The sequence below is a fragment of the Streptomyces sp. NPDC002018 genome (genome assembly GCF_042890865.1).
Classification (GTDB): domain Bacteria; phylum Actinomycetota; class Actinomycetes; order Streptomycetales; family Streptomycetaceae; genus Streptomyces.
Genome location: NZ_JBIASO010000006.1, coordinates 340,312 through 397,750, shown reverse-complemented (window position 1 = coordinate 397,750; position 57,439 = coordinate 340,312). Strand labels below are relative to the sequence as shown.

The 57,439-nt window shown below is 71.9% G+C and carries 46 protein-coding genes, 2 pseudogenes and 2 riboswitches (2 of these 50 running past the window's edge); of the genes and pseudogenes, 32 read left to right on the top strand and 16 right to left on the bottom strand.

Annotation, left to right across the window (positions count from 1 at the left end; genetic code table 11):
• From ACFYYH_RS13105 to ACFYYH_RS13080, 6 genes are all read left to right on the top strand, one after another.
• A protein-coding gene (locus ACFYYH_RS13105; protein ID WP_388549637.1) for a redox-sensing transcriptional repressor Rex crosses the window boundary here: on the top strand, positions 1-168 show its 3' portion. It extends 624 nt beyond the left edge of the window; only the last 168 of its 792 coding nucleotides appear in the window; its start codon lies off the left edge, out of view; the stop codon is at positions 166-168.
• A complete protein-coding gene (locus tag ACFYYH_RS13100) occupies positions 165-1,520 on the top strand; it encodes a glutamyl-tRNA reductase (RefSeq protein ID WP_388549634.1) in 1,356 nt (451 codons plus the stop codon). The genes ACFYYH_RS13105 and ACFYYH_RS13100 overlap by 4 nt, the downstream gene beginning before the upstream one ends.
• Positions 1,517-2,494, top strand: coding sequence for a hydroxymethylbilane synthase (gene hemC, locus ACFYYH_RS13095; protein WP_388549632.1), 978 nt, complete (start codon positions 1,517-1,519; stop codon positions 2,492-2,494). The genes ACFYYH_RS13100 and hemC overlap by 4 nt, the downstream gene beginning before the upstream one ends.
• Positions 2,491-4,152: a uroporphyrinogen-III synthase gene (locus ACFYYH_RS13090; RefSeq protein WP_388549629.1), complete on the top strand. Its 1,662-nt coding sequence runs from the start codon at positions 2,491-2,493 to the stop codon at positions 4,150-4,152. Before hemC ends, ACFYYH_RS13090 begins: the two co-directional genes overlap by 4 nt.
• Before the next feature lie 248 nt (positions 4,153-4,400).
• The gene (gene hemB / locus ACFYYH_RS13085) at positions 4,401-5,399 is read left to right on the top strand and encodes a porphobilinogen synthase (protein ID WP_388549627.1); all 999 of its coding nucleotides are present in this window, start codon (positions 4,401-4,403) and stop codon (positions 5,397-5,399) included.
• Positions 5,400-5,689: 290 nt separating this feature from the next.
• Positions 5,690-7,102, top strand: a complete 1,413-nt coding sequence (locus tag ACFYYH_RS13080; RefSeq protein WP_388549625.1) for a helix-turn-helix domain-containing protein — start codon at positions 5,690-5,692, stop codon at positions 7,100-7,102.
• 73 nt (positions 7,103-7,175) lie between these two features.
• Here the strand turns inward: ACFYYH_RS13080 and argS are convergent, their stop codons facing one another.
• Positions 7,176-8,972, bottom strand: coding sequence for an arginine--tRNA ligase (gene argS / locus ACFYYH_RS13075; RefSeq protein WP_388549622.1), 1,797 nt, complete (start codon positions 8,970-8,972; stop codon positions 7,176-7,178).
• Positions 8,973-9,215: 243 nt separating this feature from the next.
• Here argS and lysS point away from each other — a divergent pair, with 243 nt between their 5' ends.
• The gene (gene lysS, locus ACFYYH_RS13070) at positions 9,216-11,045 is read left to right on the top strand and encodes a lysine--tRNA ligase (protein WP_388549620.1); all 1,830 of its coding nucleotides are present in this window, start codon (positions 9,216-9,218) and stop codon (positions 11,043-11,045) included.
• A gap of 186 nt (positions 11,046-11,231) precedes the next feature.
• Here the strand turns inward: lysS and ACFYYH_RS13065 are convergent, their stop codons facing one another.
• The 3 genes from ACFYYH_RS13065 to ACFYYH_RS13055 all read right to left on the bottom strand — a co-directional run bounded on the left by ACFYYH_RS13065 (position 11,232) and on the right by ACFYYH_RS13055 (position 14,784).
• On the bottom strand, positions 11,232-12,704 hold the full coding sequence (locus tag ACFYYH_RS13065) for a DUF2637 domain-containing protein (protein WP_388549617.1): 1,473 nt from the start codon (positions 12,702-12,704) through the stop codon (positions 11,232-11,234).
• Between the two features lie 273 nt (positions 12,705-12,977).
• Positions 12,978-13,733, bottom strand: coding sequence for a DUF3558 domain-containing protein (locus ACFYYH_RS13060; RefSeq protein ID WP_388549615.1), 756 nt, complete (start codon positions 13,731-13,733; stop codon positions 12,978-12,980).
• Positions 13,734-13,860: 127 nt separating this feature from the next.
• A complete protein-coding gene (locus tag ACFYYH_RS13055) occupies positions 13,861-14,784 on the bottom strand; it encodes a DUF3558 domain-containing protein (RefSeq protein WP_388549612.1) in 924 nt (307 codons plus the stop codon).
• Between the two features lie 186 nt (positions 14,785-14,970).
• Here ACFYYH_RS13055 and ACFYYH_RS13050 point away from each other — a divergent pair, with 186 nt between their 5' ends.
• Positions 14,971-16,164 carry an RtcB family protein gene (locus ACFYYH_RS13050; protein WP_388549610.1) on the top strand — a complete coding sequence of 398 codons (1,194 nt, stop codon included), beginning with the start codon at positions 14,971-14,973 and terminating at the stop codon, positions 16,162-16,164.
• Positions 16,165-16,312: 148 nt separating this feature from the next.
• Here the strand turns inward: ACFYYH_RS13050 and ACFYYH_RS13045 are convergent, their stop codons facing one another.
• Positions 16,313-17,086 (bottom strand): SDR family NAD(P)-dependent oxidoreductase, encoded by a 774-nt coding sequence (locus ACFYYH_RS13045; protein ID WP_388549607.1) that lies wholly within the window; start codon positions 17,084-17,086, stop codon positions 16,313-16,315.
• A gap of 139 nt (positions 17,087-17,225) precedes the next feature.
• Entirely contained in the window at positions 17,226-17,576 is a 351-nt protein-coding gene (locus tag ACFYYH_RS13040) for a YnfA family protein (protein ID WP_388549605.1), read from the bottom strand.
• Positions 17,577-17,663: 87 nt separating this feature from the next.
• On the opposite strand from ACFYYH_RS13040, the gene ACFYYH_RS13035 reads away from it, so the two are divergent.
• Positions 17,664-18,266, top strand: coding sequence for a hypothetical protein (locus tag ACFYYH_RS13035; protein ID WP_388549602.1), 603 nt, complete (start codon positions 17,664-17,666; stop codon positions 18,264-18,266).
• 107 nt (positions 18,267-18,373) lie between these two features.
• Here ACFYYH_RS13035 and ACFYYH_RS13030 read toward each other — a convergent pair whose 3' ends face one another.
• Both ACFYYH_RS13030 and ACFYYH_RS13025 read right to left on the bottom strand, forming a co-directional pair.
• Positions 18,374-19,111, bottom strand: a complete 738-nt coding sequence (locus ACFYYH_RS13030) for a Mut7-C RNAse domain-containing protein (RefSeq protein ID WP_388549601.1) — start codon at positions 19,109-19,111, stop codon at positions 18,374-18,376.
• A gap of 81 nt (positions 19,112-19,192) precedes the next feature.
• Positions 19,193-19,717 (bottom strand): GNAT family N-acetyltransferase, encoded by a 525-nt coding sequence (locus ACFYYH_RS13025; RefSeq protein ID WP_388549598.1) that lies wholly within the window; start codon positions 19,715-19,717, stop codon positions 19,193-19,195.
• A gap of 224 nt (positions 19,718-19,941) precedes the next feature.
• Between ACFYYH_RS13025 and ACFYYH_RS13020 the strand changes: the two genes are divergently transcribed.
• Positions 19,942-20,205, top strand: coding sequence for a GlsB/YeaQ/YmgE family stress response membrane protein (locus tag ACFYYH_RS13020; RefSeq protein WP_388549596.1), 264 nt, complete (start codon positions 19,942-19,944; stop codon positions 20,203-20,205).
• Between the two features lie 193 nt (positions 20,206-20,398).
• Here the strand turns inward: ACFYYH_RS13020 and ACFYYH_RS13015 are convergent, their stop codons facing one another.
• Complete coding sequence (locus ACFYYH_RS13015) at positions 20,399-21,076, bottom strand: histidine phosphatase family protein (RefSeq protein WP_388549594.1); 678 nt, start codon at positions 21,074-21,076, stop codon at positions 20,399-20,401.
• Positions 21,077-21,223: 147 nt separating this feature from the next.
• A riboswitch (cobalamin riboswitch) is annotated at positions 21,224-21,314 on the top strand.
• Between the two features lie 60 nt (positions 21,315-21,374).
• Between ACFYYH_RS13015 and ACFYYH_RS13010 the strand changes: the two genes are divergently transcribed.
• Positions 21,375-21,599 carry a CbtB domain-containing protein gene (locus ACFYYH_RS13010; RefSeq protein WP_388549592.1) on the top strand — a complete coding sequence of 75 codons (225 nt, stop codon included), beginning with the start codon at positions 21,375-21,377 and terminating at the stop codon, positions 21,597-21,599.
• 21 nt (positions 21,600-21,620) lie between these two features.
• Positions 21,621-22,439, top strand: a complete 819-nt coding sequence (locus ACFYYH_RS13005; RefSeq protein ID WP_388549589.1) for a CbtA family protein — start codon at positions 21,621-21,623, stop codon at positions 22,437-22,439.
• A 178-nt stretch (positions 22,440-22,617) separates the two neighbouring features.
• On the opposite strand, the gene ACFYYH_RS13000 is transcribed toward ACFYYH_RS13005, so the two are convergent.
• On the bottom strand, positions 22,618-23,253 hold the full coding sequence (locus ACFYYH_RS13000) for an NAD(P)-dependent oxidoreductase (RefSeq protein WP_388549586.1): 636 nt from the start codon (positions 23,251-23,253) through the stop codon (positions 22,618-22,620).
• A gap of 84 nt (positions 23,254-23,337) precedes the next feature.
• Between ACFYYH_RS13000 and ACFYYH_RS12995 the strand changes: the two genes are divergently transcribed.
• The 3 genes from ACFYYH_RS12995 to cobM all read left to right on the top strand — a co-directional run bounded on the left by ACFYYH_RS12995 (position 23,338) and on the right by cobM (position 26,350).
• Positions 23,338-24,237, top strand: a complete 900-nt coding sequence (locus tag ACFYYH_RS12995; protein ID WP_388549583.1) for a TetR/AcrR family transcriptional regulator — start codon at positions 23,338-23,340, stop codon at positions 24,235-24,237.
• Positions 24,238-24,305: 68 nt separating this feature from the next.
• Positions 24,306-25,601, top strand: a complete 1,296-nt coding sequence (gene cbiE, locus ACFYYH_RS12990; RefSeq protein WP_388549580.1) for a precorrin-6y C5,15-methyltransferase (decarboxylating) subunit CbiE — start codon at positions 24,306-24,308, stop codon at positions 25,599-25,601.
• Entirely contained in the window at positions 25,598-26,350 is a 753-nt protein-coding gene (gene cobM / locus ACFYYH_RS12985) for a precorrin-4 C(11)-methyltransferase (RefSeq protein WP_388549578.1), read from the top strand. The genes cbiE and cobM overlap by 4 nt, the downstream gene beginning before the upstream one ends.
• 226 nt (positions 26,351-26,576) lie before the next feature.
• Here cobM and ACFYYH_RS12980 read toward each other — a convergent pair whose 3' ends face one another.
• The gene (locus ACFYYH_RS12980) at positions 26,577-27,698 is read right to left on the bottom strand and encodes a cobalt-precorrin-5B (C(1))-methyltransferase (RefSeq protein ID WP_388549576.1); all 1,122 of its coding nucleotides are present in this window, start codon (positions 27,696-27,698) and stop codon (positions 26,577-26,579) included.
• Positions 27,699-27,790: 92 nt separating this feature from the next.
• Between ACFYYH_RS12980 and ACFYYH_RS12975 the strand changes: the two are divergent.
• Positions 27,791-28,708 (top strand): annotated as a pseudogene (locus ACFYYH_RS12975) (cobalt-precorrin-6A reductase); the annotation flags it as partial.
• Here the strand turns inward: ACFYYH_RS12975 and ACFYYH_RS12970 are convergent.
• The 3 genes from ACFYYH_RS12970 to ACFYYH_RS12960 form a co-directional block, all read right to left on the bottom strand.
• Positions 28,696-30,300: a precorrin-2 C(20)-methyltransferase gene (locus tag ACFYYH_RS12970; RefSeq protein ID WP_388549714.1), complete on the bottom strand. Its 1,605-nt coding sequence runs from the start codon at positions 30,298-30,300 to the stop codon at positions 28,696-28,698. The pseudogene ACFYYH_RS12975 and the gene ACFYYH_RS12970 overlap by 13 nt on opposite strands.
• A 92-nt stretch (positions 30,301-30,392) precedes the next feature.
• Positions 30,393-31,019 (bottom strand): precorrin-8X methylmutase, encoded by a 627-nt coding sequence (locus ACFYYH_RS12965; protein ID WP_388549711.1) that lies wholly within the window; start codon positions 31,017-31,019, stop codon positions 30,393-30,395.
• 29 nt (positions 31,020-31,048) lie between these two features.
• Positions 31,049-32,797, bottom strand: a complete 1,749-nt coding sequence (locus ACFYYH_RS12960) for a cobalamin biosynthesis protein CobG (RefSeq protein ID WP_388549573.1) — start codon at positions 32,795-32,797, stop codon at positions 31,049-31,051.
• Between the two features lie 63 nt (positions 32,798-32,860).
• A riboswitch (cobalamin riboswitch) is annotated at positions 32,861-33,009 on the top strand.
• Positions 33,010-33,042: 33 nt separating this feature from the next.
• Between ACFYYH_RS12960 and cobN the strand changes: the two genes are divergently transcribed.
• Positions 33,043-36,942 (top strand): cobaltochelatase subunit CobN, encoded by a 3,900-nt coding sequence (cobN, locus tag ACFYYH_RS12955; RefSeq protein ID WP_388549570.1) that lies wholly within the window; start codon positions 33,043-33,045, stop codon positions 36,940-36,942.
• A gap of 258 nt (positions 36,943-37,200) precedes the next feature.
• Here cobN and ACFYYH_RS12950 read toward each other — a convergent pair whose 3' ends face one another.
• A complete protein-coding gene (locus ACFYYH_RS12950; protein ID WP_388549716.1) occupies positions 37,201-37,377 on the bottom strand; it encodes a hypothetical protein in 177 nt (58 codons plus the stop codon).
• 58 nt (positions 37,378-37,435) lie between these two features.
• Here ACFYYH_RS12950 and ACFYYH_RS12945 point away from each other — a divergent pair.
• The 8 genes and pseudogenes from ACFYYH_RS12945 to ACFYYH_RS12910 form a co-directional block, all read left to right on the top strand.
• A pseudogene (locus tag ACFYYH_RS12945) lies at positions 37,436-37,534 on the top strand (excalibur calcium-binding domain-containing protein); the annotation flags it as partial.
• A 614-nt stretch (positions 37,535-38,148) separates the two neighbouring features.
• The gene (locus tag ACFYYH_RS12940; RefSeq protein WP_388549568.1) at positions 38,149-40,467 is read left to right on the top strand and encodes a M4 family metallopeptidase; all 2,319 of its coding nucleotides are present in this window, start codon (positions 38,149-38,151) and stop codon (positions 40,465-40,467) included.
• Between the two features lie 452 nt (positions 40,468-40,919).
• On the top strand, positions 40,920-41,717 hold the full coding sequence (locus ACFYYH_RS12935) for an FHA domain-containing protein (protein ID WP_388549566.1): 798 nt from the start codon (positions 40,920-40,922) through the stop codon (positions 41,715-41,717).
• A 72-nt stretch (positions 41,718-41,789) separates the two neighbouring features.
• Positions 41,790-43,142, top strand: coding sequence for a hypothetical protein (locus tag ACFYYH_RS12930; protein ID WP_388549564.1), 1,353 nt, complete (start codon positions 41,790-41,792; stop codon positions 43,140-43,142).
• 10 nt (positions 43,143-43,152) lie between these two features.
• The gene (locus ACFYYH_RS12925; RefSeq protein WP_388549562.1) at positions 43,153-43,716 is read left to right on the top strand and encodes a hypothetical protein; all 564 of its coding nucleotides are present in this window, start codon (positions 43,153-43,155) and stop codon (positions 43,714-43,716) included.
• Positions 43,700-46,198: an Hsp70 family protein gene (locus ACFYYH_RS12920; protein ID WP_388549560.1), complete on the top strand. Its 2,499-nt coding sequence runs from the start codon at positions 43,700-43,702 to the stop codon at positions 46,196-46,198. Before ACFYYH_RS12925 ends, ACFYYH_RS12920 begins: the two co-directional genes overlap by 17 nt.
• Before the next feature lie 22 nt (positions 46,199-46,220).
• The gene (locus tag ACFYYH_RS12915) at positions 46,221-47,276 is read left to right on the top strand and encodes a tetratricopeptide repeat protein (RefSeq protein WP_388549557.1); all 1,056 of its coding nucleotides are present in this window, start codon (positions 46,221-46,223) and stop codon (positions 47,274-47,276) included.
• A 163-nt stretch (positions 47,277-47,439) separates the two neighbouring features.
• Positions 47,440-49,497: a protein kinase gene (locus ACFYYH_RS12910; RefSeq protein ID WP_388549554.1), complete on the top strand. Its 2,058-nt coding sequence runs from the start codon at positions 47,440-47,442 to the stop codon at positions 49,495-49,497.
• Between the two features lie 63 nt (positions 49,498-49,560).
• Here the strand turns inward: ACFYYH_RS12910 and ACFYYH_RS12905 are convergent, their stop codons facing one another.
• Positions 49,561-50,145: a hypothetical protein gene (locus ACFYYH_RS12905; RefSeq protein ID WP_388549552.1), complete on the bottom strand. Its 585-nt coding sequence runs from the start codon at positions 50,143-50,145 to the stop codon at positions 49,561-49,563.
• 116 nt (positions 50,146-50,261) lie between these two features.
• On the opposite strand from ACFYYH_RS12905, the gene hemL reads away from it, so the two are divergent.
• The 7 genes from hemL to ccsB form a co-directional block, all read left to right on the top strand.
• The gene (gene hemL / locus ACFYYH_RS12900) at positions 50,262-51,602 is read left to right on the top strand and encodes a glutamate-1-semialdehyde 2,1-aminomutase (protein ID WP_388549550.1); all 1,341 of its coding nucleotides are present in this window, start codon (positions 50,262-50,264) and stop codon (positions 51,600-51,602) included.
• A complete protein-coding gene (locus ACFYYH_RS12895; protein ID WP_388549548.1) occupies positions 51,599-52,282 on the top strand; it encodes a histidine phosphatase family protein in 684 nt (227 codons plus the stop codon). The genes hemL and ACFYYH_RS12895 overlap by 4 nt, the downstream gene beginning before the upstream one ends.
• 203 nt (positions 52,283-52,485) lie before the next feature.
• Positions 52,486-53,751 (top strand): hypothetical protein, encoded by a 1,266-nt coding sequence (locus tag ACFYYH_RS12890; protein ID WP_388549545.1) that lies wholly within the window; start codon positions 52,486-52,488, stop codon positions 53,749-53,751.
• Between the two features lie 117 nt (positions 53,752-53,868).
• On the top strand, positions 53,869-54,489 hold the full coding sequence (locus ACFYYH_RS12885; protein WP_388549544.1) for a TlpA family protein disulfide reductase: 621 nt from the start codon (positions 53,869-53,871) through the stop codon (positions 54,487-54,489).
• Positions 54,490-54,508: 19 nt separating this feature from the next.
• Positions 54,509-55,258, top strand: a complete 750-nt coding sequence (locus tag ACFYYH_RS12880) for a cytochrome c biogenesis CcdA family protein (protein ID WP_388549709.1) — start codon at positions 54,509-54,511, stop codon at positions 55,256-55,258.
• Positions 55,259-55,292: 34 nt separating this feature from the next.
• Positions 55,293-57,053, top strand: a complete 1,761-nt coding sequence (locus ACFYYH_RS12875; protein ID WP_388549541.1) for a cytochrome c biogenesis protein ResB — start codon at positions 55,293-55,295, stop codon at positions 57,051-57,053.
• Positions 57,050-57,439: the beginning of a c-type cytochrome biogenesis protein CcsB gene (ccsB, locus tag ACFYYH_RS12870; RefSeq protein ID WP_388549539.1), read on the top strand. The gene runs 702 nt beyond the window's last position; the window shows 390 of its 1,092 coding nt (coding positions 1-390); it begins with the start codon at positions 57,050-57,052; its stop codon lies beyond the right edge, outside the window. The genes ACFYYH_RS12875 and ccsB overlap by 4 nt, the downstream gene beginning before the upstream one ends.

Here is a 57,439-nt window from a genome sequence, read left to right as displayed (position 1 = left end):
CAGATCCTCGCCTTCCACGAGCAGCGCAAGGCCGGCGAGGAGGCCGCCACCGAAGCGGCCCTGGCCGCCGCGGCCGAGCGTGACAGCCTCACCGACGGCGCGGCCGACGGCCCCGCCGCGAACCGCAAGGGACCCGACGGCGACGTTCCGGCGGTGATGCCGGCATGAGTCTCCTCGTCGTCGGACTGAGCCACCGCAGCGCACCGGTGAGTGTGCTGGAGCGGGTCTCGCTCCCCACCGACATCCAGGTCAAGCTGTTGCAGGACGCGCTCGCCGCGGAGCCCGCGACCGAGGCCGCCGTTCTGGTCACCTGCAACCGCATCGAGCTGTACGCCGACGTCGACAAGTTCCACGCTGGAGTGGCCGAGCTGTCCACGCTGCTCGCCCAGCACAGCGGGGTCGGGCTGGAAGAGCTGACTCCCTATCTCTATGTGCACTACGAGGACCGCGCGGTCCACCACCTCTTCTCGGTGGCCTGCGGTCTGGACTCGATGGTCGTGGGCGAGGGCCAGATCCTCGCCCAGATCAAGGACGCGCTGGCGCTCGGCCAGGAGCTGCACACCGCGGGCCGGCTGCTGAACGACCTCTTCCAGCAGGCGCTGCGGGTCGGCAAGCGGGCCCACAGCGAGACCGGTATCGACCGGGCCGGACAGTCGCTGGTCACCTTCGGCCTGGAGCAGCTCGCCGCGGGCCGGGCGGTGGAGGCCTGGGCCAAGGGCGCGAGCGCCCTGGTGATCGGCGCGGGCTCGATGTCCTCGCTGGCCGCCGCCACGCTCGCGCGGGCCGGGGTGGACGAGATCGTCGTCGCCAACCGCACGGCCGCGCGCGCCGACCGGCTCGTGGAGATCCTCGGCCAGCCCGGCGGCACGGGCGTGACCGCGCGCGCCGTGGGCATGGGCGCCGTCGGTGACGAGCTGACACGTGCCGATGTCGTCGTGTCCTGCACCGGCTCGACCGGTGTGGTGCTGACCGCCGACGCCGTGGAGGCCGCGGTGTACGGCCGCAGGGCTCCCCTGGCGCTGCTCGACCTCGCCATGCCCCGTGATGTCGACGCCGCCGTGCACCGTCTCGGCGGGGTCAGGCTCGTGGACATCGAATCACTGGCCGAGGCCTCCGCCGACGCCCCGATGGCCGCCGATGTCGATCAGGTGCGCACCATCGTCTCCGACGAGGTGGCCGCCTTCGGCGCCGCCCAGCGCGCCGCGCACATCACCCCGACCGTGGTCGCGCTGCGCGCCATGGCCGCCGAGGTGGTGAGTAGCGAGGTCGCGCGCCTCGACGGCAGGCTCCCCGATCTCGACGAGAGGCAGCGCGCCGAGGTCACCAGGACCGTGCGCCGCGTCGTCGACAAACTCCTGCACGCGCCCACCGTGCGGGTCAAGCAGCTCGCGAGCGAGCCCGGCGGCGCCGGGTACGCGGACGCGCTGCGTGAACTCTTCGACCTCGACCCGCAGACGGTCGCCGCCGTCAGCCGGGCCGACCTGAATGACACCGACGGTGTAGGCAGAGGGCGAGTATGACCGACAAGGCACTGAGGCCCGAGAAGCCACTGAGGCTCGGAACGAGGCGCAGCAAGCTCGCCATGGCCCAGTCCGGGCTGGTGGCGGAGGCGGTGCGCGAGCTGTCCGGCCGGCCGGTGGAGCTGGTCGAGATCACCACGTACGGCGACACCTCCCGCGAGCACCTCGCGCAGATCGGCGGCACGGGCGTCTTCGTCACCGCGCTGCGCGACGCGCTGCTGAGCGGGGAGGTCGACTTCGCGGTGCACTCCCTCAAGGACCTGCCGACGGCGCAGCCCGACGCGCTGACGCTGGCGGCGGTCCCGCGCCGCGAGGACCCGAGGGACGTGCTGATCGCCCGGGACGGGCTGACCTTCGAGCGGCTGCCCGCCGGTGCCCGCGTCGGTACGGGTTCGCCGCGCCGCACGGCCCAGCTCAACGCGTACGCGCGCGACCACGGCCTCACCATCGAGACCGTCCCGATCCGGGGGAACATCGACACCCGGATCGGTTATGTCCGCAGCGGGGAACTCGACGCCGTCGTGCTCGCCGCCGCCGGACTTCAGCGGATCGGCAGGACCGACGAGGTGACCGACTTCCTTCCGGTCGACACCGTCCTGCCCGCCCCCGGCCAGGGGGCCCTCGCCGTCGAGTGCGCCGCGGTCAACGTGGACCTCGCCGCCCTGCTCTCCGGACTCGACGACCCGCACACCCGGGTCGCCGTGACCGCGGAGCGATCCCTGCTCGCCGCCCTGGAGGCCGGCTGCAGCGCACCTGTGGGTGCGCTGGCCGACCTGCTGGCCGACGGACAGGTTGTCAACGAAATGCGCCTGCGCGGTGTCGTCGGTACGACCGACGGCTCGACGCTGGTGCAGTTGTCCATCACCGGTCCCGTACCCCCGTCGCTCGGCGACGCCGTCGCGCTCGGTCGCGAACTCGCGTCCGAGATGCTCGCCAAGGGTGCGGCCGGTCTTATGGGGGAGCGAGCACTTTGAGCCCCACCACCTCTGACCTGTCGGCCTGCTCCGCATCGGGGCACGTCACCTTCCTCGGTGCAGGACCCGGAGATCCGGGTCTGCTGACACTCCGCGCCGTCGAGGCGCTCGCGGGAGCGGATGTACTGATCGCCGAGCCCGATGTGCTCGAAATGGTACGCAGCCATGCCAGGGCGGGAGTGAGCACCCCTGCACTGACGGTTGTCGACGATGCGTCAACAGCCGCCGGTATTCCCCCGATCCGGGATGCTGCCAATCTTGTCATGGAGGCCGCGCGGGGCGGAAAGCGGGTCGTCCGTGCGGTCACCGGGGACCCGGGGCTGGACGGGGACGCGGGCACGGAGATGCTCGCCTGCGCCTCCGCCGGCATTCCCTTCGAGGTCGTCCCCGGTATCGCCGCCGCGGTCGGTGTCCCGGCGTACGCCGGGGTGCCGTTGCGCGACGCGCAGGGCACGGACGTACGGCTCGTGGACGCCAGGACCGCCAGCGACCGCTGCTGGAGCGAGGTCGGCGCGAGCGACGGCACGGTCGTGGTCTCCGCCACCCTGGAGTCGGTCGCGGGCGCCGCCGGTGAACTCGTCGCGGCGGGCCGCAAGCCCGACACCCCGATGACCGTCACCGTGGCCGGCACGACCACGCGCCAGCGCACCTGGACGGCCACGCTCGGCACCATCGCGCAGACGCTGAAGCAGGCGAAGGTGCTGCCGTCCCCGGACGGACACCAGCCCGTCATAGCCGTGGTCGGTGAGCGCAGCGCCGCCGCGCAGCGTGATCAGCTCGCGTGGTTCGAGTCCAAGCCGCTGTTCGGCTGGAAGGTGCTCGTGCCGCGTACGAAGGAGCAGGCCGCGTCGCTTTCCGACCAGCTCAGGTCGTACGGCGCGGTACCGCACGAGGTGCCGACCATCGCGGTCGAGCCGCCGCGCACGCCGCAGCAGATGGAGCGCGCGGTCAAGGGCCTGGTGACCGGCCGGTACGAGTGGATCGCCTTCACCTCCGTCAACGCGGTGAAGGCGGTGCGGGAGAAGTTCGAGGAGTACGGGCTCGACGCCCGCGCGTTCGCCGGGATCAAGGTGGCGGCGGTCGGCGAGCAGACCGCCGCGGCGCTGGTCGACTTCGGGGTGAAGCCGGACCTGGTGCCCTCGGGCGAGCAGTCCGCCGCCGGACTGCTGGAGGACTGGCCGCCGTACGACCCGGTGTTCGACCCGATCGACCGGGTGTTCCTGCCGCGGGCCGACATCGCCACCGAGACGCTGGTGGCCGGGCTGATCGAGCTGGGCTGGGAGGTGGACGACGTCACGGCGTACCGCACCGTGCGCGCCTCGCCGCCGCCGGCCGAGACCCGGGAGGCGATCAAGGGCGGAGGCTTCGACGCCGTGCTGTTCACCTCGTCCTCGACCGTACGGAACCTCGTCGGTATCGCGGGCAAGCCGCACAATGTGACGGTGATCGCGTGTATCGGCCCCGCGACGGCGAAGACCGCCGAGGAGCACGGTCTGCGGGTCGACGTCCTCTCGCCGGAGCCTTCGGTGCACAAGCTGGCCGAGGCGCTCGCCGCGTTCGGCACGCAGCGCCGTGAGTCGGCGCGGGAGGCCGGGGAGACGGTGACCCGGCCGAGCGAGCGCAGGCCGGGCAGCCGCAGACGCCGTACGACGACCTGACGAGCGACGTCCCACTCCGAGGACCATGGGCCCGTTCGAGGACCGTGGGCCCGGCCGCCGGTGCGGCCGGGCCCACGGTGCGTTTCCGGTCGCGGTGTCGGTAAGGCGGCCGGGCGCCTGGGGCTATGGTCGAAGGTGGTCCGACGGCCGGCCGGGCGCCCCGGTCCGGCCGGGCTCCCGGCGCCGGAGCCGACCCGTCCCGGGCCCGGCGAAGCGGCGCACCCCAGAGGCGCGAGAGGCGACTGACGATGACTGTGTACGGATCCTTTCCCGGTTCGCGGCCCCGGCGGCTGCGGGTGAACCCGGTGCTGCGGCGGATGGTCGCGGAGACGCGGCTGCACCCGGCGGATCTCATCCTCCCCGCGTTCGTACGGGAGGGGATCGACCGGCCCGTCCCCATCGCCGCGATGCCCGGCGTGGTCCAGCACACGCTGGACACCCTGCGCAAGGCGGCGGCGGAGGCGGCCGCGGCGGGCGTCTCCGGGATCATGCTCTTCGGTGTCCCCGAGGACGCCAAGAAGGACGCGGCCGGCACGGCGGGCACGGACCCCGACGGCATCCTCCAGGCCGGCATCCGCGCGGTGCGGGCGGAGGTCGGTGACGAGCTGGTCATCATGTCCGACCTGTGCCTGGACGAGTACACCGACCACGGCCACTGCGGGGTGCTGGACGCGGAGGGCCGTGTCGACAACGACGCGACCCTCGAACGGTATGCCGAGATGGCACAGGTCCAGGCCGACGCGGGTGTTCATGTGGTCGGCCCCAGCGGCATGATGGACGGTCAGATCGGGGTGGTCCGTGAGGCCCTGGACACCATCGGCAAGGAGGACGTGTCGATCCTCGCCTACACGGCGAAGTACTCGTCCGCGTTCTACGGTCCCTTCCGTGAGGCCGTGGGCTCCTCGCTGAAGGGCGACCGCAAGACGTACCAGCAGGACCCGGCGAACGTACGGGAGTCCCTGCGGGAGCTGGCGCTCGACCTCGACGAGGGCGCCGACATGGTGATGGTCAAGCCGGCCCTGCCCTATCTGGACGTCCTGGCGCGTATCGCCGCCGAGACGGCCGTGCCGGTCGCGGCGTACCAGATCTCCGGTGAGTACGCGATGGTCGAGGCGGCGGCGGAGAAGGGCTGGATCGACCGTGACGCGGCGATCATGGAGACCCTGACCGGGATCAAGCGCGCGGGCGCGGACATGATCCTGACGTACTGGGCCACGGAGGCCGCGGAGAAGCTCGGCGCGCGCTGACACCGGCCGCGCGCTGACACCGGCCGCGGGGCGCCTCGGCCTCCTGGGGCGGCGAGTACGGCGCGTACCCGCCTGCCGCGTAGCCGCATTCGGTCGGATTCCTGTCATTCGGTACGGACGGCTGTCATTCGGTATGCGACGGGGACGCGGTCGTGAGCGGCCGCGTCCGGCAGGGACAATGGAGACGCGGGAACTCTGCGCACTGGTTGACCTGGGAAAACGAACACTCCCCGGACCGGAACGGCGTTCCCGGGATGGTCCGGTAGGGGAAGTCGAGGGGGAAACAGCCAGTGCCGACGACCGAGGCCGAGGCCTTCGCGGGACTGCTCAGGGAAGTGAAGGACCGCTCGGGACGCAGCTACGGAGTCCTCGCCGGGAAGCTCCATATGAGCACGTCCACGCTGCACCGCTACTGCAACGGCGATGCCGTGCCCGCCGAGTTCGCCTCCGTCGAGCGGCTCGCCAGGCTCTGCGGGGCGACCGCCGAGGAACTGGTCGAACTGCACCGGCGCTGGATCCTGGCGGACGAGGCCAGACGGCGAGCACGGTCGGCCGCGCCGCCCGCTGCCGCGCCGCCCGCCGCCCCGCCCGCTGCCGCGCCGGCCGCTTCCGTGCCGGCCACGCCCGTGTCCGAGCCCGGCCCGGCTCCCGCCCCTGACCCCGCTTCCGCTCCCGCTTCCGCTGTCGAGTCGGCGCAGTCCGGGCCCGCGATGGCCACGTCCGTACCCGAGGTGCGTACGTCGCGGGACGCTCCCCGTACCCCCGGTGGCGTCCGTACCGGTGTGTCGGCCGGACGGCTGCGCCTTGTTCTCGCCGCGGTCGCGGTCGTCGCGGTCGCCGTTCCCGCCGTGGTCCTGGGCGGCCGGGCCGCGCTGTCGTCGGGGGACGGTTCCGTCGCCGCCTCGGCGGCGGACACCCCGGGCGAAGGCAAGGGCGCGGGGGCGGGCACTCCGTCCTCCGCTCCGGCCGAGGCGAAGTCCCCGTCCGTGTCCCCCTCCGACTCCCGCCCGGCCGACGCGAGTCCGCCGGCCTCCCCGGGCGCGAGCCGGACGCCCGCCGCCGACCGTGCCTCCTCCGGCGCGGACACCGCTCCCGCCACCGGGGCCGTGCCGGTCGCGGTGTCCGTCCGTCCGTACGCCTTCGAGGACCCGTGCAGTCAGCACTACCTCATCGACCGTCCGCCGGCGGAGGTCCCTCCGCCGCCCACCGAGCAGGACGCGGCCGGCTGGGTCAACGCGCTCGGCGGGGTCGCGAGCGACGGCCAGTTCATCGAACTCACCGTGCAGGGCACCGGCGCGGAGACGGTCGTGCTCCAGGCGCTGCGCGTACGCGTCGTGAAGAGCGGCGCCCCGCTCGCCTGGACCGACTACGCGATGGGGGTCGGCTGCGGGGGCGGAGTCTCCACGAAGTCCTTCGACATCGATCTGGACGCGGCCAGGCCCGGTTCCGTGCCGAAGGCAGGTCAGCGGGACTTCCCGTACAAGGTGAGCGAGTCGGATCCCGAGGTGCTCTATGTCTCCGCCCGTGCGAGCACGCGTGAGGTGAGCTGGTACCTGGAGCTGGAGTGGTCCAGCGGTGAGCGGCACGGCACGCTCCGGGTGGACGACCGCGGCAGGCCGTTCCGTACGAGCGGAGCGTCGGGACGACCCCGGTACGACTATCCGCCGGGCGGTACGCAGTGGCAGCCGGCCGCCACGGGCTGAGCGGGCCGGACAGGCCTGGACCGGACGGCCCAGGCCTTGGCCGACAAGGCGTAGCTGCTGTCCGACCGGACGTCTAGAGGCGCTCGGGGGCCCGGATGCCGAGCAGGGCCAGGCCCCGCTGGAGCGTGCGGGCCGTCAGATCGCACAGGAACAGCCGGTTCTCGACCTGGGCGGGGGTGTCCGCCTTCAGCACCGGGCACTGGTCGTAGAACGTGGTGAAGTGCGACGCGAGCTGGTACAGATACGCCGCCAGCTTGTGCGGCTCGTACGAGGACGCGACCTCGGCCAGGACCGCGCCGAACTCGTCCACATGCAGGCCGAGCGCCCGCTCCGCCGGGGCCAGCTCCAGCTCCGGGCGGGCGGCGGGAGCGGTGTCGCCCGCCTTGCGCAGGATCGACTTGATCCGGGCGTACGCGTACTGGAGATAGACGGACGTGTCGCCGTGCAGCGAGACCATCTGGTCCAGGTCGAACTTGTAGTCCCGTACCGCCGAGGTCGACAGATCCGCGTACTTCACCGCGCCGATGCCGACGTACCGGCCGTTCTCGGTGATCTCGTGCTCGCTGAGACCGGCCTTCTCGGCCTTCTCCCGTACGACCGACGTCGCCCGCTCGACCGCCTCGTCGAGCAGGTCCTGGAGCCGTACGGTCTCGCCCTCACGCGTCTTGAACGGCTTGCCGTCCTTGCCGAGCACCGTGCCGAACGCGAGCTGGACGGCGTGCACCTCGTCGTTGAGCCAGCCGGCCCGCCGCGCGGTCTCGAAGACCATCCTGAAGTGCAGCGACTGCCGTACGTCCACGACATACAGCAGGGCCGTCGCGTCCAGGTTCCGCACCCGGTCGCGGATCGCGGAGAGGTCGGTGGCCGCGTAGCCGTAGCCGCCGTTGGACTTCTTGACGATCAGCGGGACCTGATTGCCGTCGGGCCCCTTCACATCCTCGAAGAAGACACAGAGCGCGCCCTCGGAGCGGACGGCGACGCCCGTCTCCTCCAGGATCCGGCAGGTCTCCTCCAGCATGTGGTTGTAGCCGGACTCACCCACGACGTCGGAGTCGTGGATCTCCAGGTCCAGCTTGTCGAAGACGGAGTAGAAGTAGATCTTCGACTCGTCCACGAAACGCTGCCAGAAGACCCGGGTCTCCTCGTCACCGGCCTGGAGCGCCACCACCCGGTCGCGTGACCGCGCCTTGAACTCCTCGTCGGAGTCGAAGAGCGCGCGCGAGGCCTTGTAGAGCCGGTTCAGGTTCGACATCGCGGTCTCGCCGTCGACGGCCGCGCCGGCGCCCGCACCGGCACCGTCCCCGGCACCGTCCCCGTGGTCCAGCTCGTGCGGGTGCTCGACCAGATACTGGATGAGCATGCCGAACTGGGTGCCCCAGTCGCCGATGTGATGGCGCCTGATCACCTTCTCGCCGGTGAACTCCAGGATCTCGACCATCGCCGCGCCGATCACGGCCGACCGGAGATGACCGACGTGCATCTCCTTGGCCACGTTCGGCTGCGCGTAGTCGATCACGGTCGTGCCCGGCCGCTCCGCGTACGGCACACCGAGCCGGCTGTCCGCCGCCCGCGCCGCGAGGGTCTCGATGATCGCCCGGTCCGTGACGCCGATGTTGAGGAAGCCGGGTCCGGAGACCTCGATGTGCTTGATCGGGCCATCGGCGGGGAGCGCGGCGACGACCCGCGTCGCCAGCTCGCGCGGATTGCCCTTGAGCTTCTTCGCGAGCGCCAGGATGCCGTTGGCCTGGAAGTCGGCCCGGTCGCTCCGGCGCAGCAGCGGGTCCGCGGTACCGGCCTCCGGCAGGGCTGCCGAGAGGGCGTCCGCGATGCGCTGATCGACGGTCGAAGCGAGGGAAGTGACCGAGGCCATGGGCTGGTGCCGTTCCTGTCGGGTGCGGTGAGGGATGCCTGAGCGGCGGTGCGTGCGGTGCGGGAGCGTGGTGCGCGGCGTGGAGCCGCGGGCCGTCCTCACGTCGTGCCGCTCCTTGAGCTTGTCCCAGTATCCCATGGGCCATCAAGGCGTTTTCGCTCTGTCCGGGGGACCTGGGACAATGAGGGACACCGGTTCCTCATGGCCACCGGACCCCCAGCAGGGCGTAGCAGAGAGAAGGACGTGCCGACCGTGGCTCAGAGCACAGAGACCGACTGGGTCTCCCGTTTCGCGGACGATGTCATCGCCGAGTCGGAGCGGCGTGCGCCTGGCAAACCGGTCGTGGTCGCGTCAGGACTCTCCCCCTCGGGCCCGATCCATCTGGGCAATCTGCGCGAGGTCATGACCCCGCACCTGGTCGCGGACGAGATCCGCAGGCGGGGGTACGAGGTCAGGCATCTGATCTCGTGGGACGACTACGACCGCTACCGCAAGGTGCCCGCGGGCGTGCCGGGTACGGACGCGTCCTGGGCCGAGCACATCGGCAGGCCGCTGACGTCGGTGCCCGCCCCTGCCGGGTCGGCCTATCCGAACTGGGCCGAGCACTTCAAGGCCGCGATGACCGAGTCGCTGGCCGAGCTGGGCATCGAGTACGACGGGATCAGCCAGACGGAGCAGTACACGTCGGGGGTGTACCGCGAGCAGATCCTGCACGCGATGAAGCACCGCGCCCAGATCGACGCGATCCTCGACCGCTACCGGACCAAGGACAAGGCCAAGGCCAAGGGCCAGGACGGCGGACAGGCCGCGGGCCAGGACGGCGGACAGGACGCGGGCCGGGACGGGGGCCGGGCGGGCGCCAAGGTCCCGGCCCAGGCCAAGGGCGGCCGGAAGAAGGCCGAGGAGGCCGAGCTGGAGGCCGAGGAGGGCTCGGGCGCCGCCGCCGAGGACGACGGCAGCGGCGGCTCCGCCGGCTACTTCCCGTACAAGCCGTACTGCGGCGGCTGCGGCAAGGATCTGACCACCGTCACCTCGTACGACGACGGAACGACGGAGCTGACGTACACCTGCGCGGAGTGCGGCTTCTCCGAGACCGTGCGGCTGAGCGAGTTCAACCGCGGCAAGCTGGTCTGGAAGGTCGACTGGCCGATGCGCTGGGCGTACGAGGGCGTCATCTTCGAGCCGTCCGGGGTCGACCACTCCTCGCCGGGGTCCTCGTTCGTCGTGGGCGGCCAGATCGTGCGGGAGGTCTTCGACGGGGTACAGCCGATCGGCCCGATGTACGCCTTCGTCGGGATCTCCGGGATGGCGAAGATGTCGTCGAGCAAGGGCGGGGTGCCGACCCCGGCCGACGCGCTGAAGATCATGGAGGCGCCGCTGCTGCGCTGGCTCTACGCGCGGCGCAGGCCGAACCAGTCGTTCAAGATCGCCTTCGACCAGGAGATCCAGCGGCTCTACGACGAGTGGGACGCGCTGGAGCGCAAGGTCGCGGACGGTTCCGTCCTGCCGGCCGACGCCGCCGCGTACGCCCGCGCCACGGGCACGGCGGCCGGGGTGCTGCCGAGCACGCCACGCCCGCTGGCCTACCGCACGCTGGCGTCGGTCGTGGACATCACCGCCGGTGCCGAGGAGCAGACCCTGCGGATCCTCAGCGAGCTGGACCCGGCCCGTCCGCTGACCTCGCTGGACGAGGTGCGCCCCCGGCTCGACCGCGCCGAGAACTGGATCACCAGCCAGGTGCCGGCCGAGGCGCGGACGATCGTGCGCTCCGAGCCCGACCACGCGCTGCTGGACTCGCTGGACGAGCAGGCGCGGGAGTCGCTGCGGCTGCTGCTGGAGGGTCTGGACAGCCACTGGTCGCTGGACGGGCTGACCACGCTCGTCTACGGGGTGCCGAAGGTACTGGCGGGTCTGGCGCCCGACGCCAAGCCGACGGCGGAGCTGAAGACCGCGCAGCGGTCGTTCTTCGCGCTGCTGTACCGGCTGCTGGTGGGCCGGGACACCGGGCCGCGGCTGCCCACGCTGCTGCTGGCGGTGGGGGCGGACCGGGTGCGGAAGCTGCTCGGCGCCTGAGCCTGTCGCGCCGGATGCCGACTCAGGGTCCGGGTCCGTCCCCGATGGGGGCGGACCCGGACCCTGAGGCTGTTTCGGGGCTCGGCTCTCTTCGGGCGCCCGGCTGTCGTCGGGCTTCCGGCTGTCCTCGGGCGCCGGGCTCTGTTCGGGTACCGGACCCACTTCGGGCGCCGGGCTCTCTTCGGGTTACGCGATGTGCTCGGAGTCCAGCTCCGCCTGGTAGCGGTAGGGGAACTCACGCAGATAGGGCCGAAGCGCGCTCTCGGTCAGCGGGCCGCCGTTGCGCCCCGTGATGCTGTACAGGTCCATCAGATAGAGGCCGAACTGGCGGGCGTTGGGGAAGCCGCCGTTCTCGCTGATGTACTTCCGGAAGGCCCCGTAGTACGCCTCTTCGCGCGTGACGTCGTCGGGCAGGTTGGGGGTGGGCAGCTCTTCGGACTGCTCCTGGCCGGGGCCGGCGGGACCCGCGGCCTCGGTCTCGGAGGGCTCGGCCTGCTGCTGGGGCTGCTCCTGCGCGCGCTGTACGGGCACGCCGCCGAGCGGGCGGCTACGGCCGGGGCCGGAGGGAATCATCACCGGCGTGGGTTCGAGGCCCTCCACATAGGTGGGGTTGTAGGCGCCCTCGTACGCGCCCTCCGGGACCTGGGGCGCCGCGAACCACGGGCTGATGTGGGTCGGGGTCTGGGGCGGGAACTGGGCTTCGGCGTCGGGCTGTTGCTGCTGGCCCTGCTGGCCCTGCTGGCCCGGCTGCGGCTGCTGCTGGGGCTGCGCCGGCTGCTGCTCCTGCTGCGCCGGAGCGTCGGGGTGCGGGCCCTGCCCGTTCTGCTGGAACTGCGGCTGCTGCTGGGGCTGCTGGGGCTGGAGCTGTGCTTGTGGGTCCGGGGCGTGTGCCGGTGCCGGGACATCGGCGGATACCTCGGCCCGGCCCTGCGGGAGTTCGGCCATCGGCGGCGCGGGCGGCAGCAGCACCGGCTCTATCCCGGCGGCGGCCAGACCCGAGGGCGCGGTGTCCGCGAGCGGTACGCCGTACTTCGCGAGCCGCAGCGGCATCAGCGCCTCGATGGGGGCTTTGCGGCGCCAGTTGCGGCCGAACCGCGCCTGGAGACGTGACTGGTAGATGAGCCGGTCCTGTTCGAGCTTGATGACCTGCTCGTACGACCGCAGCTCCCACAGCTTCATCCTGCGCCACAGCATGAACGTGGGGCCGGGCGAGAGCAGCCAGCGGGTGAGCCGTACGCCCTCCATGTGCTTGTCGGCGGTGATGTCCGCGATCCGGCCCACCGCGTGGCGCGCGGCCTCGACGGAGACGATGAAGAGGAGGGGGATCACCGCGTGCATCCCGACGCCCAGCGGGTCCGGCCAGGCCGCCGCGCCGTTGAAGGCGATGGTGGCCGTCGTCAGGATCCACGCCGACTGGCGCAGCAGCGGGAAGGGGATACGGATCCAGGTCAGCAGGAGGTCGAGCGCGAGCAGGACACAGATGCCCGCGTCGATACCGATCGGGAAGACCAGTGAGAACTGCCCGAAGCCCTTCTCCTCCGCCAGTTCGCGTACGGCGGCGTAGGACCCCGCGAAGCCGATCGCGGCGATGACGACCGCTCCGAAGACCACGACCCCGATGAGTATTCGGTGCGTGCGTGTGAGCTGCATCGCGGCCACCCGCGATCCCCTCCCGTAATCGACTCCCCAGGACACCGTGCGGCGCCGAGTGACGCCGTGTGAGACGTCGGACAGCCGGTCAGGTACTCGACAATCGGTACCCGACGGCCCGACATCCGGCGGGCACAGCCTGGCACATGTGTGCGCATGGTGTGGTGCGGGGAGCGGAGCCGGGCCCCCGGGGAGGGCCGGCCGCCTGGGGAAAAGCGGAGAAAACCCCCCGCGCCGAACGCCGGCGTGTGCCCGCCCGGCCTCGGCGGACTACTCGGCGGACTACTTGGCGGCCGAGTCGCCGGCCGCGGACTCGCCGGTGGCGGGCGCCTGTCCGGAGCCGACCGCCACCGCCGCCACGACCTCCTTGGCCGCCTTCACCGCGTCCTTCGACACGTCGGCGACGCCGGGCGACTTCGCGCCCGCGTATCCCGCGCCGTTGTAGGTCAGGGTCACGACGACATTCTCCGTACGGGCCACGACGGTGGCGTACGAGAAGTCCTCGTCGGTCTTCTTGAGCGCGTATGTGACGGTCGTCGCCTCGTTGCCGATCCCGCTCGACGGGGTCGCCTTGACCTCCTTGGCGCCCTCCGTGCCCTGGGCCCCTGCGACCTCCTTCGTGTAGTACTCGGCGGCCCGCTCGGCGCCGCTGCCGAGCGTCACGTCGGAGTCGTACCGGGCGAGGGACACATCGAGCCAGCGGTACTGCGAGCCCTTGACGCCGTTGTCGTCCAGACCGTTCCAGGAGCAGCTCGCGCGCACCGTGATGTCGCTGGACTTGCCCGCCGTACCGCCCTTGATCTTGGCCTTCGGCACGAGCGAGTCGACCGTCTTGCGGCCGATCGTCTTGCAGACGTCGGGCAGTCCGGTGAACCTGGCGGGGGCGACGGTCGCGGACGGCTGGACGCTCGGGCTCGCGGAGGAGCTGTCGGCGTCGCTCTTCTCGCCGGAGTCGGACGAGCAGCCGGCGACGGCGAGCATCACCGGAACGGCTGCGCAGGCGAGTATGCGGGGGAGTCGCGAGGCTGATCGGTGCATGGTTCCTTCACTCGGTCATTCGTCATACGGTCCGATCGGCCACGGTAACCGGCGAGCCGGGCGCGCGGGGCCTCGAACCGGAGCCCGGCCCCGGCCGCGGAGCGACCGGAGGCCCGGCGGGGGGCCGCTACTCGTCGAGTTCCTCGGCGAGCCTCTTGGCCAGTCCCCGTGCCTTGTCCTGCAGTTCTCTGCTGTCGGGCACCGCGGTGGTGAGCGCGGGCTGCTCGGTGTACCGGACGGTCACGATCACATTGGATGTGCGGAACACCACGCTCACCGTGCGGTGCTGAGCGGCCGAACCGGAGCGCGCGAGGATGTCGTCCAGGAACGCGGCGTCACCGAGACCGTCCAGGAGGCGGGGCTCCAGACCCTCGGCGGGCGGGGTCTCGGACGGTGATCCCGAGGGGCCGCCGGAGGGAACGGCCGGTGCGGAGGAGCCGGTCTGCGCGGTGGTGTTCGGGTTTGTCCCGGTATCCGTATCCGTATCCGTATTCGTGCCCGTATCGGGGTCTTCGGCACCGGGGTCGGTGGCGGATCCGGAGGCGGGGGGCGAACCGGCGGGCGTGGAGGACGGGCTCGCGGCGCTGCCGCCGCTCGGCGTCGGCAGCGCGGCGGCGGTCTCCTGCTTCCCGTAGACCTCCTGCGCCCGCTGGTCGTCGCTCACGGCCGGGTCGTACGACACCACGCGTTCGAGATCGATCACGAGCTGGTGGGAGGCGACGGCGCCGTCGGCCTTCCAGCTACAGCCGACGCGGCGGTCCGTGTCATAGGTGACGGCCGCCGTGCCCCCGTACACCTTCGCCTGCTGCTCCTCGGGGAGCGAGGCGGCCCCGGGCAGCAGCTCCCTGAGCAAGGAGCGCGGTACCGCGCCGCAGGGCTCGCGGAGCGTGCGGTACTTGCCGGGGGCGGCGGCCGTGGCGGTGATGGAGCTGCCCGGCTTGGGGTCGGCGGCCGAGCCGCCGTCCCCGCCACCGCCGGAGCAACCCGCGACGGCGGTCACGAGGAGCGTCGCCAGGCCGGGTAGGTACGCGTGTCGCGCCTTGGGCTGCACGGTCCCGGGCTCCCTTCTGTACGGGGTTCCGCGCGGGGGCCGCGCGAAAACTGCTTGCCGCCGGATGACGGTCGATGGACACAATGTCTATCGCACGCACTGCCGTCGACGCTGGTCGGCTGTCTCCTTTGACGGCCCTGGTTCCGGTTTTTGCGTTATTCGGACTTTCGGGGGAATCGAGGAGCTATGTCTTATGTAGAGATGCCGGGTGCGAAGGTCCCGATCCGTATGTGGGCGGACCCGGCGGCGGTCGACGACAGCGCGATGCAGCAGCTCCGCAATGTTGCCACGCTGCCCTGGATCAAGGGCCTGGCCGTCATGCCGGACGTGCACTACGGCAAGGGCGCGACGGTCGGTTCGGTGATCGCGATGCACGGCGCGGTCTGCCCGGCGGCGGTGGGGGTGGACATCGGCTGCGGCATGTCGGCGGTGAAGACGTCCCTGACGGCGAACGATCTGCCGGGCGACCTCTCCCGCCTCCGCTCCAAGATCGAACAGGCGATCCCGGTCGGCCGCGGAATGCATGACTCCCCGGTGGACCCGGGCCGTATGCACGGTTTCCCGACGGCGGGATGGGACGACTTCTGGCAGCGGTTCGGGGGAGTGGCCGATTCGGTCAAATTCCGCGAGGAACGTGCCACGAAGCAGATGGGAACGCTCGGCAGCGGAAATCACTTCATTGAGTTCTGTCTCGATGAATCGGGCTCGGTCTGGCTGATGCTTCACTCCGGATCGCGGAACATCGGCAAGGAACTGGCCGACCATCACATCGGCGAGGCCCAGAAACTGCCGCACAACCAGGGACTGATCGACAGGGACCTGGCCGTCTTCATCGCGGACACCCCGCAGATGGCGGCGTACAGGAACGATCTCTTCTGGGCGCAGGAGTACGCGAAGTACAACCGAGCGATCATGATGGGGCTCTTCCAGGACGTGGTCCGCAAGGAGTTCAAGAAGGCCAGGGTGGCCTTCGACCCGGTCATCTCCTGCCACCACAACTATGTGGCGGAGGAGCGTTACGACGGTATGGATCTGCTGGTCACCCGGAAGGGCGCGATCCGTGCGGGCAGCGGGGACTTCGGCATCATCCCGGGCTCGATGGGGACCGGCTCGTACATCGTGAAGGGGCTGGGGAACGTCGCGTCGTTCAACTCGGCCTCCCACGGGGCGGGCCGGAAGATGAGCCGCAACGCGGCCAAGCGGCGCTTCTCGACGCGGGACCTGGAGGAGCAGACCCGGGGCGTGGAGTGCCGTAAGGACGCGGGCGTGGTGGACGAGATCCCGGCCGCGTACAAGCCGATCGAGCAGGTCATCGATCAGCAGCGGGATCTGGTGCGGGTCGTGGCGAAGCTGAAGCAGGTCATCTGTGTGAAGGGCTGACGGGCTGACGGGCTTGGTGAAGGGCTGACGGGCTTGCGGGTCCGCCGGGCTGCGGGTTCGTCTGGCTGTGGCTCTGTGGCTCTGTGGCTCTGTGGCTCTGTGGCTCTGTGGTTCCGGTGGACGGTCGGCCGGGCTGTGCCGGCCGTCGTCACAGCTCGCGGTGGACCTTGGTGTTGGAGGCCTGGGCGCGGGGGCGGACGACCAGCAGGTCGATGTTGACGTGGCTGGGGCGGGTGACCGCCCAGGTGATCGTGTCGGCCACGTCGTCGGCGGTGAGGGGTTCCGCGACGCCCGCGTAGACCTTCGCCGCCTTCTCGGTGTCGCCCCGGAAGCGGGTGGTGGCGAACTCCTCGGTCCTGACCATGCCGGGGGCGATCTCGATCACCCGGACCGGGGTGCCGACGATCTCCAGCCGCAGGGTCTCGGCGAGGACGTGCGCGCCGTGCTTGGCGGCCACATAGCCCCCGCCGCCCTCGTAGGTGCTGTGACCGGCGGTGGAGGAGAGGACGACCACCGTTCCGTCGCCGCTCGCCGTGAGGGCGGGCAGCAGGGCCTGGGTGAGGTTGAGCGTGCCGATGACGTTCGTCTCGTACATCTGGCGCCAGTCGGCCGGGTCGCCGGTGGCCACCGGGTCGGCGCCGAGCGCGCCCCCGGCGTTGTTGACCAGGACGTCCACGGAGGGGAAGCCGTCGAGTTCGGCGGCGAAGGCGTCCACGGCCGCGCGGTCGGTGACATCGAGGGCGTAGGCGCTGGCGAGGTGGCCCGCGGAGGTGATCTCCGCGGCGAGGGCCTCGATACGGTCCTTGCGGCGGGCGGTGACGACGACGTGGTAGCCGGCCGCGGCGAGCTGCCGCGCGGTGGCGGCGCCGATGCCGCTGCTCGCTCCGGTGATGACGGCGATGGGGGTGCCCGCGGCGGTCATGACGTACTCCTCGCGCGTGTGATCGATGTGGTGCCAGGATAGGCAGGGGGCGCGGGCCGATGTGCGGCCTGCCCGGAGCGTGGACCGGAGGTGTGCGCGGTCCGGGGGTGTGCGCGGTCCGTTCCGTCGTGGCGGGGTGTCAGTGGCCGCGCGGTGCGTACATGATCAGCGCCATACCGGCCAGACAGACCAGCGCGCCCGTGACGTCCCAGCGGTCCGGGCGGTAGCCGTCGGCGACCACGCCCCATGCGATCGAGCCCGCGACGAAGACCCCGCCGTACGCCGCCAGGATGCGGCCGAACTCACCGTCCGGCTGGAGCGTGGCGACCAAGCCGTACGCGCCCAGGGCGAGGACTCCGGCGCCGATCCAGATCCAGCCCCGGCCCCCTCCGCCGCCGTCGCCGCGCACGCCCTGCCAGACCAGCCAGGCGCCGCCGATCTCGAAGACGGCGGCGACGAGGAAGAGGGCGACGGAGCGGAGCACCAGCATGCGGACAGCGTGCCATGCGGGTGATCGGGGACGCGTCGGCCTGGCGATTTATCGGTATTGCGGTGTGATGATCAGTATGTTCGCCTCATGGGTGTAATGGGTAAAGCGCTGCTCGTAGGGGTGTCCGCGGTCGCGGTGGTGATGGCGGGGGCGGGTCCTGGCTCCGGTGCGGGGGCGGGCCCGGGTGTGGGAACAGGCTCCGGTGCGGGGGCGGGCCCGGGTGTGGGAACAGGCTCCGGTACGGGCCTCGGCGCGGGAGCGGGGGCCGGCGGCTCCGGCGTTTCCCGGGCCGCCGGTCCCGTCGAGCCGGAGGCCGATCTGGCCCACCACGGCCATGTGTCGCTGCGGAGCGGCAAGTTGACGCTGCGGCTTCGGACGCAGAACCACGGGCCGTCCGTACTGACGGAGGCCACCGTGCGGCTGGACTTCTCGGTCCCGCTGCTGCCGGGCCAGGCCCTGCCGCCCGCCTGTCTCTGGGCGACCGAGCGGACGGTGCTGTGCCGTACGGGGCAGATCAGGGCGGCCGGACGGGGGCAGGAGATCCCGGTCGACCTCACGGCGTTCGGTGAGCCGCAGGAAGTGGTGGTCCGGATCGACACCGCGTGGAACGGGGGCGCGAGCGACCGCGACACCGGGAACCACCGGCACCGGATGCTGGTCCCGGACACCGGCGACAAGTACGTCTTCTGACACCAGCCCCGCCGGTCCGGCTGATCCCCGCCGGTCCGGCCGGTGCGGCTGATCCCCGCCGATCTGGCTGGTCCGGCTGATCCCCGCCGATCCCGGCCGCGCAGGGCCTACTGGACCGCCGCGGGGCCGAATTCGCGTACCGCCGCCTCGACGATCGCCGCCAGCCGGGCGTGGTGGGCGCCCCGCCAGTACACCCGGCCGCAGGAGCGGCACTGGGCGAAGACGTCGTACGAACGCTGGGTGCCGTGCTCCAGCCGCTCCTGGACGGAGTCCTTGTCCGCGGGGCCCAGTTCGCCGTTGCAGGCGGTGCAGCGGGTCCACGGCGCGAGGGCGGGTGCGAAGCGTTCCAGCACGTCACGGAGCTGGTCGTCCGGCCGGTCGCTGTAGATGTACGCCCCGGCCCAGATCTCGCGCCGCCGCAGCAGTCCGCGGTCCCGGGACAGCATCACGCGGCGCTCGGTGGCGGAGAGGGTGGCCAGCGCCGGATCCCCGGGGTCCGCGCTCTCGTACGCCGCGTCGACGCCCAGCAGCCGCAGCCGTCGCGCGAGGGTGCCGAGATGGACGTCCAGCAGGAAGCGCAGGGGTGCGCCCGGCACCCGCTGCGGCCGGCTCACGGCCTGTACCTCGACCGTTTCGCCCGCGGCGGGGATGTGCGCGACCGGCACGTCCCGGCCGTCGACCAGCAGCCGGCCCACCTCGGTGAGCGGGACGCCGAGCGATTCGACGGCGTGGCCGAGCGTGGACGAACCGTCGGTGACCACGGCCGTACGTCCCTGACGCCGCTCGGCCGCCACGAAGAGGCGCAGCTCAGGGGCGAATCCGATCTGGATCTCCGGTCCGTTCACGACGTCAGGATGTCATCGGACGGGGGGAGCGGGCCAGGGGATTCCGGGCCGCTCCGGCCGGGTGGGCCGAGCCGCGGGAGCTCAGTCCCGCTCAAGGTCCAGCCGCCAGTCGTTGCAGCGCATCACATGGCCAGCCGGGTACTCGAAGTCGCATTCGCCCTGGAGGGTGAAGCCCGCCCGGCGGCACAGACGGTTCGACGGCGGATTGTCCACGGAGGGGAAGGCGTGCAGATAGCGGTGCTTCTTCTCGGCCCTCGCCTGTGCCACGAGCGCCGCGGCCGCCGCGGCGGCGATGCCCCGTCCCTGGAACGCGCCGAGGACCCCCCAGCCCGTCTCGTACACCTCCTGTCCCTGCCAGGTCTTCTCCCAGAACCCGATCGTGCCGACCGCCTCGCCGTCCGGCAGCAGCACGACGCGGAACATACGGCCCCTGCCCGTGCGGTCCGCGCTCATGTCGACGTAGCGGTTGTGCCGCTTGAGGAGTTGCTCCTCCGTCTCCGGGCCGCCGAGGTGGGTCATGAGTTCGGGGGCGTTCGTCGCACGGAGAAGGCCGAGATCGGTTTCCGACCATGGTTCGAGCCGTACACGTGGTGCTCTGATCTCCATGTCACGCACTGTAGGACGGGGGACTGACAGGGGCCCGGGACCGGCGCCGGTCTTCGTGACACGCGGTGATACTGCGCGGCACCCGATCGTGGTCCCTGACCATCGCCGGTACTCCTGAAACCGAACTGGCGAACTATCGCACTCCCGGACTGAACGCATTTTCGGTGGGCAGACGTTCTGGCATACACCACGATCGGTAGCGAGTGTGGTGAGAAGGAGCGGACATGGAGATCTCCGGCATTTTCGCGGCCATTGTGATCGGCATCGTCATCGGAGTCCTGGGACGGCTGGTCGTCCCCGGGCGCCAGCGCATCGGTGTGCTGCTGACGATCGTCGTCGGTATCGTCGCGGCCCTGATCGGCACGGCCCTGGCGGCGGCCTTCGGGGTCGCCGATACGGACGGACCCGACTGGATCGAGTGGATAATCCAGATCGGTCTGGCGGCGGTGGGTGTCGCCGCGCTGGACCGGGCCAAAGCCCGCCACTGACGAGCCCGAGCACGACCCCGAGCCCGAGCATGAGCCCGAGCCCGGCCTGCCGGGCCGCGGCACCTTGGGGGCCACCGGGCTTACCGGCGCCACCGGGGCTACTGGGGCCACCCGGGCTACCGAGGCCGTCGGCGACGGGCTGGGGCCTCCCGGGCCCGAGGGGCCCCCGGGCCTGACCGGCAGGGGCCGACGCTCAGGGCGCGGCGGTGTGCAGCGGACGGCCGCCGAGCAGATTCCAGCGGCCGTCGCGGCCGCTGAGTTCGGTGACGGACAGGGGCTGTATGTCGATCCGCCAGAACGACCGCAGGGAGGCGCCGAGGGCGTGGACCGCGGCGGCGCGGACGATGTCGGGTTCCGCCACCGCGATGACGCGTCCGGCCGGATCCTCGCCGGAGGCGGAGGCGGAGCCGGAACCAGAGGCGGAGGCGGAACCGAGGCTGTCCAGCCAGTGGCCGACGCGGGCGTGGAGGGCCACCAGGGACTCCCCGCCATGCGGTGAGGACGCGGGGTCGGAGAGCCAGGCGGCCACCGACTCCGGTTCCGCGGCGGCCACGTCGTCCAGGGTTCTGCCCTGCCAGCGGCCCATCGCGCAGGGCGCCAGTTCGGACAGTGGCTCGGCGTCCAGACCGAGCAGTTCGGCGGTCCTGCGGCAGCGGCGTGAGGGTGAGACGTACAGCGCGGTCGCGCGGGGGAAGGTCTCCCGTACGGCTTCGGCCTGCCGGAGCCCGAGGGGATCGAGAGCGTCGGAGTCGGCTCCGGTTCCGTCGGCGATGTCCGTGTCCGGATCGGTCCGGCCGGTGCTTCCGGGGAAACGGGCCTCGCGCAGGGCCTTGCTGATGGCCGGTGAGATGAACATCACCCGGGTGGTCATAGGGCTCCCCTCGCCGCGCTCCCGGGCCTCGCGGCTCCCGGCACCGCTCCGGTTCCGGCGGTCGTGCCGGGCCTGTGGTGGATCGATGACCTCTTGGCCCGTCTGTCGGTTCGCGATACCTTCACGTCGATATCACGACGGCGGGACGGAAGTCCGGTGAGAGTCCGGCACGGTCGCGCCACTGTATGCCGGGTGCCGACCGCGCGACAGCGCGGTGGGGTTGCCCGGTCAGTCAGACCCGACGGCCGTCGTGCGAGCTCCACTGAATGGGACGCGAGTTCCCCAAGGAGGTTTCGCCATGGCTGAGTCCATAGCACCGCCGGTTGTTTCGCCCGTCAGCGTCAAGGTGACCCCGCTTCCGCTGCGCGCGGTTCTGCCGTGGGCCGTGTTCGTGGGCACCCTGATGCTGGTGCTGCTCTACTTCGTCGGCGCCGAGCAGGGCGCGACATCGGTGTTCTCGGGTGAGGGCGTGCACGAATGGGTGCACGACGGCCGTCATCTGCTCGGCTTTCCCTGCCACTGAACACTGACGGAGATCACGCACATGCATGCCTCCACCGTCAGAACACTCCTGGTCCGCGGCATGATCGCGGGCGTACTGGCCGGACTTTGCGCGTTCGCGCTGGCTTATCTGGCCGGTGAGCCCTCCGTACGGGACTCCATCGCGCTGGAGGAGACCCAGTCGGCGCCCGCGGCGGCACCGGAAGCGGCACACGAGCACGGCGGGCACGGCGAGGAAGAAGAGGAGGAACTGGTCAGCCGGCCGGTCCAGTCGACCTTCGGGCTGGCCACCGGAGTCCTGGTGTACGGGGTGGCCCTGGGCGGCATCGCCTCGTTGGTCTTCTCCGTCTGCCTGGGCAGGATCGGTGGGTTCGGGCCGAGGGCGACCGCGGCGCTGGTCGCCGGGGCGGCCTTCGTCACGGTCTATCTGGTGCCGTTCCTGAAGTATCCGGCGACCCCGCCCGCGGTGGGCAACCCGGACACCATCGGCCGGCGCACCACGCTGTTCTTCCTGATGATCGTGCTCAGCGTGCTGCTGGCGGTCATCGCCGTCATCGTGGGCCGGCGGCTGGCTCCGAAGCTGGGCAGCTGGAACGCGTCCGTGGTGGCCGGCGCCGGTTATGTCGTCGCCGTGGCGGTCGCCTGCCTTGTCCTGCCCGCCAACTCCGATGCCGTTCGGGAAACCTTCCCGGCTGCTCTCCTCTGGGAATTCCGGCTGGCGTCGCTCGCCGTGCAGGCGCTGCTGTGGACGGCCTTCGGGCTGATCTTCGGTGTGCTGGCCGAGCGGGTGCTCCAGCCACGGACCGCCTTCGCGGCGGCGGACGCCGATGGTGTCACCTCGCCGGTGAGGACCGCCGGCTGACGTTCCGTACGGTCGACCGAGTCCGTACCGTCGGCTGACGGTCCGTCGGGCGGGGACCCCCCCGGTGAGGGGCCACAGGTCCCCGCCCGCCCGCGTGCCGCCGTTCCCGTCCCGTCCCCGCGCCCGGCCGCGCCCCTGCTCCCGCGCCGCGCCGTTCCCGTCCCGCGCCTCGTCCGTGTCAGCTACTGACGCCGACCGTGCGGCGGACCGTCTCCGGGGCCGTCACGAAATCCAGCATGGCGCGGGCCACATCGGCGCGGGCGATCGCGTTGCCCGCCGGACCCGCGTCCACCTGGTGGCGGTAGGTGCCGCTGCCGGGCGCGTTCGTCAGCCGGGGCGGACGTACGGACGTCCACTCCACCTCGCTCTCCCGCAGGATCCGCTCCATCACTTCGAGGTCGGCGTACAGCTCCTTGAGGACCGCCCGGAGCGCGGGCGCGAGGACCCGGTGGGCGAGCCAGGACTGACCGGCCCCCGAGCGGTTCAGCGGCGCCGCGCTGACGACGACGATCCGCCGCACCCCGGTCGCCGTCATCGCCTCCACCGCCGCGCGGGCGGACGTGGAGGCGGGCTTGAGCGGATCGTGCCGTCCGAGCTGGCCCATGCCGGACAGCACCGCGTCCGCCCCGCCGACGACCTCGGTGAGGGAGGCCGTGTCGAGGGCGTCGGCGCGGAGCACCGTGAGGTTCTCGTGCGTCGCCTCCAGCCGGGCCGGATCCCGGACCGCGGCCGTCACCGTATGTCCGTCCGCGAGGGCGTGCGCGACGATATGCCGCCCCACGCCGCCGGTGGCTCCCAGCACTGCCAGCCTCATGACCACGGCCTTTCCGAGGGGAGTGAATACTTACTATCCATAGTGGGTGAGCGTTCACTCACTTGTCAAAGCTAAGATGCCGACATGACCTCAGAAGCCTCCCCGCCGCCGTCGCCGCCCCTGACGGGGGGCGCCCTGACCCGCTCGCGCATCCTCGACGCGGCGGCGCGCCTGATGAACACCGTGGGGCTGACCCGTACGACCACGAAGGAGATCGCGAGGGAGGCGGGGTGCTCGGAGGCGTCCTTGTACAAGCACTTCCGTGACAAGGAAGAGATCTTCGTCACGGTCCTGCGCGAGCGCGCGCCCCGTTTCACGGACGCGCTGGCGGAGCTGCCGGGGCGCGTGGGGGAGGGGGAGGTGGTCGGGCATCTGGAGGAGGTGGCGCGGGTGGCGGTCCACTTCTACCGCCGCGCGTTCCCGATGGCGGCCTCGCTCTTCGCCAGCCCCGACCTGCTCGCGGCCCACCGGGGAAAACTCGACCTCGACGCGTCGGGCCCGCAGGAGCCCGTCCATGCCCTCGCCGCGTATCTGACGGCGGAACAGGATCTGGGCAGGCTCTCCCCGGCCGTCGACCCGGACGCGGCCGCGATGCTCCTGATCGGCGCGTGTTTCCACCGGGCCTTCCTGACCCTGTTCTTCGATCCCGATCCGACGGCTGGATCCCTCCGGCCTGAGGGCGAGGCGGAGTTCGCGCGGGAGACGGTACGGGCGCTGGTGGAGGGGATCGGCTCCTCCCCGCGCACGGGGGCCTCTGCCACCGCTGGGGGTACCGGGGCCGCCGGGGCTGACGGCGGTGCCGGGACCGGCGGGGGTGCCGGGACCAGCGGGGGTGCCGGGACCAGCGGGGGTGGGACCGGCGGGGGTGTGGGGACAGACGCGGGTACGGGGACGGGCGGGGGCACGGGGACAGGTAGGGGTGCTGGGACCGGCGGGGGTGCTGGGACCGGCGGCGGCGTCGGGCCCGCCGGGGGCGGGGCATGACGGGACAGTAGAGTTTGGGCCGTCTTTCTCCACCTTTCTCCAGCTCAGAAGCCCAGAGGTGTATCGCAGTGAGCGCACCGCCCCCCGCTTCGCCCCCGTCGGCGGTGACCGTCGTGGGCATCGGCGCCGACGGCTGGGCAGGACTCTCCGGCGGGGCACGCGAGGCCCTGCGGGCGGCCGAGGTGCTGGTCGGCGGAGCCCGGCAGTTGGCGCTCGTACCGGATGACGCGTGCGCCGCCGAGCGGGTGGCGTGGCCGTCGCCGCTGCGGCCCGCCGTGCCCGGGGTGCTCGCGGCCCATGCCGGGCGGCGGGTCTGTGTGCTGGCGAGCGGGGACCCGATGTTCTACGGCATCGGGCGGGCCCTCGCGGAGGTGGTGGGAGCCGGGTCGCTGCGGGTCCTGCCGCATCCGTCGTCCGTCTCGTACGCCTGCGCCCGGCTCGGCTGGCCGGTGGAGGACACGGAGGTCGTCACCCTGGTCGGCCGCCCCGCCGAGCGGCTCGCCGCTGCCCTGTACGACGGCCGTCGGATCCTGGTGCTCAGCGCGGGAGCGGCGACCCCGGCCGAGGTGGCGGCACTGCTGCGGGACCGGGGTTTCGGTCCGAGCCGTATGCGTGTACTGGAACGACTCGGCGACGCCGAGAAGGAACGGCGGGTCGAGGGCGTCGCCCAGGACTGGGCCGAGCCGTCCGGTGATCCGCTGAACGTCGTGGCGGTCGAATGCCGTCGCGCGCCGGACGCGCAGCGCCTCGGTGCCGTGCCTGGCCTGCCGGACACCGCGTACGAACACGACGGCCAGCTCACCAAGCGCCATGTCCGCGCCGCCACGCTGGGCGCGCTGGCGCCCGCGCCGGGAGAACTGCTGTGGGACGTCGGCGGCGGTTCTGGCTCGATCGCCGTCGAGTGGATGCGTGCGCACCGGTCCTGCCGGGCCGTCTCGGTGGAGCGCGATCCGGTGCGGGCGGAGCGGATCGGGCGGAACGCGCGGGCGCTCGGCGTGCCCGGCCTGCGGGTCGTCACCGGTGCCGCGCCCGGCGCGCTGGCGGGGCTGCCCACGCCGGACGCGGTGTTCGTCGGGGGCGGGCTGACCGTACCGGGGCTGTTGGACGCCTGCTGGGACGCCCTGCCGGTGGGCGGCCGGCTGGTCGCGAACACGGTGACGCTGGAGTCCGAGGCGCTGCTCGCCGACCGGTACCGGCGCCTGGGCGGTGAACTGGTACGGCTGGCGGTCGCGCACGCGGTGCCCGTGGGGGGATTCACGGGCTGGCGGCAGGCGATGCCGGTCACCCAGTGGTCGGTCGTCAAAGGCCCGGAGCCGGGCACCGGTCCGGGCTCTCCCCATGTCCCCTCAGGAGATCAACGATGACGGTGTACTTCATCGGCGCCGGCCCCGGCGCCGCCGATCTGATCACGGTGCGCGGCGCGCGCAGGCTCGCCTCGTGCGACGTGTGTCTCTACGCGGGGAGCCTGGTGCCGCGTGAGCTGCTGGCCGAGTGTCCGCCCGGCGCGCGGCTGATCGACACGGCACAGATGGATCTGGACGGCATCACCGCCGAGCTGGTTCGGGCCCACGAGGAGGGCCGGGACGTGGCCCGGCTGCACTCGGGCGACCCCTCGGTCTTCAGCGCGGTCGCGGAACAGATGCGGCGGCTGGACGCGGCGGGTGTGCCGTACGAGGTGGTGCCGGGTGTACCGGCCTTCGCCGCGGCGGCCGCGGCGCTGAAGCGTGAGCTGACGGTGCCGACGGTGGGTCAGACGGTCATCCTGACGCGGATCGCCCGGCGCGCCACCCCGATGCCGGCGGGCGAGGACCTGGCGACGCTCGGGCGGAGCGGGGCCCTGCTGGTGCTCCACCTCGCGGCGCGGTACGTGGACCGGGTGGTCGAGGAACTCCTGCCGCACTACGGCGCGGACTGCCCCGCCGCCGTGGTGGCGATGGCCAGCCGCCCCGACGAACTGGTGCTGCGCGGCACGCTGGACGACATCGCGGGGCAGGTGAAGGAGGCGGGCGTGGTACGGACGGCAGTGATCATGGTGGGCCGGACGCTGGGGGCCGAGCAGTTCCGGGACAGCCACCTGTACTCGCCGGAAAGGGAACGCCCGCACGTGTGCTGACGCCGTGCCGGCCGCGCTCACATGTGTGCCGGCGCGCGGACCGGCCGCGCTCGCACATGTCGCGCTCGCACATGTGCCGACGTCGTGCCTGGCCGCCTCGCACGTGCGCCGGCGCGCTACGGCCGCGCTCGCAGGTGTGCCGACGCCGTGCCGGCCCCGCCCGTACCGCGGCTCGTTCCTACCGCGGCTCGTTCCTACCGTGACTTGCTCCTACCGTGACTCTCTCCTACCGCGGCTCGCTGCGGCCCACCACCGTGCCCGCCCTGTCGATACAGAGGACGTCGACCACCACCGGCGCCCCGCGCAGCACCCGCAGCGCCTCGTCCCGCGCCCTCGCGGCCACCCGGTCGCCCAGCGGGATGCCGCGGGCCTGGCACGACTGGAGCGCCGCCAGGCCCGTGTTGGCCTCCGACACCTCCGCCGCCAGGGCGGCGTCCGCGCCCGCGTCCGCCGCCAGAGCCGCGAGGAAGGACGTGTCCACCTGGGAGCGGGACGAGTGGAGGTCGAGATGGCCCGCGGCCAGTTTGGAGAGTTTGGCGAAGCCGCCGCAGAGAGTGAGCCGGGGCACCGGGTGGCGGCGGAGATAGGTGAGGACCGCTCCGGCGAAGTCACCCATGTCCAGCAGGGCGTCCTCGGGCAGGGCGTACGCGGCGAGGACCGTCCTCTCGAAGGTCGAGCCCGTACACCCCGCCACATGCGTACGGCCCGCCGCGCGGGCCACGTCCACGCCCCGCCGGATGGAGTCGATCCAGGCCGAGCAGGAGTACGGGACCACGATGCCCGTCGTCCCGAGGATGGAGAGCCCGCCCAGGATGCCCAGGCGCGGATTCCAGGTGGAACGGGCGATCTCCTCGCCGTTGTCGACCGAGACCGTTATCTCCACGTCGCCCGTGCCACCGTGGTGCCGCGCCAACTCCGCGACCTGGGCACGCATCAACTGACGTGGGACCGGGTTGATCGCCGGTTCGCCCACCTCCAGGGGGAGTCCGGGGCGCGTGACCGTCCCCACTCCCGGGCCCGCGCGGAAGAGGACCCCCGAGCCCGGCGGAAGCAGCCGTACGGTCGAGCGGATCAGGGCGCCGTGCGTGACGTCCGGGTCGTCGCCCGCGTCCTTGACCACTCCGGCCATCGCCCGGACGCCGGACAGTTCCTCGGCGGCGAGGGCGAAGCTCGGCGTCTGTCCCTTGGGGAGGGTGATGGTCACCGGGTCGGGGAACTCGGCCGTCAGCAGGGCGGTGTACGCGGCCTTCGTCGCCGCCGTCGCGCACGCACCGGTCGTCCAGCCGTGCCGCAGCCCCGTGTGCTTGAGCTGGGCGCGGCGCCCGCCCGTCGTCGTGCCCTCGGTCATATGGTCCTCTTGTCCCGTCGTCCTCTTGTCCCCGTGGTCCTCTTGTCCCGTCCCGTCCTTCGTCCCCTTCAGCCGTGGAGAGACCGCTGCCGATGAGTGAACCGCCGCATGTACTGATCCTTGGCGGGACCACCGAGTCGCGCCGTCTCGCCGAGAGCCTGTGCGGCGACGGGAGCGCGGGCGGCGCGAACCGTTCCGACGGCGCGTACGGTCCCGGGGGTACCGAGCGGCCCGGCGGCGCGTCCGGTACTGGCGGTGCCGAGGGACCCGGCGGTGCTTCCGGTACCGGCGGTTCCGAGGGACCCGGCGGTTCCGGCCGTTCCGGCCGTTCCGGGTTCCGTGTCACCACTTCCCTCGCCGGACGTGTCACCCGGCCCGTACCGCCCCCCGGCGGGATACGGATCGGCGGGTTCGGCGGCCCCGAAGGGCTGGCGCGCTGGCTGCGCGAGCACCGCGTGGACGCGCTCATCGACGCCACCCATCCCTTCGCCGCAACGATCAGCCGGAACGCGGCGCTCGCCGCCGCCGTGGCCCATGTTCCCCTGCTGGCGGTGCGCCGCCCCTCGTGGGTGCCGGTCGCGGGCGACGACTGGCGTACGGTCGGTTCCCTGGAGGAGGCCGCCGAGACGCTGGCCACGCTCCCGGGGCCGCCGCGCAGGGTCTTCCTCACCACCGGACGGACGGGCCTCGCCGCCTTCGCCCGCCTCGACGGACCGTGGTTCCTCGTCCGGTCCGTGGACGCGCCGGAACCGCCGTACCCCGCCCGGATGGAGACCGTCCTCGACCGAGGTCCCTTCACGCTCGACGGGGAGCGCGCGCTCCTGCGCCGCCATCGCGTCGACACCGTCGTGACCAAGGACAGCGGTGGCGCCGCCACCGCGCCCAAACTGGCCGCGGCCCGCGAGGCCGGCCTGCCCGTCGTCGTCGTCCGCCGTCCGCCGACCCCCGAGGGGGTGGCCGTGGCGGCCACCGTGGCGGAGGCGGTCGCCTGGCTGCGTCAGCTCTCCGGACTCGGACCCGGCCCCGAGGCGCTCGGCTCCGCCGTGTCCGGGCCTGCCGCATCCGGACCCGCCGTGTCCGGCCCTGGTGCGGTGACGTCCGGGCCCGGCGCCGACCGCGCCTCCGGGTAGCGGCGCGGGGTCCAGACGATCTCCTCGCCGAGGCCGGTGCCGTCGGCGCGCCGTACCGTCACCGTCTGCGAGGAACCCACCAGCAGGATCGTCCGCATGTCCACCCACGCCGGATCGAGATCCGCGAGACGCACGATCCGTACGTTCTCCTCCGCCCCGCCCACATCGCGGGCGACGACGACGGGGGTGTCCGGGGCCCGGTGTTCCAGCAGCAGTTCGCGGGCCTTGCCGACCTGCCACGTACGGCTGCGTGAGCCCGGGTTGTAGAGCGCGAGCACCAGGTCCGCCGCCGCTGCCGCGTGCAGGCGTTCCGCGATGACCTCCCACGGCTTGAGCCGGTCCGAGAGCGAGACCACGGCGTAGTCGTGGCCCAGCGGGGCGCCCACGCGCGCGGCGGCGGCGTTGGCGGCGGTCACACCCGGGAGCACACGCACGGGCACGTCCCTGTACGGATCGGCCGACGCCGCCTCCAGTACGGCCGTGGCCATCGCGAAGACCCCCGGATCGCCGCCGGACACCACGGCCACGCGCCGGCCGCGCCGCGCCAGATCGAGGGCGAACTCCGCGCGCTCCGACTCCACCTTGTTGTCGGAGCCGTGCCGTCGCTGGCCGGGACGGACCGGAACACGGTCCAGATAGGTGGTGTACCCGACGAGATCGTCGGCCGAGGCGAGTGCGCCGCGCGTCTCGGGCGTCAGCCACAACGGCCCCGCCGGTCCCGTCCCCACGACCACCACATCACCGGTCTCCCGGGGGGCGGGCCGGGCGTCGACCCGGCTCGGCAGGACCGCCACCGAGAAGTACGGGACGGAGTCCGGGTCGATGCCCTCCAGCGCGCCGGTGCGCTCGCCGCTCATGGTGGCGCGCTCGACGTACCGCGCGTCAGCGAGCCGCCCGGCCCGCTCGACCGCGCGCCGTACGGCCGGGAAGGTACGGCCGAGCTTCATCACCACGGCCGAGTCCGCAGAGGCCAGCCGGGCCGTCAGTTCCTCCTCGGGCAGCGTGCCGGGCAGGATCGTCAGGACCTCCTCGCCCTCGACGAGCGGGGTGCCGAGCCGGGCCGCGGCGGCGCTCACCGAGGTGACCCCCGGAATGACCTCCGTCGGATAGCGGTCGGCCAGCCGCTTGTGCATATGCATGTACGAGCCGTAGAAGAGCGGATCGCCCTCGGCGATGACGGCGACCGTGCGGCCGGCGTCGAGATGGGCGGCGAGCCGGGCGGCCGACTCGGCGTAGAAGTCCTCCATCGCGCCCTGGTAGCCGCCGGGGTGGTCGGTGGTCCCGGTGGTGACCGGGTAGACCAGCGCTTCCTCTATGTGGTCGGGGCGCAGATGTCCGGCGGCGATGGAACGGGCTATGGACCGGCCGTGGCGCGCGCTGTGGTACGCGATCACCTCGGCCTCCGCGATGACCTGGACGGCGCGCACGGTCATGAGGGACGGATCGCCGGGGCCGAGGCCGACCCCGTACAGCCGGCCGGTGCCGCCGCTCTCGCGACCGGTACGGCTCTGACTCCCCGTACCGGGGCCGCTCGTGGGGGCATGGCCGGGGGCTGTGTTCGCGTTCACTCTTCCTCGCTCGCGATCGCGTTGACGGCCGCCGCCGCGAGGGCGCTGCCCCCGCGCCGTCCGCGTACGACCAGGTGTTCGAGCCCGGCGGGGTGTCCGGCGAGCGCGTCCTTGGACTCGGCCGCGCCGATGAAACCGACCGGCACACCGATGACGGCGGCCGGGCGGGGAGCGCCCGCCTCGATCATCTCCAGCAGCCGGAAGAGCGCGGTCGGTGCGTTCCCGACGGCGACCACCGCGCCCTCCATCCGGTCGCGCCACAGCTCCAGGGCGGCGGCGCTGCGCGTGGTCCCCAACTCGGCGGCGAGGGCGGGGACGGACGGGTCGGACAGGGTGCAGACCACCTCGTTGGCCGCCGGCAGCCGCTTGCGGGTGACTCCGCTGGCGACCATCGCGACATCGCAGAGGATCGGCGCGCCCGCGCGCAGGGCCTCACGGGCACGGGCCACGACACCGGGGGTGAACGCGAGATCGCGCACCAGGTCGACCATGCCGCAGGCGTGGATCATCCGGACCGCGACCTGGGAGACATCGGCGGGCAGCCCGGCGAGGTCCGCCTCGGCGCGGATCGTGGCGAAGGACTGGCGGTATATCGCCGCGCCGTCCTTCTCGTAGTCGAACACCGTGGGCTCGTTGGGCACTGTGGTCTCGCTCATCTCGTCACTGTGGTTGTGCGTGCCGCCGCCACCGCGTCGGCGAGTCGGGGTCCGGTCGCGAGCGCGAGCGTGGTCGCGGTCGTGGTTGTGGTCGTAGTCATGGTCGGGACAACTGTCGTGGTTGCCGTTGCCGTTGCCGTTGCCGTCGCGGGCGCGGTTACCGTTGCCGTCGCCGGCGCGGTCGTGGTCACTGGCGCGGTTACGGTCACGGTCGTGCCGCCCCGTACGGAGACGCGGTAGGCGTTGTCGCCCGTCGCGACCACATCCACCCAGGCGCCCTGCGGATGGCCGCAGCGGCGTTCGCAGCCCGACCAGTAGACCGGGAGCGCGTCGCCCCCCGCCCCCGGCCTGCCCGGTGCCGGACGCAGCGCCTCGGCCGCGTCCGCCCGTACGTCCGCGAGCGCCTTCGCGCAGCCGGGCCGGCCGGTGCAGGCGCCGACCCCGTGCCAGGGGGAGGCGGGATCGGTGACCAGCCCGGCGGTACGGAAACGTTCCAGCAGGTCGTCGGCCGTGGCCGGGTCCAGCCCCGGCACGATGACACCCCGCCAGGGGGTGACGCGCAGGGCGGCGGCCGGACCGGGAGCGACACGCGCCGAGGTCAGCAGTCGCCACTGTGCCGCGCTCAGCCGTCCCAGCGGCGCGTGGACGGAGACGGCCACGGTGCCGTCGGGGGAGCGGATGAGCCCGGGAAGCGGGGGCCTCCCGTCGTGACCGGGGCCCTCCGTCACATACGCCGTCACATACGCCGTGGCGTTCGCGGGCTTCGCGGGCTTCGCGGGCTTCGCGGGCTTCGCGGGCTCCGTGGCTACGGCGGGTTCCGCGACGATGCCCGCTCGGCTCAGCCGTGCCGCCACCGCCGCGTCCAGTTCGAGTGCGTGGCCGGGCGGCAGCTCCCGCACCCGCCAGGCGCCCGAGCCGCTCGCCTCCGCCACCGTGAGAAACGTCTCCGCGGCCAGGAGGGCGGCCCTCGGCGCATCGGCGGCCTTCACCCGCAACCCCGACCGATTGGCTCCGGTATGTACGGTCGCCGTGCCGTCGGGTCGTGCGAGCAACGTCACATCGGCGCCCAGGGCCGCCATGTCCCCACGGCCGTCGTCCAGCGCGAACAGGAAGCGGCCGGAGAGACCCGTCGCCGCGTCGCTCGCGCACAGGAGTCCGTCCAGTTCCCGGGCCCACAACTGCGGCTGTCCGGCGCCGAGTCCGCCGTGCCGGGCGCCTCCGCCGAATCCGTCGAGGCCCGACAGGGGGGACGCGACGATGTTCCGTACCCGTTCATGCCGTTCGGAGGGCAGCAGACCGGCTTCGTGGAGCAGTCCGGCGAGTTCGGTGCCGCAGCCCGCGCCCGCGCCCCTGCCCCTGCCCGGACTCGTACCCGTACCCGTACCCAGCCCCCGGAGCTGGACATTGCCCCGGGAGGTGATGTCGACATGTCCGTCGCCCAGGCGCTCCGCCGCGTCCGCCAGCGTCTCCGCCTGACGGTACGTCAGCAACCCGCCGGGCAGCCGCAGTCGGGCCAGCCACCCGTCGTCCGCGCCGTGCAGCCGCAGAGCGCCGGGGCAGGCGTCACCACCCTCCCGTACGGGAACCCGCACGGAACCGGGAGCGGAAGCCCGCACGGAGCCCGGGACGGGAACCCGCACGGAACCGGAAGCGGATGCCCGCACCGGATCCGGGACGGAGGCCCGCGAGGGAGCTTCGTCCCGGTTGGCGGGTGTTGGCGAGGTGGGCGGCATGGCGGCGAGCATACCCACGTACCCCCGCGCCCCATCCTGGGCGGCCGGGCGCTCTCCCCGCCCGTGACCTGCTGCACCTACTATGCAGACGGCGGGTCCGGTGCCCGTCAACGCCAGCGACGGCGTCAGGGGAGGAAGCCCGGTGAGAATCCGGCGCGGTCCCGCCACTGTGAGCCCGGCAGCAGCCGGGTGAGCCAGGAACTCCCGCCGTCCTCCCTACCGCCCGGGGCGCGGACCCCGAGGAAGGCAGACGCCGCATGATCCTGCTCCTGTCGACGTCCGACACCGATCTGCTCAGCGCCCGTGCGGCGGGCGGTCCGGTCCCGTACCGGTACGCCAACCCCGCGCGGCTCGTGCTCGACGAACTGCCCGCGCTACTGGAGGGCGTCGACCTCGTCGTCGTACGGCTCCTCGGCGGACTGCGCGCCTGGCAGGACGGGATCGACCTCCTCCTTGGGGAAGGCGCTACCGACGGCCGTTCCGCCGCCCGCCGCGACACCGCCGACACCGACGACCGCGACAGCGCCGCCGACACCGCCGCCGACCGGCCGCCCGTCACGAACCGGCCGCCCGTCGTGGTCCTCACCGGCGAGCAGGCCCCGGACGCCCAGTTGATGGAGGCCTCCACCGTCCCCATCGGTATCGCCGCCGAGGCCCACGCGTATCTCGCCCACGGCGGTCCCGCCAACCTGGAGCAGCTCGCCCGCTTCCTCTCCGACACCGTCCTGCTGACCGGTCACGGCTTCGAGCCGCCCGCTGCGTCGCCCACCTGGGGCCGGGCCGAGCGCCCCGCCGTCGCGGGCCGCGCGGATGCCGGCCGGCCGCTGGTCGCGGTGCTCTACTACCGCGCGCACCATCTCAGCGGCAACACCGCCTTCGTGGACGCCCTGTGCGATGCCATCGAGGAGGCCGACGGGCGCGCCCTCCCCCTCTACGTGTCCTCGCTGCGCGCCCCGGAGCCGGAGCTGCTGGAGGAGCTGAGCGGCGTCGATGTCATCATCACCACCGTGCTCGCCGCCGGCGGCACCCGGCCCGCCGAGGCGTCGGCGGGCGGCGACGACGAGGCGTGGGACGCGGGAGCCCTGGCCGCGCTCGACGTACCGATACTCCAGGCCCTCTGCCTCACCAGCAGCCGGGCCACCTGGGAGTCGAGCGACGAGGGACTGTCGCCGCTGGACGCCGCCTCGCAGGTGGCGGTGCCGGAGTTCGACGGGCGGCTCATCACCGTCCCGTTCTCGTTCAAGGAGCTGGACCCCGAGGGCCTGCCGGTGTACGTGGCCGACCCCGAGCGGGCCGCGCGGGTGGCCGGTATCGCCGTACGGCACGGCCGGCTGCGCCACCGCCCGAACGCGGAGAAGCGCGTCGCGCTGGTGCTGTCCGCGTACCCGACCAAGCACTCCCGTATCGGCAACGCGGTCGGCCTCGACACCCCCGCCAGCGCCGTGGCCCTGCTGCGTGAACTGCGCGACCAGGGCTATGACTTCGGCGGCACGAGCGGCACGAGCGGCATAGGCAGCGCAGGCGGCACGACCGGCACAGGCAATGCAGGCAGTGCAGGCAGTGCGGGCAGTGCGGGCAGTGCGGGCAATGCAGGCGGCGCAGCCGGTGCGGCCGGCGCAGGCGGCACCGGTACGGAGGACGAGCCGGTCCCCGGTCTGGAGTCGGGCGACGGCGACGAGCTGATCTACGCGCTCATCGAGGCCGGCGGCCATGACCAGGAGTGGCTCACCGAGGAGCAGCTCGCCCGGAACCCGGTCCGTATCCCGGCCGCCGACTACCGGCGGTGGTACGAGAAGCTCCCCGCCGCGCTCCGGGAGTCCGTGGAGGAGCACTGGGGGCCGCCGCCCGGCGCGATGTTCGTGGACCGCAGCCGGGTCGCCTCGGGCGGCGACCCGGACGGCGACATCGTGCTCGCCGCCCTCCGGCGCGGCAATCTGCTGATCCTCATCCAGCCGCCGCGCGGCTTCGGCGAGAACCCCATCGCGATCTACCACGACCCCGATCTGCCGCCGTCGCACCACTATCTGGCCGCGTACCGCTGGATCCAGGCCGACCGCGAGGACGGCGGCTTCGGCGCCGACGCCATGATCCACCTCGGCAAGCACGGCAATCTGGAGTGGCTGCCCGGCAAGAACGCGGGGCTCTCGGCCGCCTGCGCGCCCGATGCCGCGCTGGGCGATCTGCCGCTGATCTATCCGTTCCTGGTCAATGACCCGGGCGAGGGCACACAGGCCAAGCGCCGCGTACACGCCACGCTCGTGGACCATCTCGTGCCGCCGATGGCGCGCGCCGAGTCGTACGGCGACATCGCGCGCCTGGAGCAGTTGCTCGACGAGTACGCGGCGATCTCCTCGATGGACCCGGCGAAGCTGCCCGCGATCCGCGCGCAGATCTGGACGCTGATCCAGGCCGCCAAGCTCGATCACGACCTCGGTCTCGACGACCGGCCGGACGACGACGGGTTCGACGACTTCCTGCTCCATGTCGACGGCTGGCTGTGCGAGGTCAAGGACGCGCAGATCCGCGACGGACTGCATGTGCTGGGCGGCGCGCCGACCGGTGACGCCCGGGTCAATCTCGTCCTCGCCATCCTGCGGGCCCGGCAGATCTGGGGCGGTACGACCTCCCTTCCGGGGCTGCGCGAGGCGCTGGGCCTGGACGAGTCGGCCGCGACCCGTACCGACGCCGACGACACGGAGCAGCGGGCCCGCGCGCTCGTCCAGGCGATGGAGGACGCGGAGTGGGACCCGGCGGCGGTGGCGCGGGTGGCGGCCGGTCACCCGGAACAGGTCGCGGACATCCTCGCGTTCGCCGCGCGTGAGGTCGTGCCGAGGCTGGCCGGCACCGTGAACGAGATCGACCATGTGGTGCACGCGCTGAACGGCGGCTTCGTACCGGCGGGTCCGTCCGGATCGCCGTTGCGCGGTCTGGTCAATGTGCTGCCGACCGGCCGCAACTTCTACTCCGTCGACCCCAAGGCCGTCCCGAGCCGGCTCGCCTGGGAGACCGGACAGGCCCTCGCCGACTCCCTCCTCGACCGCTACCGCGCCGACAACGGCGACTGGCCGACCTCCGTCGGGCTCTCGCTGTGGGGTACGAGCGCGATGCGCACCTCCGGCGACGACATCGCCGAGGCCCTGGCGCTGCTGGGGATCAGGCCGGTCTGGGACGACGCCTCGCGCCGGGTCACCGGTCTGGAGCCGATCGCGCTCGACGAACTGGGCCGCCCCCGGATCGATGTCACCCTCCGGATCAGCGGTTTCTTCCGTGACGCCTTTCCGCACGCGATCGGTCTGCTGGACGACGCGGTACGGCTGGCGGCGTCGCTGGACGAACCCGCCGACGCCAACCACATCCGCGCCCACGCCCAGGCCGATCTGGCGGCGCACGGTGACGAACGCCGGGCCACCACCCGTATCTTCGGCTCCCGGCCCGGTACGTACGGCGCGGGCATCCTCCAGCTCATCGACAGCCGCGACTGGCGTACGGACGCCGATCTCGCCGAGGTCTACACGGTGTGGGGCGGGTACGCGTACGGCCGCGAGCTGGACGGGCGGCCCGCACGCGCCGAGATGGAGACCGCGTACAGGCGCATCGCGGTGGCCGCGAAGAACACCGACACGCGCGAGCACGACATCGCGGACTCCGACGACTACTTCCAGTACCACGGCGGCATGGTGGCCACGGTCCGCGCGCTGAAGGGGACGGCCCCGGAGGCGTACATCGGGGACTCCACCCGCCCGGAGACCGTCCGTACGCGCACGCTGGTCGAGGAGACGTCCCGTGTCTTCCGCGCCCGGGTGGTCAACCCCCGCTGGATCGAGGCGATGCGCCGCCACGGCTACAAGGGCGCTTTCGAACTCGCCGCGACCGTCGACTATCTCTTCGGGTACGACGCGACGACGGGTGTGGTCGCGGACTGGATGTACGACAAGCTGACCGAGACCTATGTCCTGGACCCGGAGAACCGCGCCTTCCTCCAGGAGGCCAACCCCTGGGCCCTCCACGGCATCGCGGAACGTCTGCTGGAGGCCGAGTCACGCGGTATGTGGGCCAAGCCGGACCCGGCGGTGCTGGACGAACTGCGGAAGGTGTTCCTGGAGACGGAGGGAGACCTGGAGGGGGAGCAGGACGGGGAGCACGACGGGCAGGAGTGACGGGTCCCTCCCGATCCGTCCCCACCCTGATCCACTGATCCGTCCCTCCTGATCCACGCGTCTGTCCCTCCTGATCCACGCGCCTCTGTGGGCCCGCCTCCGCGCCGGAGGCGGGCCCACACGCTTTGGTCACAAGTGGGTCACTAAGAGCGCACATACCCTCCATACTCATGCGCCGCGTCGCTACGTTCATCCCCCCGCTGGCATCGGTGGTGCCGGCGGGGGGACGGCGACGGATCAGGCGGTGAGCGAGGGGCCCTATCCCTCGGTGACGGTCACGACGACGGCGACCGCCGCCCCCGAGCCCCGCGCCACCACGACGGTGACGGCGAGCCCGAAGCCGGTCCCCACCGTCACGAAGACGAAGACCGTACGCGTCACCGTCGCCCCGGCCGCGGGTGGCGACGAGAGCAGTGGCGACGACAGCGGCGACACATCGGGCGGCTCCGGTTCGGACGGGGGCGGAAGCGGCTCTGCGTACTACGGCAACTGCGCGGCGGCACGTGCCGCGGGGGCGGCACCGGTCCGTGTCGGGGATCCCGGCTACGGGCGTCACCTGGACAGGGACGGTGACGGGGTCGCATGTGAGTGACACGCCGAAGGCGGCCTGAGCGCCGAGGCGATGGCTGTACGGAGGGGGCCCGCGGAGCGATCGGCGGAGGGCCGGCGGAAAGGCCGGCAGGGGCCCGGTGGAAGGGCCGGCAGGGGGTCGGCGGAAGGGCCGGCCGCACGCGAGAACGCCCCCTCCGGGGGAGGGGGCGCGATGCTGTTCGACCACGCCGGCACGGGGCCGGCGGCGGGATTCGTACCCGCGATCTGAGATCACTCTAGCCCGGGGCGGCCGGGATTCCGTGGAGGCTGGGCGGACACGCCGGCGGGAATCATTTTTAGCCATGCCCATGACGGAAATGGCCGAAGCGGCCGACGGGGGCGTGTTGCGGCCGCGTAAAGGCGCACGTGACTCCGGCATAGGCCGGCGGCCGGCGGCGAACGGGTGTGCGCCTTTGAGACAACGTTGTCTCGCTCTGCTGACAAAGGCACCTTCCGCTGAAACGATCAACGTACCGCGCGGTCGTCACATCCCCATCGCACAACTCCCTGCCGTCATGAGCCAGCCGGACAGAAGGAGCACCAGGAGTGACGAACAACCCCCGTACCTCCCGTACTTTCGGTACCTCCCGCGATCCCCTCAACTCTCCTTCGAACATGGCCGCTTCACCGCGCCGCCGGCGCGTGGCGACGGCCGCGGCCGTCAGCGTGGCCGCGCTCCTCGTGGCGGTCCTCCCGGCCGCGGGTGCCGTGGCGGGCCCGGTCGGCGCGGACGGCCAGGCACGGCAGACCGTGGCGGAGTCCAGACTCGGTGCGAGACCTGTCGCACTCAGCCCCGTACAGAGGGAGAAGCTGCTCAAGGCCGCGGCGGAGGCCGGGGCCGCCACCGCCCGCTCCCTGAAGCTGGGCGGCAAGGAGAAGCTGCTGCCGAAGGACATCACCAAGGACGCCGATGGCACCACGCACACCCGTTACGAGCGGACCTACGCCGGACTTCCCGTCCTCGGCGGCGACCTGGTGGTCCACGAGCGCCCCGCCACCGGGCGCGCCGCCACCGGCGCCGGCGCGACCGGTCCCGCCACCACCGTGACCTGGGCGTCGGACGCGCCGATATCCGTGCCGACGACCAAGGCCACCGTTCCGGCCACGGCGGCGAAGAAGACGGCGCTGGCCACCGCCAGGACCGGGGGCACCGGCGAGGCCGTCCCGGACGGAGCGCCGCGGCAGGTCATCTGGGCGAAGGACGGCGTGTCCGCGCTGGCCTGGGAATCCGTCGTGGACGGTGTGCGGGAGGACGGCACCCCCAGCGAGCTGCATGTCGTGACCGACGCCAGGAGCGGCAAGAAGCTCCAGGAGTTCGACACGAAGCACGCCGGTGTGGGCCACGGCCAGTTCGGCGGAGAGGTCCAGGTCGGCAGCGTCCGCAACGGCGACGTGTACGAACTGACCGACCCCCAGGGCGGCAACCACTCGACCTACGATCTCAACGGCGGCGGGTCCGGCACCGGAACGCTCTTCACCGACAGCGACGACATCTGGGGCGACGGGACGGTGGCCGACCGCCAGACCGCCGCCGTGGACGCCGCCTACGGCGCGCGGAAGACGTACGACTTCTACCACGACCAGTTCGGCCGCAACGGCATAGCCAACGACGGCGTCGGCGGATACTCCCGGGTCCACTACGGCAACGAGTACGTCAACGCCTTCTGGGACGACGACTGCTTCTGCATGACCTACGGCGACGGCGTGGACAACGTCAACCCGCTCACCGCGCTCGATGTCGCCGCCCATGAGATGACCCACGGCGTCACCTCCACCACCGCCAACCTGTACTACTACAACGGCGAGTCCGGCGGTCTCAACGAGGGGACCAGCGACATCATGGCCGCCGCCGTCGAGTTCTTCGCCAACAACCCGAACGACGTCCCCGACTACGAGGTCGGCGAATTGATCGACATCAACGGCGACGGCACCCCGCTGCGGTACATGGACGAGCCCTCCAAGGACGGCATCTCCCAGGACTACTGGTCCACCGCCACCGAGGGACTCGACGCGCACTTCTCCTCGGGTGTGGCGAACCACTACTTCTATCTGCTCGCCGAGGGCAGCGGAAGCAAGACCATCAACGGCACCGCGTACAACAGCCCCACCTACGACAACCTGCCGGTCACCGGCCTCGGCCTGCACAACGCCTTCAACGTCTGGTACCGGGCGCTGACCCTCTACATGACCTCCACCACCGACTACGCGGACGCCCGCGTGGCCACCCTCCAGGCGGCGGCGGACCTGTTCGGCCGGTCCAGCGAGGCGTACGAGACGGTCGGCAACGCCTGGGCGGCGGTCAACGTCGGCGAACGCTTCGTCAACCACATCGCGCTGGTCCGGCCCGGTGCCCAGGAGTCGGCCGTCGGCCAGCCGGCCGTCCTCCCGATCGACGCGTCGACCAGCCAGTCGGGCGGCCTGACCTTCACCGCCTCCGGCCTGCCCGGCGGCCTGACGATCGACACCACCACCGGCCTGATCTCCGGCAGCCCGACGGAGCCCGGCGACTTCACCGCCACCGTCACCGTGAAGACCACCGGCGGGAACTCGACCTCGGCGACCTTCCCCTGGACCGTGATCCCCTCCGGCGGTGACTTCTTCGTCAACCCCGGCAATGTGAACATCCCCGACGCCGGCGACCCCGTCGAATCGCCCCTCGTCGTCACCGGCCACGACGGCAACGCACCCAGCGACCTCCAGGTCACGGTCGACATCGTCCACACCTGGCGCGGTGACCTGGTGATCGACCTGATCGGCTCCGACGGCACGGTCCACCGCCTGAAGAACTCCAACAGCGACAGCACCGACGACGTACACGAGACCTACACCGTCGACGCCTCCGCGATCCCCGCCAACGGCACCTGGAAGCTCCGCGTCCAGGACCTCTTCGGCTTCGACACGGGCTACATCGACAGCTGGAAACTCACCTTCTGACCCCGCCCCACCACGCCCCACCGCCCCACCACGTCCCACCGCCCCGCCGCCGCCCTCCCGGGCGCGGCGGGGCGCGCGTTTTCGCGCATCCATTCGTGGAGACCGTGCGGAGGTTGCGTGCGGGGCTGGGGCGGTGCGGAAGACCGCTGCGAAGCTGAGTCTCAACTCCCCTGACAATCGCGGGAGTCGGGGCGTCCGTGCGGCAGCGGGACACGTTCCGGCGTGCCGCGCGCCGCGTGCCGGTGCCGGTGCCCGTGCCCGTGCCGCGCGGTGTTCCCCTCCGGCACGACGTGATCGCGTGGGTCCCGCCCGCGCAGTGCCGTCCGGCGATACGCCGTTCCCGTGTCCATCCGGATTCCAACTCCATTCCATGGTCACCCGTGGACGCCGTCGGGATACTCGGGGAGGCACGTGCGAGGGAGCAGGAGCAGGGGGGCGAAGGTGAGCACCGGATGCAAGTGGCGAAGCTGAAGGTGACGTCACCCGCGGGGAAGGCGCGTGTGTACGTCCTGGACGGTGACCAGTTCACCGTCGGCCGCGCGGCACCCCACCACGAGCCGGACATCGTGCTCGCGCCCGATCCCCAGGGCTGGATCAGCCGGTTGCACTGCATCCTGGATCTGGAGAGCGGCCAGTGGTGGGTCACCGACCACGCCAGGAACGGCACGCTGCTCCAGCGCGACGTCCTGGGTTTCGAGGTCCGGCCGGTGCACGGCCGGGAGCTGCTGAAGCACGGCGACACCCTGCTGGTCCTCGGGGACATGCTGGGCGACGGGGAACAGCTCTACTGGCGGCTGACGTATGTGGACGCGCACGCGACGCGGCCCGCGCCCCGCCGGCACGACCCGGCCGGACAGGACGCGTCCCGCCCCGGCCTCCGCTACGACGTCGTGGGCAGCCGGGTGTACCGGACCGACGGGGACAAGGAGACCCTCGTCGAGGGCCTGCGCCCCAAGGGGCACCAGCTACTGCGGCACATGGTGGCGCGCAGCAGCGGTCTGCCCGGCGTCGAGGCGGTGGCCTGCGACCACGACGAACTGATCACCGCGCTGTGGAGGCCCCGGGAGGAGTGGCCGCTCGGCCGCAGTTACGACAGGACGGACCTCGCGGGTGTGGTGCGCGCGGTCCGACGGTGCCTCGAGCCCGATCCGGCGCGCCCCCGGATCCTGGAGACCGTTCCGACCATCGGGTACCGGCTGTACGTGTACCCGGTGGCCCCGCCGGAGGGACGGGAGCACGAGCGGTCATGACGGGGTGTCGGACGACAGCGTACGGGCACGGGCCCGGGACGGATGCACGAGCAGCGGACGTACGGGGGACGGATGGACGAGACGACGGCGGGCGCCGGGGCGCCCGAGCCGGCCGCCGGACGCGGCACCGGGGAGCTGTCCCGCTTCGCGGATCTGGCCGGGGTACGGCTGTACCGCGGGAACGCCTTCGCGGTCACCGGACTCCCGGCGGACGCGAGGGGGCGTACGGTACGGCAGCACAGACAGCGGCTGGAGGCCCGGCTGGCGGTCGAGGACACCTGGCCGGGAGACGCGGACTCGCCCCTCGTGGGCGGGCATCGCAGGGACGAGGTCCGCGCCGCGTTCCAGGAGTTCCAGGATCCACGACGGCGGCTGGTGGACGAGCTGCTGTGGCGGTGGGGGGACGCGGACCTGGGGTGCGCATGCCCCCGGTCCACGCACCAAGAGCACGACGAGGCCGTGCGGTTTCACGCCCTGGCCCTGGAGGCGGAGGCCGGGCGCGGCCACGCCACCACGGAGGGACGGGACAACCTCTGGAGGGGTGCGGCGAGCGCCTGGGGAGCGCTGCTGGCGCGCCCGGAGTTCCGGGAGCACATCGCCTGCCGGATCCGGGCCCTGGACGACCCGAGGCTGGGCGAGCACACGGCGGACGACTTCCTCGCCGGGATCCCCCGTCTGCTCGTGTCGCCCTTCACGGAATTCGCCGCCGACCCCGCCTTCGGGCCGCGGCTCGTCCAGGTGTGCGCGGGCTGGGCGAAGCACGGGACCTTCTCGGCACTCTTCTCCGACCTGTTCGAGGAGACCGTGGAGAAGACGGTCCAGCAGATCACCGAGGGCCTGCGGTCCATGGAGGGCAAGCAGGACGCCCAGCAGTACGCCGACGCGGTCACGATCCTGCGGCAGCAGGTCTTCCCCAGGTTCGACGAGTTGGAGGCGTTCCAGGCGTTCGTCCCGGACTGGCGGTACGAGGAGGCGGCGCACATCGTCGCCGTGGGGACCAACAACCTGGCGGTCGCGCTGCAAGGCCTGCACATGGGCGGCAATCCGACCGCCGAGCAGCGGAGAACGGTGATCGAGCTCGCGGAGAAGGCATATGTGGTCGCCCCCGAGCGCGACGTGGAGGACATCAAGCGGAACTGGGACGTCATCTACGAGCAGTTCTCGGGCTTCGGCCGGATATCGGCCGGGGTGCCGGGACGGGCTCAGGCACAGGCACACGGGCAGGCACACGGGCAGGCACAGGGGCAGAGCTCCAGCCCACGCCGTGACTGCGCGATCGGCTGCCTGATTCTTCTGGGACTCGCCGGCCTGATCGTCGAGGGCTTCCTCGTGGGCCCCGGCGAGGCGCTCCTCACCGGGGTGGTGGTGCTCATGGTCATCGGCGCCGTCGAAGGGGTCGTGAACTGGATCAGAGGGATGAGATGAGGAGCACCGGATGACTCCGCGAGCCCGCCGCCGAGTGCGCGAAGTGCGCGAGCTGCTCGGCCAGTTGAAACACCCGCCCGAGTTCCGTGTCCCCCCGCCGCTCCTGGAGCCGGCCCAGGCCACCGGGGTCGCGGCCGCGCTCGCCGAGGCCACCGAGGCCCTCGCGGCGCAGGCCCGCACCCCGGAGGGTGCCGGCCGCGGCGCGCTGCTCGGCGCCGCCAACGGCCTCTGGCGCGCCCTGCGCAAGCTCGACCAGGGCGGCGGCACGCTGTCGGCGGCCGATCTGCGGCAGGTACGCCGGCAGGTCCACGCGAGCCGCCAGGCGCTCGCCGACGACGGACTGGAGATCCAGGAGCACGACGGCATGGCGTTCGACTCCGGCCTGTCACTGGAGGTCCTGGTGTTCCAGGACGAGCCGGGGCTGCCCCGCGAGGTGGTGCTGGAGACCGTACGGCCGTCCGTCTACCTCCACGGCGAACGGATCCAGATGGGCCAGGTCATCGTCGGCAGGCCCACCCCCGAGCAGACCCCCGTGAGCGACCAAGGAGACCACGGCAGTGCGCGAGACCATTGACTTCGGAATCGACCTCGGCACCACCAACAGCGCCATCGCGGTGGCGGAGGACGACGGCGTACGCGTCATCAAGAACAACGACGGGTGGGACTACACACCGTCCGCCGTGTGGAGCCCCAAGCAGGGCGTGATCCATGTGGGCCGGCGGGCCCGGGAGCGTACGGAGATCGATCCGGACGACGCCTACGCCGAGTTCAAGCTGGAAATGGGAGTGGCGGGCGCCCACCGCCGGTTCGGCCGCGCGGGAATCTCGCTCAGCCCCGAGCAGCTCTCCGCCGAGGTGCTCAAGTCGCTGCGCCAGGACGTCGCGCACGAGTACGGGTACGAGCCGGACGCGGCGGTGATCACCGTCCCCGCCTCCTTCGCCCTGAACCAGAACAACGCCACCGGCGAGGCCGCGGCCCTCGCCGGGCTCGGCGAACACTGCCCCCTGGTGCAGGAGCCGACCGCCGCGGCGATCGCGTACGGCGTGCAGGACGCCTCGGACTCCGCCCACTGGATGGTGTTCGACCTGGGCGGCGGCACCTTCGACGCCGCCGTGATGAGCAAGCACGACGGCGAACTCCAGCTGATCCAGCACGCCGGTGACCCGTACCTCGGCGGAAAGCTCATCGACTGGGCCCTGGTCGACGACCTGCTGGCCTCCGCGGTCCGGCGCGACCTCGGGCTCGCCGACTTCACCCGGAACAACCCCCGGTGGCGCAAGAACTTCGCCAAGCTCAAACTGGAGGCGGAGAACGCCAAGATCGCGCTGTCGCGCACCGCAGCGATCGACATCTCCCTCGATCTGGAGGACGGCGACGGCGGCACCGAACCCTTCGAGTACACCCTGACCCGGGGCGCCCTCGACGACCTGGCGCTGCCGTTCTACACCCGCGCCGTCAGGCTCTGCCGCGACGCGCTGGCCGAGAGCTCCCTGCGCCCCGACCACATCGACCGGCTGCTCCTGGTCGGCGGGGCGACCCTCAGCCCCGGACTGCGCGAACTGCTCGCCGACCCGGTCGAAGGGCCCGGCATCCCCCTCGACCACAGCCAGGACCCCACGACGGTGGTCGCGCGCGGCGCCGCCGTGTTCGCCCGTACGGTCCGGTTGCCGAGGAAGCCGCGGAAGGCGGCGCCGGGCGAGTTCACGGTCGAACTCAACTATGCCGCGCAGTCCGTGGACACTACCGGCATCCCGGTCTCGGGCAGGCTGAACAGCGGCGGCACCGTCGACTGGACGCGGTACGCCGTCACCCTGACCAACCCGGAGGGCCGCCCGCCGTTCCGCGGACCGCGCACCGAACTCGGCCCGGACGGCGCCTTCTACACCGAGGTGACCATCGACGCCGGCACCAGGTCCCGCTTCACCGTGGAGCTCACCGACGCCTCCGGCGCCCGGCAGAGACTGGACGGGAACTCCTTCTCCATCACCCACGCGGCGGTCGTCCCCGGCGACGCCGTGCTCACCGGCACCCTCGGCATCGGCAAGGCCGACGGCACCTTCGACCCGATGCTCCGCAAAGGCACGGCGCTGCCGGCCACGGTGACCAAGACCTACCGGACGACCATCGCGCTGCGCCGGTCCGAGCCGGACGCCGTCATCCGCATCCCGCTGCTGGAGGGGGAGCGCGGGAACGCCGAGCGCAACACCCGGGTCGGGCTGCTGGAGATCCGCCCGCGGGACGTCCGGATCGACCTGCCCGCGCAGAGCGAGGTCGAGGTGACCTTCGAGATCCAGGCGAGCAACCGGGAGGTCCTCGTCACCGCCGACATCCCGCTGGTGAACCAGCAGTTCGAGGCGACGATCAACCGCTCCGAACTGCTGGCGCCCGGACACGACGAGCTCACGGACCGTCTGCACGACCTGGAACAGCGGGTCCGCGGCCTGCGGGACCAGGCCGAGGAGGTGCACTCGGAACACGCCCGGACACAGCTGGCGGACCTCTCCGAGCAGAAGACCCTTGTCCAACTGCGCAAGGAGGTCGACGCCGCGGCCGTCGACACGGGCGCCGCCGTCACCAGCGACCGCCGTATCCGCGATCTGGAGGCCCAGCTCGACGACATCGAGGAGGCGATCGAGATCCCCGGACTCCAGCGTGAGCTGTGGGATCTGCTGGGCGCCTGCGAGGACACCCTCGGGCAGGGCGGCGGCGGCCCGTCCGACCGGCGGGAGCTCCAGAACCTGCGCGACCGCGCCAGTGCGCTCGGCGACGACGCCGCTCCGGCGGACCTGCGGCGGCTCGTCAAGCGGGCCGGGGAGCTCCATGTCGAGCTGCTGCGCCGCACCGAGCAGTGGGAGTACCTGGTCTTCAACGCCCTGGCGGACCTGCGCGACGAGATGCTCTCCCGGGCCCAGGCGGACACCGCGATCCTGGAGGGCAGGAAGGCCGTCGCCGCCGGGGACCGAAGGACCCTCGCCGGTGTCAACGAGCGGCTGCGCCGACTGCTGCCGCCGGGGGTCGCGGACGAGGCCGAGAGGAAGAGCGGCGGTGTCAACTAGGGCGCGGAACGAGGAGCTGAGGGTGCCGGACTCCCGAAACCCGACCGGCGGGGCCGACCGTACGGAACACAGCGGGACGGCGTCCGGCGGCGCGGCGTCCGGCGGTCCGGCGTCCGGCAGTCGGCCGGAGTCCGACGGCACGGCCCCCGACGGGAGTTCGCACCGGGTCGGGCTGCTCGTCCTGTGCGCCCGCGCGGTGGCGCGCTCCGGCGACCTGGACGGTGCCCTGCGGCTGCTGAACGGCGCCGGCGACCCCGAGGCCGGCGGACACCGGGACGTACTCGACCTGGCGGCCCGTGTGCACGCCCAGCGGGGCGAGCTGACCGAGGCGGCGGTGTACTGGCGGCGCGTCCAGGAGCGGCACCCGGACGATCCGTCGGCGGCGGCGGGGCTGGCGCGGATCGAGCGGCTCGGCCGCCGGGGCCCGCGGGCGGCGCTCACCCGGCACCGCGCCCGTACGGCACTGGCCGTCGCGGTGTGCGCGGTGGCCGCCGTCACGGCCGGAACGGTGGTCCTCGTCGACGGCGTCGGCGGCCGGCCGGAGCGGCCGGGTCCCTCGTCGGCCGAGCAGGTGCAACGGCTCGCCGGGCGCCTCGACGCCGAACGCCGGGCGGAGCGGGCACGGGAGCAGGCACAGGAGCAGGCACAGGAGCAGGACCGCGAGACGGCCCGCCGATCGGAGGCGGCCGACGCGCTGGCCCGCGCGCTGCGCGCCCCGGGCCTGCGCCCGGTGGTCCACGGGGGCTCCGTGGAGATCGCCTTCACGGAGGGGCTCTACTCCGAGGGGGCCCGGCTGACCCCGGCCGGCGCCGGACGGCTCGCCGTTCTCGGGGAGCACCTGGCCGGTCGGGAGGCGCGCATCGAGATCTACGGCCAGGCCGCCACCGTCCCCGGGGCCCCGCGCAGCGGCGGTTCCGTCCTGTCCCTCTGGCGCGCGCTCATCGCCGCCCGTGAACTCAGCGCCGCGAGCGGCAAGCCCCTCACCGCGTTCACCACCGCCAGCGCGGACCAGCGCGACGCGCCGTACGCGAGCGCGGCGAAGAACCGGACGGTCACCGTAGTGATCACGCCCGGATAGCGGCGGCCCGGGCCGGCCGGCCGTCCCGCACTGCGATCATGAGTCCGCCCGGTCGGCGGTGACCGTGGTGCGCGACTACCAGCCGGACGGGTTGTGCGCAGGCCGGCATGTCAGCAGGGTGGATGGTCGTACATTCCCTGGGGGAACGGGTGGGAGGACGCGGGTGGCAGGCGAGCGGGAACTGGTCGTCGCGGGACGTTACCGATTGCGGCAGCGGCTGGGCTCCGGCGGCGGGGGCAGCGTCTGGCTGGCGGAGGACCAGGAGCTCCAGGCGCAGGTGGCGCTCAAGCAGTTCTCGGTGGCGGAGATGCCGGACGAGGTGTCCGGTGACCGCATCACCCGGGGGCGCAAGGAGGCGCTCAAGGCCGCCCAGTTGCGTGAGCATCCGAACGTGGTCACGGTCTACGACGTGGTGGAGCACGAGGGCCGGCCCTGGATCGTGATGGAGTACCTGCCGGGCACCATGGACCTGTCCGCTGTCGTACGGGAGCGCGGCCCGCTGCCCAGCGCTGAGGTCGCCCGTATCGGGGCGGCGGCCCTCGACGGGCTCTCGTGCGGACACCGGCTGGGCATCATCCACCGGGACGTGAAGCCGTCCAACATCCTTCTCGCGCCCGACCACTTGGGGGTCGCCGACCGCCGGGTCCTGCTCACGGACTACGGCATCTCGCTGCGCACCCACGAGACCAGACTGACCGAGAGCGGCATGGTCGTCGGCACCGTGGGCTACGTGGCGCCGGAACGGCTGCTCACCGGTGACGCCTCACCGGCCTCCGACCTCTTCTCGCTCGGCGTCACCCTCTATTTCGCCGTCGAAGGCGCCGAACCCGACGGCGACACGTACGACGCCGTGATCTCCGCCATGTCGAAGACGGACCCTCCCGTGCCGCGGCAGGCGAGCGAGCGGCTCGGTCAGGTGATCAGGGGGCTGCTCGCCAAGGACCCGAGGGACCGGATAGGGGCGGACGAGGCAGCCGAACTGCTCGCCGAGGCCTTGGCGACGGAGGACGGGGGTTCCTCGTCACGCGCGTCGAGGCCCGACGACCGGGCCTCCGCCCCGCCCGACAGCGCGGCGACCTCCGACGCGCCCAGGAAGGCCGTGGTCTTCCACGCGGCCGAGGGAGGGCCGGCCCCTTCCGTGGCGAGGGCGGTCGCCGCGCGCACCTCGTCCGACGCGGCCGGCCAGGGCCGCCCTGTCCAACCCGGGCGTGCCTCCGGAGAACCGGAGCAGGGCGCCTCGGCGGACGGCCCGGGACATGGTCCGGCGGGCGCCGGGGGTGTGCGGCGGCCGCCCCCAGCACAAGGCACCGAGAGCCGGCGTGAGCCGCAGGGCCTGCCTCGCGCGGTCGGCTGGCGGACCACCGCGCTGCTGGCGCTGGTCGCGGTGCTCGTGGCGGGCGGTGGCTTCGCGCTGGGCGCCGCCGTGTTCGGCGGGCCGGGAGACTCACCGAACAGTCCGAAACCGGGGGAACCGATCGCCGCCCCCTCCCCGACGGTCACGCGCGGTGTCTACCCGTACGGCAGCGAGGTCGGTCTGCGGGAGGCACCCCAGCCGGGGCAGTGCCTCAACGCCGACTGGAAGGACGGCCAGTTCAAGGGGCTGCCCAGAATCAAACTGGTCGACTGCCACGACGACCCCGAGGGCCAGGTGATCGCGGCCGTCGACGGCACCCCCACGGCGGGGCGGAACGAGGCGGAGTCCGTACGGGCCGAGTGCACCCGGCGCACCGAGGAGGTGCGCGCGACCATGGCCGCCCCCGTGCTGTACGTCCTGCGGCCCGAGGCGGGGCAGAGCGAGCCACCGCGGTCGGCCTGTCTGCTCTTCCTGGAGAACGCCACCCTCGGCGGCCCGCTGGGCGCGTACCGCAAGGTGGGCGACGAGGTGAACGTGACATCGCTCGCGCCGGGCGACTGCTTCGACTCCGAGAAGCGGGAGGGCGACACGTACGACCTCACCTTGGCCGACTGCGGCAAGCCGCACCGTGAGCAGGCCGTCGGCTGGCTGTGGGCATCCGGCGACGGCTCGACGGACAGCGTCGACATGGGCCAGTTGTGCCAGGAGAAGTACGGCCTCGACTGGGCCCGCGGCCAGGGGCACGAGATGACCGGCTGGTACTCCACGGACGAGGAGTGGGGGAACGGTTTCCGTTACGTGCTCTGCACGGTGGCCCGGGAGGACGGCGGCGAACTCCCCGCAGGAAAGGTCAAACCGGCGTACTGAGCCAACGCCCGGTCACCGAGGGCGGGGCCCGAAGGCCCCGCCCTCACGCCGTGAAACCCCAGGTCAGGGCCAGACCAGGCAGTACGGCTGGTGGCCTGCCTCGTGCAGCCGATGTGAGAAGTCCTGCCATTCGTGCAGCAGTTGGTAGACGTTGTAGGCGTCCCTCGGGCCGCCGCGGTCCGGAACCGTGGACCAGATGAAGGCTGCCGCGCCCACCGATTCCTCTCCTATGCCGCGCAGCGGGTCCACGACCGTCATCGGGAGTTTGACCACCGCGTAGTCCGGGTGCAGGACGACCAGTTCCAGCGGGGGGACCTTGTGCAGGGGCATGCCCTGTATGCCCGTGAGGACCATCGCCGCTATCGTCTCGGGCTTGATCTTGGTGAACATGCCGCCCATGCCCAGCTCGTCGCCGCCCAGCTCCTCCGGGCGCATGGAGATGGGCACACGGGCGGCCGTGGCTCCGTCGGGCGCGCCGAAGTACTTGTAGGTCACCCCCACCCGGCCACCACTCCTGATCTCCGGACGTTGCTCGCTTCCCGGAGGTTGCTCACGCGCCTCGCGTTCGCCGCGTCGATGCTTCCCACGCCGGGCAGGCTCGGGACCCAGGTCGTCGGTCCCCTCGCCCAGTCCGCCACCGCGATGCATATCTCCACCCGACCACTCGCAGCCCCGGCCGCGCAACCCGATCATCGTGACAGTGACCTCCCCCACGAACGTGCGGTGAAACACCGGTCCGCAAGAACGTCCGAGGCTCTGACACCATGGATTGCGTGAGCTTCCCCTATGACGCCCCAGTTTCGCAGACGCTCTTCGACCGCGCGGCCCTCGTGACGCCCGGCGGCGTGAACTCTCCCGTACGCGCCTTCCGAGCGGTGGGCGGTACGCCCCGGTTCATGGTGTCCGGTAACGGTCCATACCTCATCGATGCGGACGGCCGTGAATATGTCGACCTCGTATGTTCTTGGGGGCCGATGATTCTCGGACATTCCCATCCGGAGGTCATCGAAGCGGTACAGGCGGCGGTCGCCCGCGGTACGTCCTTCGGGACGCCGGGCGAGGGCGAGGTCGCGCTCGCCGAGGAGATCGTGGCCCGGGTCGCCCCCGTCGAGCAGGTACGGCTGGTGTCGTCCGGCACCGAGGCGACCATGTCCGCGATCCGGCTCGCGCGCGGGTTCACCGGGCGCGCGAAGGTCGTGAAGTTCGCCGGCTGCTACCACGGCCATGTCGACGCGCTGCTCGCCGCCGCGGGCTCCGGGGTCGCCACGTTCGGTCTGCCGGACACCCCCGGTGTGACCGGCGCCCAGGCGGGGGACACCATCGTCCTGCCGTACAACGATCTTGACGCCGTGCGCCGGGCCTTCGCCGCGCACCCCGGCGAGATCGCCTGTGTGATCACCGAGGCGTCCCCGGGCAACATGGGTGTCGTACCGCCGCGCGACGGCTTCAACGCCGGGCTCAAGGAGCTCTGCGCCGCCGACGGCGCGCTGTACATCTCCGACGAGGTCATGACCGGGTTCCGTACGTCGAAGGCCGGCTGGTACGGCATCGACGGCGTCGCGCCCGACCTGATGACCTTCGGCAAGGTGATGGGCGGCGGATTCCCGGCCGCCGCGTTCGGCGGACGGGCCGAGATCATGAGCCGGCTCGCCCCGGCCGGGCCCGTCTACCAGGCCGGCACGCTCTCCGGGAACCCGGTCGCCACCGCCGCGGGCCTCGCGCAGCTCCGGCTGCTGGACGACGCCGCGTACGAGAAGGTCGACGCGGTCTCGCTCCGGATCCAGCGGCTGGTGACGGAGGCGCTCGACAAGGAGGGGGTCGCCCACCGGGTCCAGACGGCGAGCAACATGTTCTCCGTCTTCTTCACGGCCGACGAGGTGCGCGACTACGAGGACGCCAAGAAGCAGGAGTCCTTCCGCTTCACACCCTTCTTCCACTCCCTGCTCGCCGACGGCGTCTATCTGCCGCCGTCGTCCTTCGAGTCGTGGTTCGTCTCCACCGCGCACGACGAGCGCGCGATCGAGCGGATCGCCGCCGCACTCCCGGCCGCCGCCCGCGCCGCCGCCGAAGCCACCGAACCGGAGAAGCCGGAGAACGCCGTATGAACGCCCCGAACGAAGTGACCGTCGTCCATCTCATGCGGCACGGCGAAGTCCACAACCCCGACGGGGTCCTCTACGGCCGCCGTCCCGGGTACCACCTCTCCGAGCTGGGCCGACGGATGGCCGACCGGGTCGGCGACCATCTGGCGGACCGGGACATCACCCATGTCGTCTCCTCGCCGCTGGAGCGCGCCCAGGAGACCGCGGCGCCCGTCGCCAAGACCCATGGGCTGACCCTCGACACCGACGACCGGCTGATCGAGGCGGCGAACATCTTCGAGGGCAGGTCCTTCGGGGTCGGCGACGGCGCCCTGCGCAGGCCCGGCAACTGGCGGTATCTGACCAATCCCTTCCGGCCGTCCTGGGGCGAGCCGTACCTCGACCAGGTCGTACGGATGATGGGCGCGCTGAACACCGCCCGGGACGCGGCCCGCGGCCATGAGGCGGTCTGCGTCAGCCATCAACTGCCGATCTGGATCGTGCGGAGCTTCGTCGAGCGGCGCAGGCTCTGGCACGATCCGCGCCGGCGGCAGTGCACGCTCGCGTCCCTGACGAGCTTCACGTACCACGGTGACAAGATCGTCGCCGTCGCCTACTCCGAGCCGGCCCGTGATCTCGTCCCCGCCCATCTCCTTGCCGGTGCCAAGCCGGTGAAGGGCGGCGCCAAGGCCTTCGGGGCGTAGGCATCCGGTGCGCAGGCCCTGGCCGCCGCGCTGTCCGCCCTGGCCGATCAACCCCAGCGCCCTGTCATATGTGTCATATCTTTACATCGGTGAAGATATGACAAGTGCTGGAACCTCCGCGTTCGGTACGACCTCTCATGTGTTGCCGCTTGTAAGACCTGTATGAGCGGCGTACGGACGGGACGAGCGCGGATGGGATCTGTATGCGGGACATCACCCGGAGGAGTCTGCTCGGAGCCGGTGTGGGGGCCGCCGCCGCGATCGGCGCCGCGGGCTGCGGCCCCACCGGCCCCGCCCGTTCCGGGGGCGGGCCCCACCGTCCCGATGGCGGCAAAGGCGGTGGTGGGAGGGGCAAGCCGACGCCCGGCGCCCGTCCCACCGGCAGGGACGTCCGGCTCATCGGTGACGGTTCCACCTCCGACACCGGAAAACAGCCGCGTCAGCCGCCCGCGCCGGTTCCTCTCGAACCCGGCGAGACACCGCCGCAGTTCGTGATCTTCTCCTGGGACGGGGCGGGTGAGGTCGGCAACGGCCTTTTCCCGCGCTTTCTCGAACTCGCCGAGAACCACGGCGCGGCCATGACCTTCTTCCTCTCCGGCCTCTATCTGCTGCCCGAGTCGAAGAAGACGCTCTACCGTCCGCCCAACAATCCCGTGGGCGCCTCCGACATCGGCTATCTCACCGATGCCCATATCAAGGACACGCTCGGCAATGTCCGCCGGGCATGGCTGGCCGGGCATGAGATCGGCACTCACTTCAACGGGCACTTCTGCGGCGGCTCGGGCTCGGTCGCCGGCTGGACATCCGAGCAGTGGCGCAGCGAGATCGACCAGGCCGTGTCCTTCGTCACACAGTGGCGTACGAACACCGGCTGGACCGATCTCGACCCGCTGCCCTTCGACTACCGCAAGGAACTCATCGGCGGCCGTACGCCCTGTCTCCTCGGCCAGGAGAAGCTTCTGCCGACCGCCAGGAAACTGGGCTGGCGCTATGACGCCAGTTCCCCCGGCGGCACCCAGACCTGGCCGGACAAGCCGCGCGGCATCTGGGATTTCCCGCTTCAGGCCGTACCGTTCCCCGGCCATTCCTTCGAAGTCCTCTCCATGGACTACAACATGCTCGCCAACCAGTCCGGGAACGCGACCAGGGGCGCCACCTCGCGCTACGCGGGCTGGCGCCGACAGGCCACCGGCGCCTATCTCGGCGGTTTCCGGCGGGCGTACGAGACGAACCGCGCCCCGTTCTTCATCGGCAACCACTTCGAGCAGTGGAACGGCGGCATCTATATGGACGCCGTCGAAGAGGCCCTGAAGCGCATGGCGGGCAAGAAGGACGTACGGCTGGTCTCCTTCCGCCAGTTCACGGACTGGCTCGACGTCCAGGACCCGGCCGTACTCGCCAGGCTCCGTACGCTGGAGGCCGGACAGTCCCCGGCCGGCGGCTGGAACGCCTTCCTCAGACCGGCCTGACACGAGGCCCGGCAAACCGGCCTGGCAAGAGGCCCGGCAAACCGGCCTGACAAGGGGCCCGACGGGCACCGAGGGGGGTGCCCAAGATCCCCGAAACGCCCATGCGAAACTTTTCACATGAACTCAGGCCGAGCCCTTCCGCGCCGCTCCGCCCGCCGGTTCCGCGCCCTCCTTCCGGCCGTGGCCGTGGCGGCGGCGCTGACGCTCTCGGCGTGCGGCGGCGGGGGCAAGTCCGGTGGTGGCGGCGACACCAATTTCGTGACGAACACCGGCGGTATCTCCACCGTCCCGGTGGCCGAACGGCGGCCCGTCAACAAGATCGCGGGCGAGACCCTCGACGGTGGACAGCTCGATGTGGCGGACCTCAAGGGCAAGATTGTCGTACTGAACGTCTGGGGCTCCTGGTGCCCGCCCTGCCGCCAGGAGGCCAAGCACTTCGTGAAGGTCGCCGAGGAGACCGAGTCCCAGGGGGTCGCGTTCGTCGGCATCAACACCCGCGATGCCAACAAGGGCCCCGCGCTCGCCTTCGAGAAGGACTACGGGGTCCCCTACCCGAGCCTGTACGACCCGATGGGCAAGCTGATCGTCAACGGCTTCCCCAAGGGCAGCCTCAACCCGCAGGCGATCCCGTCGACCATCGTGCTCGACCGGAACGGGAAGATCGCGGCCCGCTCGCTGATGGCGCTCAACGAGGAGAAGCTGCGCACGATGATCGACCCGCTGATCGCGGAGAAGTGATCCCGTGCGGGTTTTCACCATGGCGGCCGGCCTGGACGAGACGATCTCCAGCGGAGCACTGCTGATCGCGCTGCCGATCGCGCTGCTCGCCGGTCTGGTGTCCTTCTTCTCGCCCTGTGTGCTGCCGCTCGTGCCCGGCTATCTCTCGTATGTCACCGGTGTCAGCGGCACCGATCTGGCCGACGCGAGACGGGGCCGGATGGCCGTCGGCGCCACGCTGTTCGTGGTCGGCTTCACGGCGGTCTTCGTCTCGGGCGGCGCGCTCTTCGGCTACTTCGGCTCGACGCTCCAGGGGCACCGGGAGATCCTCTCCAAGGTGCTCGGTGTGCTGATGGTCCTGATGGGCGTGTTCTTCCTGGGGCTGATGCCCTGGCTCACCCAGCGGGAGTTCCGCTTCCACCGGCGTCCGGTGACCGGCCTCGCGGGCGCTCCTCTCCTGGGCGCGCTCTTCGGGATCGGCTGGACGCCCTGCCTCGGTCCGACCATCTCCTCCGTCAACGCCCTGGCGTTCACCGAGGCGAGCGCCGGCCGGGGGGCCATACTGACCGTCGCGTACTGCCTCGGTCTCGGCGCCCCGTTCGTGCTCGCGGCGGTGGCGTTCCGCAAGGCGCTGGGCGCGTTCGGCTGGGTCAAGCGGCATTACGTCTGGGTGACGCGGATCGGCGGCGCGATGATGATCGCCACCGGTCTGCTGCTGCTGACCGGTGCGTGGGACAGCATCGTGCAGGAGATGCAGGGCTGGTCCGACGGTTTCACGGTGGGGATCTAGTTCCATGAGCAAGGCTTCCTTGAGCAAGGCTTCCATGAGCACCGGCACAACGGCGGACAGCACGGACGCGGCGGCCGAGGGCGGCGCCGACACCGGCGCGGCCGGCGCCGCGGCCTCCGAGGCACGGGACGCGCGCGAGCTCGGCGCCGCGGGCTCCCAGCTCTCCACCGCGCCCCGCGAGGAGTCCGTCATCGGCGGTCCCACGCTCGGGGTCATCGGCTGGCTGCGCTGGTTCTGGCGGCAGCTCACCTCCATGCGGGTCGCGCTGATCCTGCTCTTCCTCCTCTCCCTCGGCTCCATCCCCGGCTCGCTGATCCCGCAGACCAGCGTGGACGAACTGAAGGTGCAGGACTTCCGGGACCGGCACGAGACGCTGGCCCCGGTCTACGACAGGCTCCAGCTCTTCCAGGTCTACAGCTCGGTGTGGTTCTCCGCGATCTACATCCTGCTGTTCATCTCGCTGATCGGCTGTATCGTCCCGCGCACCTGGCAGTTCGTGGGCCAGCTCCGCTCCCGTCCGCCGGGCGCGCCCAAGCGGCTCACCCGGCTGCCCGCGTACACGACCTGGCGCACCACCGCCACCCCCGAGGCCGCCCGCGAGGCCGCGCTCTCGATCCTCAAGAAGCACCGCTTCCGCGCCCATACCGCCGGTGACGCGGTCGCCGCCGAGAAGGGCTATCTCCGCGAGGCCGGCAACCTCCTCTTCCACATCGCGCTGATCGTGCTGCTGACCGCCTTCGCCACCGGGCAGCTCTTCAAGTCGGAGGGGGGCAAGCTGGTCGTCGAGGGCGACGGCTTCTCCAACACCCTCACCCAGTACGACGACTTCAAGTCCGGCTCCCTCTTCGACACCGATGAGCTGGAACCGTTCAGCTTCACCCTGGACGACTTCACCGGAACGTACGAGCGCAGCGGGCCCCAGCTCGGCACCCCCCGGACCTACAAGGCCGAGGTCCGGTACACCACGGGTGCGGGCGGCCGGGAGAAGAAGGCCGTCATCGAGGTCAACAAGCCCCTCGAACTCGACGGCTCGAAGGTCTATCTGAACGCCCACGGGTACGCCCCCGTCGTCACCGTCAGGGACGGCCGGGACCAGGTCGTCTTCAACGGCGCGGTCCCGCTGCTGCCCATCGACAACAACGTCTCGTCCACCGGCGCCATCAAGGTGATGGATGGATACCGGGACAAGAACGGCAAGAAGGACCAACTGGGCTTCGCCGCCTTCTTCGTCCCGACCTACGGCGGGAAGGGCTCGGGGCAGATGTTCTCCCGGTTCCCCGCGCTCGACTTCCCGGTGCTCAATGTCGGCGCGTACCACGGCAGTCTCGGGGTCGACGCGGGGCTGCCGCAGAACGTGTACCAGCTCGACACCAGGAAGCTGACGGCCTTCAAGGACTCCAAGGGCGCTCTCCTGAAGAAGACCCTGCTCCCGGGCGAGCGGCTCACCCTGCCGGACGGCGCCGGCTCGATCACCTTCGAGAAGGAGGTCAAGGAGTGGGCGAGCTTCCAGATCTCCGAGCAGCCCGGTGACTCCTGGGCCCTCGCCGGGGCCGTCGCCGCCATCGCGGGACTGGCGGGCTCCCTCTTCATCCAGCGGCGCCGGATCTGGGTCCGGGCCGTACGCGGCGCCGACGGCGTCACCGTCGTCGAGATGGCGGGACTCGGCCGCAGCGAGTCCGCCAAGCTCCCCGAGGAACTGGCCGATCTGGCCGGCACCCTCCATTCAGAGGCGCCCAGCGCGCCTGATCCCGCGGACGATTCCGCAGAGCAGACTGTCGAAGGGGCTGAGAAGTGAATCTCGCCGCCGCAGCAACCAATGAAAGCCTGGCACAGACCAGCAATGTGCTGATCTACTCCGCCATGGCCGTCTACACGCTGGCCTTCTTCGCGTATATCGCCGAGTGGCTGTTCGGCAGCCGCAGCAGGGTGGCCCGCACCGCCGCCGCGCTGACCGGTGACGCCCGGGAGTCCGCGGCGGGCTCCGTGAAGGTCCAGGTCACGGGGAAGGGCGGCGCGACGGCCGTCCTGGATCGGCCGAAGATCATCACTCGCTCCGCGTCCGGCGCCCGTGACATCCCCGACGGCCCCGGAGCACACGGCGGTGACGCGCGGGGCGATCTGTACGGCCGGATCGCCGTGTCCCTCACCGTCCTCGCCTGGGCCGTCGAGGCCGCCGGCGTG

What these genes read in the sequence shown, in the direction of transcription:
- ACFYYH_RS13100 (WP_388549634.1), top strand. Translation starts at nt 165, where the DNA reads ATGAGTCTCCTCGTCGTCGGACTGAGCCACCGCAGCGCACCGGTGAGT.
- hemC (WP_388549632.1), top strand. Translation starts at nt 1,517, where the DNA reads ATGACCGACAAGGCACTGAGGCCCGAGAAGCCACTGAGGCTCGGAACG.
- hemB (WP_388549627.1), top strand. Translation starts at nt 4,401, where the DNA reads ATGACTGTGTACGGATCCTTTCCCGGTTCGCGGCCCCGGCGGCTGCGG.
- argS (WP_388549622.1), bottom strand. Translation starts at nt 8,972, where the DNA reads ATGGCCTCGGTCACTTCCCTCGCTTCGACCGTCGATCAGCGCATCGCG.
- ACFYYH_RS13060 (WP_388549615.1), bottom strand. Translation starts at nt 13,733, where the DNA reads ATGCACCGATCAGCCTCGCGACTCCCCCGCATACTCGCCTGCGCAGCC.
- ACFYYH_RS13050 (WP_388549610.1), top strand. Translation starts at nt 14,971, where the DNA reads ATGTCTTATGTAGAGATGCCGGGTGCGAAGGTCCCGATCCGTATGTGG.
- ACFYYH_RS13045 (WP_388549607.1), bottom strand. Translation starts at nt 17,086, where the DNA reads ATGACCGCCGCGGGCACCCCCATCGCCGTCATCACCGGAGCGAGCAGC.
- ACFYYH_RS13040 (WP_388549605.1), bottom strand. Translation starts at nt 17,576, where the DNA reads ATGCTGGTGCTCCGCTCCGTCGCCCTCTTCCTCGTCGCCGCCGTCTTC.
- ACFYYH_RS13035 (WP_388549602.1), top strand. Translation starts at nt 17,664, where the DNA reads ATGGGTGTAATGGGTAAAGCGCTGCTCGTAGGGGTGTCCGCGGTCGCG.
- ACFYYH_RS13025 (WP_388549598.1), bottom strand. Translation starts at nt 19,717, where the DNA reads ATGGAGATCAGAGCACCACGTGTACGGCTCGAACCATGGTCGGAAACC.
- ACFYYH_RS13020 (WP_388549596.1), top strand. Translation starts at nt 19,942, where the DNA reads ATGGAGATCTCCGGCATTTTCGCGGCCATTGTGATCGGCATCGTCATC.
- ACFYYH_RS13015 (WP_388549594.1), bottom strand. Translation starts at nt 21,076, where the DNA reads ATGACCACCCGGGTGATGTTCATCTCACCGGCCATCAGCAAGGCCCTG.
- ACFYYH_RS13010 (WP_388549592.1), top strand. Translation starts at nt 21,375, where the DNA reads ATGGCTGAGTCCATAGCACCGCCGGTTGTTTCGCCCGTCAGCGTCAAG.
- ACFYYH_RS13005 (WP_388549589.1), top strand. Translation starts at nt 21,621, where the DNA reads ATGCATGCCTCCACCGTCAGAACACTCCTGGTCCGCGGCATGATCGCG.
- ACFYYH_RS13000 (WP_388549586.1), bottom strand. Translation starts at nt 23,253, where the DNA reads ATGAGGCTGGCAGTGCTGGGAGCCACCGGCGGCGTGGGGCGGCATATC.
- ACFYYH_RS12995 (WP_388549583.1), top strand. Translation starts at nt 23,338, where the DNA reads ATGACCTCAGAAGCCTCCCCGCCGCCGTCGCCGCCCCTGACGGGGGGC.
- cobM (WP_388549578.1), top strand. Translation starts at nt 25,598, where the DNA reads ATGACGGTGTACTTCATCGGCGCCGGCCCCGGCGCCGCCGATCTGATC.
- ACFYYH_RS12980 (WP_388549576.1), bottom strand. Translation starts at nt 27,698, where the DNA reads ATGACCGAGGGCACGACGACGGGCGGGCGCCGCGCCCAGCTCAAGCAC.
- ACFYYH_RS12960 (WP_388549573.1), bottom strand. Translation starts at nt 32,797, where the DNA reads ATGCTCGCCGCCATGCCGCCCACCTCGCCAACACCCGCCAACCGGGAC.
- cobN (WP_388549570.1), top strand. Translation starts at nt 33,043, where the DNA reads ATGATCCTGCTCCTGTCGACGTCCGACACCGATCTGCTCAGCGCCCGT.
- ACFYYH_RS12940 (WP_388549568.1), top strand. Translation starts at nt 38,149, where the DNA reads ATGGCCGCTTCACCGCGCCGCCGGCGCGTGGCGACGGCCGCGGCCGTC.
- ACFYYH_RS12935 (WP_388549566.1), top strand. Translation starts at nt 40,920, where the DNA reads ATGCAAGTGGCGAAGCTGAAGGTGACGTCACCCGCGGGGAAGGCGCGT.
- ACFYYH_RS12930 (WP_388549564.1), top strand. Translation starts at nt 41,790, where the DNA reads ATGGACGAGACGACGGCGGGCGCCGGGGCGCCCGAGCCGGCCGCCGGA.
- ACFYYH_RS12925 (WP_388549562.1), top strand. Translation starts at nt 43,153, where the DNA reads ATGACTCCGCGAGCCCGCCGCCGAGTGCGCGAAGTGCGCGAGCTGCTC.
- ACFYYH_RS12905 (WP_388549552.1), bottom strand. Translation starts at nt 50,145, where the DNA reads ATGCATCGCGGTGGCGGACTGGGCGAGGGGACCGACGACCTGGGTCCC.
- hemL (WP_388549550.1), top strand. Translation starts at nt 50,262, where the DNA reads ATGGATTGCGTGAGCTTCCCCTATGACGCCCCAGTTTCGCAGACGCTC.
- ACFYYH_RS12895 (WP_388549548.1), top strand. Translation starts at nt 51,599, where the DNA reads ATGAACGCCCCGAACGAAGTGACCGTCGTCCATCTCATGCGGCACGGC.
- ACFYYH_RS12890 (WP_388549545.1), top strand. Translation starts at nt 52,486, where the DNA reads ATGCGGGACATCACCCGGAGGAGTCTGCTCGGAGCCGGTGTGGGGGCC.
- ACFYYH_RS12885 (WP_388549544.1), top strand. Translation starts at nt 53,869, where the DNA reads ATGAACTCAGGCCGAGCCCTTCCGCGCCGCTCCGCCCGCCGGTTCCGC.
- ACFYYH_RS12880 (WP_388549709.1), top strand. Translation starts at nt 54,509, where the DNA reads ATGGCGGCCGGCCTGGACGAGACGATCTCCAGCGGAGCACTGCTGATC.
- ACFYYH_RS12875 (WP_388549541.1), top strand. Translation starts at nt 55,293, where the DNA reads ATGAGCACCGGCACAACGGCGGACAGCACGGACGCGGCGGCCGAGGGC.